The sequence below is a fragment of the Streptomyces odonnellii genome (assembly GCF_000981895.1).
In the GTDB taxonomy this organism is placed as follows: domain Bacteria; phylum Actinomycetota; class Actinomycetes; order Streptomycetales; family Streptomycetaceae; genus Streptomyces; species Streptomyces odonnellii.
This window is the reverse complement of record NZ_LATD01000088.1, coordinates 1-51,578: the sequence shown is the minus strand read 5'-3', so window position 1 is coordinate 51,578 and position 51,578 is coordinate 1. Positions and strand designations below refer to the sequence as shown.

Genomic DNA, 51,578 nt, shown 5'->3' with positions numbered 1-51,578 from the left:
CGCCAGCCCCACCGCCAGCCAGCGGCCCTCGATCCGCCAGAGATGCAGAAACCGGGGGCCGTCACTGAGCTCCCGCCATGGCTCCGGTATCTCCTCACCCTCACCGCCGCGTATCCGAAGGCTCCAGAGGCTGAGTTGATCCGGTTCGCCGTACCGCACGGTCAGTATCTCCGTCAGCGCGGTGTGCTCCGCCTCCAACTGCTCGGTTTCCTCGATCCGGCGCGCGCCGTCGTCGTCCCCCAGGAAGCCGTCGCCATGGGCCAGTTCCGCGAGGTGATATCCCGGCCCGCTCGTGCCCACCTCGGACGGGCCGCGCGCCGCCGGGAATTCACGGGCACGCAGCAGCTCGATGACGGCGAGACGCTGTGCGGTGGTCATGCCCCCAGTAAACCCCCGCCCACTGACAATTGGCTGCCCGTCAGCTTGCCCCGGATCCTCTCCCACGGCTTCGGCGCGCGCTCAGTCCGCCACCCGACACAGCCTGATGACCGGAATATCCCGGTTCGCCTGCTTCTGGTATCCCTTGTACGGAGGAAACAGCTCCACCGGATTCAGCTCGGCCACCCAGGCCGTGGAGCTGATCACCACGTCTTCGTCCTGCGCCATTTCCGGCTCCTCGGTCCGTGCGTTCGCCGACGCGTCCCACCCTAATCAGCCCGCGACGCAGGCGACTCGCCGCACCGTCGGCCACCGAGTAGCATCCGCCAGACACGCACGAGCTGGGAGGAAATACCGTGGGGCGGCTGACCGGCGGAGACCCTTCTCTCCTGCGGCGGATCAACTCGGCGGTGGTGCTGCACGCCCTGCGCGGCGCGGGCACCCTCACCCTCACGGATCTCACCCGGATCACGGATCTCTCCCGGCCCACCGTCGAGGGTGTGGTGGAAGGGCTGATCGACGCGGGCCTCGTGTGCGAGTCCGCGCCGGAGGAGGGCGAGACCCGCAGACAGGGCCGTCCCGCGCGGCGGTTCCGGTTCCGGGCCGAGGCCGGCCATCTGCTGGGGATCGAGATCGGCCCGCACCGCATCGCCGCGCTGCTCTCCGGACTGGACGGCCGGATCATCGGCGCCGGTTCGCGCGAGGTCTCCGAGAAGGCGGACGCGGACGAACGGCTGGAGCGGGTACGGCTCGTCGTCGCCGATGTCCTGCGGCGCACGGGCGTGGCACGCAGCTCCCTGCGGGCGGTGGGGGTGGGCAGCCCCGGCATCGTGGAGGCCGACGGGACCGTACGGCTGGGCACGGCGCTCCCCCAGTGGACCGGTCTCGCGCTCGGCGAGCGGCTGCGCCGTTCGTTCCGATGTCCGGTTCTCGTGGAGAACGACGCCAACGCGGCGGCGGTGGCCGAGCAGTGGAAGGGCGCCGCCACCGACTCCGACGACATCGTTTTCGTACTGGCCGGGCTGAGCCCGGGGGCGGGCGCACTGATCGGCGGGCGGCTGCACCGGGGATTCGGCGGGGCGGCCGGCGAGATCGGCGCGCTGCATCTGCTGGGCCGCGGGGTGACTCCGGAGAAGCTGCTGTCGACGACGGACGAGCCGCTGCACCCGCTCGACGAGGCGGCGGTGGCGAAGGTCTTCGCCCATGCCAAGGAGGGCGACGCACGGGCCCAGGCGGCCGTCGAGCGGTTCATCCAGCGGCTGGTGCACGATGTGGCGGCGCTGGTGCTGGCGCTGGACCCGGAGGTGGTGGTGATCGGCGGCTGGGCGGCGGGGCTCGACGGCGTACTGGATCCGCTGCGCGGCGAGCTGTCCCGTTACTGTCTGCGCCCGCCGCGGGTGACGCTCTCGCTGCTCGGCGAGGCGGCGGTGGCGACCGGCGCGCTGCGGCTGGCCCTGGACCATGTCGAGGAGCAGCTCTTCGCGGTGGAGGGCACGGTGACATCCCGCCGGGACCGGTGACCGGGGCCGACGAGCAGGGGGCGGCCCCAGGGATGCGCCGGGGCCCGGCGCGGGCCCCGGCTCAGGACGCCTTGCGCTCCTGCGGATGGTCGCTGATCTCCAGGTCGCCGGAGGCGCCGAAGGTCAGCCGGCAGGTGTCGGCGCGGTACGTGGCAACCGAGACGGCCGCCGTACGGCCTCCCACCACATAGCGCGTCGTGACCACGAGGACGGGCGCGCCCGGCAGCCGGTCAAGCGCCTTCGCGTCGTCCGCGCGCGCCGAGCCCAGCTCCACCGCGCGGTCCTGTCCGTCCAGGCCGAGCCGCTGGAGCTCGCGCAGGACACGCCGGGCGCGGGCAGGTCCGGACGGCACGTCGATCGCCGGCAGCTCCGGCACGGACGCGGACGGTACGTACAGCAGCTCGGTGGCCACGGACTGGCCGTGCGTGACCCGGATCCGGCGGACCGTGTGGGCCTCTTCGCCGGGGCCGGTCTCCAGCAGCCGGGCCACCGCGGCGGGAACGGGCGCCGGACCGCAGTCGACGGGCTGCCAGGCGTCCTGCGCTGCGCCGGGCCATTCGTGCTGGGCGGTGGAGACGTCCACACCCACCCGGGGCGGCGCGACGGTCGTACCGACACCGCGGCGGCGCTGGAGGCGGCCCTCCAGCTCGAGCTGTTCGAGCGCCTGCCGGAGCGTGGCACGCGCGACCCCGAAACGAGCGGCCAGTTCACGCTCGTTGGGCAGGATCTCGCCCACCGCGAAGTCGGAGTCGAGCGCTTCGCCGAGCACGGTCTTGAGGTGCCAGTACTTAGGCTCCGGCACTGTTTCAAGCTGCGTGGTCCCCACCCTGATCCTCCGCAATCGCCGTGTCCCGGCAGGTTTCCATGCCCTTGTTTATTAAAGGTTCCTGCACTAACTAGCGACGATAGGACCGCCCATCCAGTTGGTCAAGACCAATCCTGCGCCGGTCACCGAGAGAAGTCACTCCCCGACTCAGGGTGTTCACAGTACGTTCGTACACCCGTGAAAGGCAGGCCGCGCAGAGCCCCGCGTCCGGATCGGACACGGGGCTCCGAAGCGCGAGGAACGCGTGGAGCAGGGCTTACAGGGGCGTGCGCCCGGAACCCACACCCGAGAGCTTGTCCGGATTCCGCATGACGTGGACGCGCTCCACGGCACCGTCCCCGACCTCCAGTTGAAGGACGAGATCCGGCTTTCCACCGCTGAGGACCAGCACCCCCACCGCGCCGTTGACCTCCGTGAACCGGAATTCGTACGCGGCCGCCTCGCCCGAGACGCCGGCGAAGAAGCGGGCCACCTTGTCGGCTCCCTCCATGACCCGCAGGGGCGCCTTGGCCCTGCCGCCGCTGTCGGCGACGAGCCGTACGTCCGGCGCGAGCAAGGCGATCAGCGCTTCCAGATCGCCGCCGCCGGCCGCCGCGAGGAATCGCTCGGTGAGATCGCGCCGTTCGGCCGGGTCGACGTCGTAGCGGAGCCTGCGCTCGTCGACATGGCGGCGGGCCCGGCCCGCGAGCTGGCGGACGGCCGCCTCCCTCCGGTCCAGTACGGTCGCGATCTCCGCGTACGGAAATCCGAACGCCTCGTGCAGGACGAACACCGCGCGCTCCAGCGGCGAGAGGGATTCGAGGACGACCAGCACGGCGAGGGAGACGGACTCGGCGAGCAGCGCGCGCTCCGCGGTGTCGGGTGCCGCGGGCCCGTAGTCGGTGACGACCGGCTCCGGCAGCCAGGGCCCCACATATGCCTCGCGCCGTGCCTTGAGCTGGCGCAGCCGGTCAATGGCGAGGCGGGTCGTCACGCGTACGAGGTACGCGCGCGGCTCGCGGACGTCCGTACGTACGTCGGCGCTCCAGCGCAGCCAGGCCTCCTGCACCACGTCCTCGGCGTCGGAGATCCGGCCCAGCATCCGATAGGCCACGCCGGTGAGGACGCTCCGGTACGCCTCGAATTCATCGCCGCTCGCCATGTCCGCCGTCACCGCTCCATCCCAGCCCACGGCCGATCGGCTGTCCAGGTGACGCGCGCGGGGCAACGGCCGGTTGTTCACACGGGGTTCGCGCGATGGCCGCCACCGAGGACTAGGCATGGCACGACGCACCGGCATCCACCTGCCCAGGAGACCCATCGATGTCGAACACCTCACAGTCCTCGGACTTTGCCGCCGACTCCTCCGACTCCCTTCCCGCTGTGGGCGATTCAGCCCCTTCCACCGCCGCTTCTCCCGCGCGCCGCAGTGTGCTGCGCGGTTCGCTGGCCGCCTCGGCCGCGCTCGCCCTGCCCGGCGCCGCGCTGGTGAACGCCGCCCCGGCGCAGGCCAGATCGGGACGGCCGCAGGCCGCCTGGGGTGTGCAGGCCGGCGACATCACGGCCTCTACCGGGCTGGTGTGGGTACGGTCCGACCGGCCGGCCCGGATGATCGTCGAGACCTCGGCGACCGAATCGTTCCGCCGCGCCCGCACCTGGCGCGGACCGCTGCTCGGCCCCGGCAGCGACTTCACCGGTACGGTCCCGCTGCACGGGCTGCCCGACGGTGAGCAGGTGCACTACCGGGTGACGCTCGCCGACCCGCACGACCCCCGCCGTACCGGCGAGCCGGTGTACGGCACCTTCCGCACCGCGCCCGCCAGGCGCCGGCAGGACGTACGGTTCGTCTGGTCCGGCGACATCGCGGGCCAGGGCTGGGGCATCAACCCGGACATCGGCGGTTTCCGGGTGTACGAGGAGATGCGCCGGCTCAACCCGGACTTCTTCCTGTGCAGCGGGGACACGATCTACGCGGACGGCGTGATCGAGCCGAGCGTGACGCTGCCCGACGGGCGCGTCTACCGCAACATCACCACCGAGGAGAAGTCGAAGGTCGCGGAGACTCTCGACGAGTACCGGGGCAACTTCCGCTACAACCTGCTCGACGAGAACGTCCGCCGGTTCAACGCCCAGGTGCCGGCCATCGTGCAGTGGGACGACCACGAGGTGCGCAACAACTGGTACCCGGGCCAGATCCTCGACGACGTCCGCTACACCGAGAAGAACGTGGATGTGCTCGCCGCGCGCTCCACGCAGGCGTTCCATGAGTACTTCCCCATCTCCGGCGGGAGCGCGCGTGGCAAGGACCGGCGCGTCCACCGGGTGATCAGCCATGGTCCGCTGCTGGATGTGTTCGTTCTCGACATGCGGACGTACCGCAACGCCAACTCGCCCGGCCGGCAGGCCGACGACACGACCGGCATCCTGGGCGCGGAGCAGCTCCAGTGGCTCAAGCGCGAGCTGTCGCGGTCGCGGGCGGTGTGGAAGGTGATCGCCGCCGACATGCCGATCGGTCTGGTCGTTCCGGACGGTACAGCGAACATCGAGGCGATCGCCCAGGGCGACCCCGGTGTCCCGCTGGGCCGGGAACTCCAGATCGCGGAACTGCTGCGGTACATCAAGCACCAGCGCATCACCGGCACGCTGTGGCTGACTGCGGATGTCCACCACACCTCGGCGCAGCACTACGAGCCGGAGCGCGCGGCGTTCAAGGACTTCGCGCCGTTCTGGGAGTTCGTGTCGGGGCCGCTCGCGGCGGGGCAGTTCCAGGCCAGTGCGCTGGACGGCACATTCGGTCCCGACCGGGTGTACGTGAAGGCTCCGGACCGGGCGAATGTGTCGCCGATGGAGGCGCCGCAGCTCTTCGGCGAGGTGGACATCGACGGCGGCAGCGGGGAACTGACGGTGCGGCTGCGGGCGGAGGGCGGCACGGTGCTCTTCACGAAGGTGCTCCAGCCGGGCCGGGTCGGTCAGTAGCAGTCAGCAGTAGTCGCGAGCGGTCAACGGGGGCCGGGGACGGCGCCGTCGGAGTCCGGGGCCCGGGACAGTCGACGGTGGCCGAGGAGCGAGGGCAGTCAGCGGGCCCCGCTCCTCGGCCGAGGCCGATTGTCAGTGCCGGGCTCTAACGTCACTTCCATGACGCGATCCGTACAGGCACTCGCCTATTCCCGTCCGTCCGCCCTGGACAGCGCCCCGGGCGGGCGGCTGCTCGGCCTGGAGACATCGGGCGGGCTCACCCCGGCCGGCGCCGAGGCGCACCCGCGCTTCTTCTCCGGCTTCCTGGCCTCGCCGCGCGCCGCCGCCCGGGGGCTGCTCGCGGTCGCGGACGTGGCGGGGGCCCGCTACTACCAGCGGACAGCGGGCAGTTCACTCGATCCGGTGGTGACGGGCAACGGCGACCGGCTGCGCTTCGAGTCGTTCTCCGGGTGCTGCGGGGTGTACGCGAGGCTCGATGTGGAGCGCGAGGGGCTCGACGGCGCGGAGACCGGGCACGGCACGACCAATGTCGACGTCAACAACCCGCTGCGTGAGGCACTCTCCCGGATGACCGGTGACGATCCGCTCCATCTGCGGGTGGGTCCGGACGAGTTGACGGTCACCACCCTGGACGGTCCGGTCGTGGAGAAGAAAGTGCCGTTGCCGGACCGGTGGCTCAGGGGCTTCGCCGAGGCGCAGGTCATCTCGGCCGGTTTCGATCTCCGTGCCGAGCTGACCGCCCCGGAGGCCGTCGCATTCCTGCGCTCGCTGCCGCGCGGGACGGCTTCGCGCGGGGCGCGGTGGGTCGTACCAGCCGGAGGGACACTGCGGCCGACGACCCGGCCCGTGCCGGGGGCCGTATGTCTGCCGGGTCCCGAGCGGCTGGCTGCCCTCCAGCGGGTGCTCCGGGACGCGACAGCGCTGCGGGTGTACGGGCCGGTCACGGACGGCGCGGCGACGGCGAGCGCCTGGGAGGCGGTGCTGCCGGGGATGCGGCTCACCCTCACGCTGTCCCCGGACACCGCGCGTGGATTCTCGGGCGAGGGCGGGGTGCTGGAGGCGCTGGCCACCGAGGAGGCCGCGGAGGACGCCGAGTTGATCTCGGTGCTGCTGGCGTGGGAGCCGCGGATCGACCCGGCGGAGCTGGCAGAGCGTGCGGGGCTGTCGGCCGAGCGGGTACGGGCGGCCCTGGTCCGGCTGGGCACGGCGGGCCGGGTTGGCTATGACATCGCTGACGCGGCGTACTTCCACCGCGAGCTCCCGTACGACGCGGGCCGTGCCGAGCGGCACAATCCCCGGCTGGTCGAGGCCCGGGCCCTGCTCTCCTCGGGGGCGGTGGCGCTGGACGGCGAGCTGGCCTCCGTGGCCTCGGGCGAGCGCCGCTATCAGGTGCGGGAGGCGGCCGGTGTGCTGAGCTGCACCTGCCGGTGGTGGGCGGACTACCGGGGGAGACGCGGCCCGTGCAAACACGCGCTGGCCGTCCGGATGGCGCGGCGCGAGGCCGTCGTGGTGAACGGGGGCGCCCGATGAGCGAGCTGACCGATGCCGTACGGGAGGGCCGCGTCCAGGACATTCCCGGGCTGGTCAAGCCACTCGGGGCGGCGGACAGGAAGACGGAGCTGGCCGCGCTCAAGGAGCTGCGCAAGGAGCTGGGTTCATGGTCCTGGAACCGCTGGCGCGAGCGCAGAAGGGCCGGACTGGCCCTGATCGTCGCGGGCGCCGGGTGCCATACGGGGGCAGCGGCGACGGCGGCTTGGATCCGCGCCCGTGACATGCGGGACGGGTTCCGGCTGCCGCACGCCGAGCTGCTCGATCTGCTGGCGGAGCGGGATCCGAGCTGGCTGGGCAATGTGGCGCACCGGCTCGCGGGCCGGGCGTCGACCGCGCAGATGGACTATCCGCTGATAGAGGGCCTGGTGCGGCTCTCGGGTTGTGAGGTGCCGGTCGCTGACGCGTTTGTGCACGGCTGGGCGGAGGCCATGCCGTCGCACGGCAGGCTGCTGCCCGCGCTCCGGGCGGACCCTCAGGTGCGGACCATGGTGCCGCGGTTGTTCGAGACGGCCGAACTCCCCGCTCCCCTCGGCTGGTACGGCGATGCCGAGGAACCGCACCACTGGCCGACGGCGCTCACCGTCCTCGCCGAGGAGGGGGTGGTGGAGCGGAGCCTGCTGGTGAAGTGCGCCATCGCCCGGCTGCTGCGTGGCGGCAGACCGGGGGAAGCGGTCTTCTTCCTCAATCTGCTGCGCCGCCTCGGGCTGACCGCGGACGAGGAGCGGGAGCATGTGGCCGACTGGATCGGAATGGCGGCGGACGGGTCCTCGACGGTGGCGGGTCACGCGCAGGGTGTGCTCGGCAGGCTGGCGCTCGCGGGCGGCCTGCCGGTGCGGAGCCTCGCGGACATGTCACGGTCGGTGCTGTTCCGGCCCGAGAAGAAGCTCGTCAGGGCCCAACTGGTGCTGCTGGGCAAGGTCCTGCGCGCGGACAGCGGCTCGGCAGGTGAGCTGCTGCCCGTCGTCGCCGAGGCGTTCGGGCACGAGGACACGGCCGTCCAGGAGCGGGCGCTGAAGCTGGTGGGGAGCCGTCTGTCCGGCGTCGGTGCCGAGGTGCGGGCCGAACTGACCCTGGCGGCGGGCGCGTTGAGCCCGGTCCACCGGGCACGGGCCGCCGAGGTGTTCGGTGAGCTGCCCGCGGAGCCCGAGCCGCTTCCGTACGAGGAGATCCTGCCGCCCGTGCCGGTCCCTGCGTATCTCGCGCCCGCCCCGGCGGGCATCGCCGAGCTGGTCGAGGAGGTGGTGGCGCTGGTCGTCTCGCGCGAGGAGGTGGCCTCGTTCGAACGGGCGCTGGACGGGCTGGTGCGTCATGCCTACCGGGACCGGGCCGCGCTCGCCGACGCGCTCAAGGACGCGCTGGCCGACCGCTGGTGGCTCGACGGCGAATCGGAGAAGGGCCGCGACCGCCGGTTCTCCAGGCTCCCCCATGGACTGGAGGTGGTGGCCGCCTCCATATGCGAGCGGGTCTCCGTCACGGCGCTGTGGAATGCCAGGGCGCGGGCGGCGGTACGGCAGTCCTGTGCGCACACCGTGCTGAAGGGGGTGACCGAGGCGCGGCTGTGGGAGGCCGCCTATCTGCTGCGGACCAGACCGCTGCCCTTCCTGCTGGCCACGCCGACCTGGGAGACGGGCGCGCTGGACCCCGATGTCCTGGTCGAGCGGCTCAGTGAGTACGAGCGGCTCTGTGCCGCCCCGGAGCCGGTGGACTTCGCGCAGGCGCTGCTGCGCGTACGGCGCGACGGCCATGCGGAGGCCGCGCGCGCGGCGGCGGCCCTCGGCACCTGCGAGGCCGGCCGGCTCGCCGCCTGGCTCAGCGGGGACGGTACGGCACTGCCGGCGCTCGACACCGGCGAGGAGCACCGGCGGCCGGACGCGGACGAGCCCGCCGGGGAGGGGCGCCACTGGCTGGAGTCGGTGACGGGCCGGGTGGGCGCGGTCAGGGAGCGGCTGGCGATCCACCGGGAGTTCCCGCCGGCGTTCCGCTGGCTGGGCAGTCCGGTGCGGCCCGTCGGTTCGGGGTGCCATCACTGGACCGGGAGCGAGAGCGTCCACTGGCCGGCCGTACTGCCGGAGGACCGGGAGACGCTCGCCGGATGGCTGCTGCCCGAGGTGGCGGCCTGCGCGGAGGAGGACCAGCGGGGCGGCTCGTGGTGGCTGCCGGCCCTCGCCGAGAGCGGTGGTCCCGCCGGTGCCGGTCTGCACCGGGGCGTGGCGTACGGACTCGGCGCCCGGCATCCGGACGACCGGCTGTCGGCGGTGGACGCGCTGCTGGTGCTGGCCGCCCGTGGTGACCTGGACGCGCCGCTGCTGGGCCGGGAGCTGGCCGGGCTGGTGGCGTCCGGCGCGGTCAAGCCAAAGCGGCTGGCCGACGCCGCCCGTACGGCGGCGGCCACCGGTGCCTGTGCCACGGTCTGGTCCGTACTGGCCCCGGCACTGACCGGTCTGCTGGCGGAGACCGGTACGGCACGGCCCGGGCTCGGGGAGCTGCTGTCCGTGGCCGCCGAGTGCGTGGAGCGCTCCGGGGCCCGGGGCGGGATACCGGGGCTCGCCAAGTGGGCCGGCCGCGGAAACACCTCACGCCTCGCCGCCCAGGCGGCCCGGCTGCTGGCCGCATTGCGCCAAGGGGGCGATCAAACCATGGCACATTAGGCCAAGGACCGCACAAAAGGGAACAGATCCATCCTTAACCCATCAGTCACAAACCGTTCGTGATCACGCAACACCGTTCCGTCAAAGTGAGGTCATGACCAATGTGACGTCTGCGAAGAGTGTCCGCCGCGCCCACCACTGGCGGCGGGACATGGTCGAGCTGGCCGCCCTGTTCACCGCCGTGGCAGTCGCCGACTCCGTGGCGAACATGATCGCGCACGGGCCCGACGGTACGTTCCTGCTGTTCGCGTCGGCCATCGCGCTCGTCGCCACGGCGGCCTTCCACACATGGTGGGCACGAAAGCACGGTCATGCCCCACCGGCATCCGCGCCCGGCGGTCCCACGACCGGCGGCGCGACCGCCGATGCCCTCTCCGGAGCCGGCCCCCTGGACGAGGCCGGCGCCGCCGGACAGGGCGAGACGACGCTCTGGCGGATGCGCACCACCGTGCGCGACGAGCCGGGGAGCCTGGCCGCGCTGTGCACGGCGTTCGCCGCGCTCCGGGTGGACATCCTCACCCTCCAGACGCATCCGCTGACCGAGGGGACGGTGGACGAGTTCCTACTGCGTGCCCCGGCCGCGCTCCAGGCCAAGGACCTCACCCGCGAGGTCTCGGAAGCGGGCGGCAGCGGTACGTGGATCGAGCGCGCCGACGCGCACGATCTGGTGGACACCCCGACCCGGGTGCTCGGCCTGGCCACCCGCACCGCGCTGGACGGCGCCGAACTGCCGCTGGCGCTGCGCCAGTTGCTCGGACGCTGCACCATCCACTCGCGGCCGGCCCTCTCGGTCACCGGCCAGCCCGCCGATGAGGACGCCCCGGTCGAGGGCGTACTGGACGGGACGGAGATGCGGCTGCGCGACCCGCACGGCGGGAGCATCTCCGTGGAGCGTCCGTATCTGCCGTTCACCCCGACCGAGTTCGCGCGGGCCCGCGCGCTGGTGGAGCTGGACGCCCGGCTCGGCCCGCGCATCCCGCGCGGCGAGGCGGTCCTCACCCTGCCCGAGGGCCAGGAGATCACCGTACGGCGGGCCGACCACGAGGACCTGGACGCCGCCCTCGCCATGCACGGCCGCTGCTCGGACCGTACGCTCGGGCTGCGCTACCACGGCCCGGTGGGCGACGCGGACCGCTATCTGAGGCATCTCCTCAGCCCGCGGTTCGGCCGTACCCTCGCGGTCGAGTCGGCCTCCGGCAAGCTGGTCGCCCTGGGGCATCTCCTCTGGGACGGCGACGAGACCGAGGTCGCTCTGATCGTCGAGGACGCCTGGCAGCGCCGCGGCATCGGCTCCGAGCTGCTCGGCAGGCTGGTCGCGCTCGCGGTCGAGGCGCACTGCACAAGTGTGTACGCGGTCACCCAGGCGTCCAACACCGGCATGGTCGCGACCATGCGGGAGCTCGGACTGCCCCTCGACTACCAGATCGACGAGGACACGCTGGTGATCACGGCCCGGCTGGAGGCGGCGACCGTGCCGGTGCTCCCGCCGTACGGCGACTACGGCGACCACGGCAATCACGAGGACCCGGCCGCCGGGCTGTTCGGCCATGACCAGGAGCAGGCCGACCGCTGAACCGCACCGCCCTGGCCTGTGCAGCCGCCCGGCCCGTACGACCGTCCGGCCCGCGCTGCCGCTCCCACCGAGCGGCCGTGCCGCCCGTGCCGCCCGGGCTGCCCGTGCTGCCCGTGCTGCCCGTGCTGCCCGTGCTGCCCGTGCTGCCCGTGCTGCCGTCCAGCCTGTGCAGCCGTTCCGTGAAAGCGTCCGTACGGGCATCCCGTCCGGCCGCGGGGCGACTAATTCCGGCCAAACTCTGATGCGGTCGCCCGGGCTCCGCGCGCCCGCTCCCGGTCCAGACCTGACCTCCCACCACCCGGAACGAATCCGGCTGATGGCCCGAAGTCGCCCGCTTCGGCGCCCGGTTGCCCGCCCGGGCAGTGGATCGCGGCCCGCCCGTCGCATCCTCGTCGGCCAAACCGCCCCCGGAGCGGAATCCATGATGTGACGGCGGACTCTCTCTTGGAGAAGATGGCCCGCATGTCAGACACAGCCGGCAGCGCGCTGCCCCGCCAGGTCGCCGACGCCTACGTCGACGCACTCATCGAACTCGACCCCATCACCGGCACCTTCCTGGGTGTCGCGGAGAGTTCCCGCCGCCTTCCCGACTTCTCCCCGGCCGGCCAGCAGGCGCTCGCCGATCTCGCCCGGGAGACCCTCCGCCGGCTCGACAAGGCCGAGACGCTGCCGGGCGCGGACACCGATGCCGAGCGGCGCTGCGGCCGGCTGCTGCGGGAGCGGCTGACGGCGGAACTCGCCGTGCACGACACCGATGAGGGGCTGCGCAAGGTCAGCAACATCCACTCGCCGGCGCATCACATCCGCGACGTGTTCACCGTGACCCCGGCCGAGACCGACGAGGACTGGGCGGCGATCGCCGAGCGGCTGCGCGCGGTCCCCGCTGCGCTCGAAGGGTTCCGTGCCTCGCTGGCCCTGGGTCTGGAACGCAAGCTGTACGCCGGGCCGCGCCCCACCGCGACCTTCATCGGCCAGCTCACCGAGTGGGCGGGCGAGGACCGCGGCTGGTTCGAGGAGTTCGCCGCGGCGGGCCCCGGCTCGCTCCGTACCGAACTGGACAGCGCCGCGCGGCAGGCGACCGCCGCCGTCACCGGGCTGCGCGACTGGATGCGCGACGTGTACGCGTCGGCCGTCGAGGACGCGCCCGACACCGTGGGCCGGGAGCGCTACGCGCGCTGGGCGCGCTATTTCAACGGCACGGACCTCGATCTGGACGAGGCGTACGCGTACGGCTGGTCCGAGTACCACCGGCTGCTGGCCGAGATGAAGTCCGAGGCGGGGAAGATCCTGCCCGGCGCGGGCCCCTGGGAGGCGCTCGCGCATCTGGAGGAGCACGGCGCGCACATCGACGGGGTCGACGAGGTCAGGGACTGGCTCCAGAACCTGATGGACGAGGCGATCGAGGCGCTGGACGGCACGCACTTCGAACTGGCCGAGCAGGTACGGAAGGTGGAGTCCCGGATCGCCCCGCCCGGCGGGCCGGCCGCCCCGTACTACAGCAGTCCTTCCGAGGACTTCTCGCGCCCCGGCCGCACCTGGCTGCCCACCATGGGCGCGACCCGCTTCCCGGTCTACGACCTGGTGTCGACCTGGTACCACGAGGGTGTGCCCGGCCACCATCTCCAGCTCGCCCAGTGGACGCTGGTCGCCGACCGGCTCTCCCGCTACCAGGCGACCGTCGGCATGGTCAGCGCCAACGCGGAGGGCTGGGCGCTGTACGCGGAACGGCTCATGGACGAGCTGGGCTTCCTGCCGGACGCGGAGCGCAGGATCGGCTATCTCGACGCGCAGATGATGCGTGCCTGCCGGGTGATCGTGGACATCGGGATGCATCTGGAGCTGGAGATCCCGGCGGACTCCCCGTTCCACCCGGGCGAGCGCTGGACCCCGGAGCTGGCGCAGGAGTTCTTCGGCAATCACAGCGGCCGTCCCGCGGAATTCGTGGAGAGCGAGCTGACCCGCTATCTGTCGATGCCGGGCCAGGCGATCGGCTACAAGCTGGGCGAGCGCGCCTGGCTGCTCGGCCGGGACAACGCCCGCAAGGTGCACGGCGACTCGTTCGACGCGAAGGCCTGGCACATGGCGGCGCTGTCCCAGGGTTCGCTCGGTCTGGACGACCTGGTGGACGAGCTGTCCAGGCTCTGACCGGGGGCAGGGGTACGGTACGGCGCGCGCCGCCATAGTGCCGGCCGGGCCCGGTCGACCGGACCGGGCCCGACGGCCTTTCAGCCCGGCGCGCCGCCTCATGAAGCGCGCCTCGCGGGCCGCCCGGGACACGGCCGCGCCCGCCCCGTACGTCTCAGCGGCGGAAGCCGCCCTCCGAGTCGATGACCTGGCCGGTGATCCACTCGGCCTCGTCGGTCGCGAGCCAGGCGATCAGCCGGGCCGGGTCGTCGGGCATGCCCCAGCGGCCGGCCGGGAATCGGGCGGCGACCGCTTCGTACGCCGATCCCGTCAGATAATCGGTGTCGACGGGACCGGGGTTGACGGTGTTGAGCGTCACCGCGAGGTCCGCGAGCGCGGTGGCGAGCGAACGGGTCGCCGAGGCGAGGGCTCCCTTGGCCAGACCGTACGCGATCTCCTCCGGCATGCCATCTCCGAGGTCCTGGCCCGAGGTCATCATGACGACCCTGCCGCCGGGTGTACGGGCGGGCAGCTCCGCGCGCAGCCGCGCGTACGCCTGCACGAGCAGAATCACCGACCGGGTGTCGGTCGCCCAGTGCGCGTCCAGCATCGCCGCGTCGATGGTGTCGAGCGTGCCGTCGAGACCGCTGAGGGCGTGGTTCGCGACAAGGATGTCGAGCCGCCCGCCGAGGGCTTCGGCGGCGGTGCCGATCAGCGCGGCGGGCGCGTCGGTACGGGACAGATCGCCGGGTCCGTGCTCCACCAGTGCCGCCGGATCGGCTCGCGCCTCCCGGACAAGGGCGGCGACCGCTTCCGGGCCTCCGGGGTCGGCGCCCCAGGGCTGCCCGGCGTCGTGCGGCACATGGTGGTGGAGGTAGACGCTCGCGCCGTACGCGGCCAGCCGCCGCGCGACGGCGCAGCCGATACCGCCACGGCGACTGGCACCGGTGACCAGGGCGGTCCGGCCGCGCAGGGGCAGCGGATCGCGGCGGAGGGCCGAGGGAGCGGGGGAATCAAGTGCGGGCATGGGCAGCCATGATGGCCGGTGCGGCGGCGGATGTCATATGGATTTCCCGGCCGTTGTCCCGCCACGGACCACGCCGGGACCGCGCCGAGACCACCCCGGGATCACCCAGGGACCACCTCGGAACGCATGCCACCGGCGTTCGCCCCCGCTCCTACGCCCGATGGCGCACCGCAGACCCGTGCCGCTCCTTGACGATCTCCAACTGGGCGGGGATACGGCGGCGCAGGTCGGCGACATGGCTGACGATCCCTACGCTGCGGTCCCGTTCCCGCAGGCCGTCCAAGACGTCGAGGACCTCGTCCAGCGTCTGGTCGTCCAGGCTGCCGAAGCCTTCGTCGATGAAGAGGGTGTCCAGCCGTACGCCGCCCGCCTCGTCCGTGACCACATCCGCGAGGCCGAGCGCGAGGGCGAGGGACGCGAAGAACGTCTCGCCGCCGGAGAGTGTGGCGGTGTCGCGCGCGCTGCCCGTCCAGGCGTCGATGACCTGGAGCCCCAGGCCGGAGCGGCGCTGCCCGCCCGTTCTGGCGTCGGAGTGGACGAGGGCGTAGCGGCCGGACGACATGCGCTGGAGCCGGGCGCTGGCGGCGGCCGCGACCTGTTCCAGCCTGGCCGCCAGGACGTACGACTCCAGACGCATCCTGCGGGTGTTGTCGGCGGAGGTGCCCGCGGTGAGTCCGGCGAGGCGTGCCACCCGGTCGTACTCCTCTCGGACCGGGCCGAGTCCCCGGACCTCCGCCTCCGCGTGACGGGAGAGCCTGCCGAGTTCGGCGCGGCGGTCCCGGGCGGTGACGGCGACGGCCGAGGCGTCCTGGAGCGCCCATTCGGCGGCCTCGTGGGCGGCCTCGGCCGCGGCGGTCCCGGCGGGAGGCCGACCGGCGGCGCCCCGGATCCCGGGTTCGTCGAGCACGGCGTCGATCGCGGCGGCCTCGGCTCCGAACTCGTCGAGCACATGCTGGAGTCGGCGCCAGTCGGGGTCGGAGAGCAGGGCGGCCGCCGCGGCCTGCGGAGTGTCGAAACCGGCCCGGAAGGCGGCGTTGGCGAGCCGGCCGTCGGCCTCCTTGAGCCGGACCGCCGTGGTGTCCGCCTCACGGGCGGCCTCTGCGGCTCCGGCGAGCCACCGGGCCCGGTCCTCAAGCTGGGCCGCCCGGTCGGCGACGGTGACGGCGTCACCCCGGGCGCGGTCCAATTCGGCTTGCAGCGCGGTCAGTTCACGGTCGAGGGCTTCGCGCCGCGAGGTGCGGGCGGCGACCCGGCGCTCGGCCTCCCGCTGCGCCGCGAGCCGCTCGTCGTGCTCGCGCTCGGCGCGGCCCAGGGCCTCGCGGGCGGCATGCGTACCGGCGGCGAGCCGGTGCGCCTCGGCGAATTCACGTTCCAACTTGCCGGTGAACAGGAGAAGTTCGTCGACGCTCGCGCCGCCGGCCGACTCGCGGGCCGCCGTGTGCCGCTCCGCGAGCGCGGCCTGTTCGCGCTCGATCGTGTCGCGGGCCTGTGAAGCGCGCTGATACTCCGTCAACGCCGCTTCTTCCACGGCTGGTTCGGGCTGTCCTTCGGTGGCGCGGGCGGGCTCGGGATGTACGGCCGAGCCGCAGACCGCGCAGGGTTCGCCGTCGACGAGCCGGGCCGACAGTTCGGCCGCCATGCCCCGCAGCCTCCGCTCGCGCAGATCGAGCCAGGTCTCATGGGCGGTGTTGGCGTGCTCCCTGGCCCGGCGCAGCCGCTGTTCGGCCTCGTCGGCCGCCGCTTCCAGTGTGTCGCGCCGCCGTGCCGCTTCGAGCCGGAGCCTGGCGGGTTCGAGCTGTCCCGCGAGTTGTTCGGCACGGGTGGCCGCCTCCTGGGCGGCTTCGATACGGTCCCGGAGCGCCGCGCGTTCGGACTCCCAGCCCGCCAGCCAGCCGGCCGCCTCCTGGAGGAACTCCTCGTCGGCGCGCGCCTGCCGGTCCAGTGCGGCACGCTCACCGGTGATCTCCGCGGCACGCTGTTCGGCGCGCCTGGCCGCGTCAAGGGCGCCGAGTTCCTGCCGTACGGTCCTTTCGAGCGAGGCGAGTTGCTCCGCGCCCGCCTCGGCGAGACGTGCGGGCAGGAGCGCGTTCGCGCGGTCGTACGCGTCGGAGGCCGCCCGGTGCGCCTGCTCGGCCTCGTCGCGCAGGGCGAGCGCCGGGGCGACCAGTTCCGCCTTGTGGGCGCGCTCTATGAAGTCCTGGGCGCGGTCGCGTTCGGGGCGGCGCGCCTCAAGTGCCTCGGCGCGGAGCCGGGCATCGGCGAACCGCCGTTGCAGCCGGGCAAGTTCGCGTGTCTCGTCGAGTGCGTGCCGGGCGGCGGACCGCCGGTTCTCGGCAGCCGTGAGCGCGGACTCGGCGATGTCCACCCGCTCCTGGGCGGTCGTACGGGCGAGCGCCGCCCATTCCAGTACGGCCTCGGCGAGTCCCGCGTCGCCCGGCCGCCGCTCGGGCAGTGCGGCCGAACTGCCGTCCGCCGCCTGGGAGATGCGCTGGGCGATGCCGAGCAGCCGCTCGTCGCCCTCGCGTACCCGGTGTTCGGCGGCGCGGCGCAGTTCGGCGAGCCGTTCCTCGACCGCCGCGAACCGGCGGGTGTCGAAGAGTGTGCCGAGCAGCTTGCCGCGCGCCTCGGCGTCGGCGCGCAGAAAGCGCGCGAAGTCGCCCTGCGGCAGCAGCACCACCTGGCAGAACTGGTCCCGGCTCATGCCGAGCAGCCGGCCGATCTCCTCGCCCGTCTCCTGGTGCGAACGGCTGAGCGCCTGCCAGGCGCCGCGCCCGGTGTCGTACTCGCGGAGCCAGCTCTGCGCCTTCTCCGTGGTGAAGCCCTTGGCACGTTTCTTGGGGCGTTGCTGGGCGGGCCGCCGGGTGATCTCCAACCGCCGTCCGCCCACGGTCAGTTCGAGTCCGACCTCGGTGGGTGTCCCGCTCGGCGCGTGGTGGCTGCGCAGCGGGGCCCCGGGGCTCTGGCGGGCGCCGGGGACGGTTCCGTACAGCGCGTAGCACACCGCGTCGAGTACGGAGGTCTTCCCGGCACCGGTCGGGCCGTGCAGCAGGAACAGGCCGGCGGCGGAGAGCGCGTCGAAGTCGACGGTCTGGGTGGTGGCGAAGGGGCCGAAGGCGGTGATCGTCAGCCGGTGCAGCCTCACCGGCCCACCTCGCGCACGGCGGCGTCGGCCCGTACCTCGTCGAACACCTCGCGCAGCACCGCGCGTTCCGGCTCGTCGGGTCCCGGTCCGCCCCGTACATGGGCCACGAAGTCCTCCGCGATCTGCTGGTCGGTACGGCCCGCGAGGCGCTGGGCGTACGAGGCGTGGGGGTCGTCGTCCCCGCGCTCGGGGGCGAAGACCAGGCTGAGGGTGTGCGGGAAGCGCTCGGTGAGCCGGGCCATGGGTTCGGCGGGGCGCACCGGATCGGTGAGGGTCGCCTCGATCCAGGAGTCCTCGTGGCGGGCGAGCGCGGGATCGGTGAGCAGGGTGGCCAGGGGGCCACGGATCCGGGCCAAGGCGCGGGGCACCGGGCAGTCGACGCGCTCCGCCTCGATCTCGCCCGCCGGTCCCAGTTCCACCAGCCACATGGTCTTGCGGTGGGTGGTCTCCGAGAAGGAGTAGGCGAGCGGCGAACCCGCGTACCGCACACGTTCGTTGAGGGTCTGGCAGCCGTGGAGATGGCCGAGGGCGACATAGTCGACGCCGTCGAAGATCCCGGCGGGCACGGCGGCGACTCCGCCGACGGTGATGTCGCGTTCGCTCTCGCTGGGTTCGCCGCCCACGACGAAGGCGTGCGCGAGGACGACGGAGCGGGTGCCGGGGGCGCGTCCGGCGAGGTCGGCCCGTACGCGCCGCATCGCGGCGCCGAGGACCGCTTCGTGGCCGGCCTTCTCCGTACCGAACTCGTCACGTACCAGGGCCGGTTCGAGGTACGGCAGTCCGTAGAGGGCCACTTCGCCATGGGGGTCGGAGAGCAGCACCGGTGTGGCGCAGCCGGCCGGGTCGGTACGCAGATGGATGCCGGCGCGCTCGATCAGCCCGGCGCCCACGCCGAGTCTGCGGGCGGAGTCGTGATTGCCGGAGATCATGACGGTCGGTACGCCGGCGTCGGCGAGGCGGTGCAGCGCGCGGTCGAAGAGTTCGACGGCGGCGAGGGGCGGTACGGCCCGGTCGTAGATGTCGCCCGCGACCAGGACGGCGTCGATCTCGCGGTCGCGGACGGTCGCCACGAGGTGGTCGAGGAAGACGGCCTGGGCGTCGAGCAGTCCGACGCGGTGGAACGACCGTCCGAGGTGCCAGTCGGAGGTGTGCAGAATCCTCAAATGAAGGCCTCGCCGCCCAGTTCCAGTACGGCCGTGCCGGCCGTGGTGTCGGCGAGCCAGGCGCGGAAAGCCGGCAGGTCCGCGTCCGGCAGGCCGACCTCGATGGTGACGGCTTCTCCGTACCGCACCTCGCGCACGGTACGCCCGGTGGCGCGCAGATCGTTCTCCAGCCGGCCCGCGCGCTGGTGGTCGACGGTGACGGTGGCCAGCCGGAAGCGCTGCCTGGTCAATGTCCCCACGAGGTCCAGGGTTTCGCCGACCACTCCGCCGTACGCCCTGATGAGCCCGCCCGCGCCGAGCTTGACCCCGCCGTAGTACCGGGTGACGACCGCGGCCGTGTAACGCACCTCGCGCCGCATCAGCATCTGGAGCATCGGCACTCCGGCGGTACCGCCGGGCTCTCCGTCGTCGCTCGCCTTCTGCACGGAGGCGTCGGCGCCGATCACATACGCGTAGCAGTTGTGAGTGGCCGTCGGATGCTCCTTGCGGACGCGGGCGACAAAGTCCTGTGCCTCCTGCTCGCTCGCGACGGGCGCCAGCGCGCAGAGAAACCGCGACCGATTGATCTCGACCTCATGCCCGCCCGCCCGTGCCACAACCCGGTACCGCTCCTGCATCCCCCCACCCTATGCGCCAACCCCGGCCGGGCTCGTCCGGGGCTGGCGCGACCATGCCGCCACGGGCATCAGCGGCCGTGTTCCACGTATGTCATCGGTTTCCGGGAACCTGCTTTCCGGGAACCAGGAGTACCTTTCCCTTTCTGCCTGTCGATTCCGCCTCCGCCACCGCTTCGGCGACTTCGTCCAGGGAGAACGCGGAGCCCGGAGAGGTTTCCACGATTCCCTCGCGCATGAGCGCCACAATGTCATCGACGAGCTGCCGGCGTGCTGTGTCGTCCAGTGTGGCGAGCCAGTAGACCAGCCAGAAGACTTCGAGACTCCGGCGGCCCGCGAGAATGTAGCGCGGGTCATCGCCGATACGCATCGGTTCTCCGGTGAGGGAGCCGTAGACCAGCATTCGGCCCTCTTCGTGAAGGGCTTTGAACATCTGGGTACCGGTTTCTCCGACCACCGGGTCGATGGCGTATTTGACGCCTTCCGGGCCCACGATGCCGCGGACCTGTTCGTCGATCGGACCGTCGGTGGAGACAATGACGGCGTCGGCGCCGAGGCGTTTGAGTTCGGCGACCGGTTCGCGGCGGCGTACGACATTGAGCGTCCGGATCCCGTCGTGCTTGGCCAGACGGATGATCATGCGTCCGATTTCGGAGCCGGCCGCCGACTGGAGCAGCCATTCGCCCCGGGGGACGGCCAGGACCCGGCGGACCATGCAGATGGCCGAGGCCGGGTTGACGAGAAAGGAGGCCGCCTGCTCATCGGGAATGTCGTCCGGCACCGGAACGAGATCGTGGGCCGGTACCACCGCGTATTCCGCCCAGTTGCCGCCCTTGCTGTTGAGGAATGACACACGCCGGCCGACGGAAACGCCTTTCACACCCGGCCCGAGGGCATCCACCGTACCCACGCCTTCGAATCCGATCGGCGCCGGGAAATGCGCTTCGAGACCGCCGTAATATCCCCGCACATAGAGCAGATCGGACGGATTGACCGGGGTCGCGGTAATGCGCACCCTGGCTTCTCCCTCCCCCGGTTCCGGGAGAGGCACACCGTCCACCGTGACGACCTTCGCGGGCTCACCGTACTGATCGAATCGGACAGCTTTCATGCTTCCATCTCCTTCGATCGCAGGAGATCTCCAGTCTACGGCGGACGGGCCCGCGGGGCCGGGCCGGCAGGTCAGCGGAAGATCGCCATGGCCTGCACTTCGAGCACCGCGTCCCGGGCGTTCCAGTCCTGGACCTTGCCCAGGCAGCGCGCCAGGAACGTGCCCTGTGCGGCCTTGGTGCGCAGACCTTCCGTCGCGCAGGTGACCCGGACACGCGGCCCTTCGCCGGGCAGGTCGGGGTCTCCGTAGGGCGCCTCGAAGACCGTCGTCTCCGACGACTCGCTGATCTTTCTGAACCGGCCCCTGATCAGGACGAAGTCCTCGATGTCCCGCAGTCGTACGGTCCGCGGCGAAGCCCCCGTCCCGGCCCCGGTCCCCGGTCCGGAACCGCCGGCCAGCGCCCTGTTGTGCCGGACCGTCCCGCTGACGAGATCGACATGGACGATGACGTCCTCCTTCTCAAGGACGTCCATGATGACGCCGATCACCGATATCGGCTCGGCCACTTGGAGGTACTTGCTGACGACCTCCATGGTGTCGCGCCGGCCGCCGCCCAGGGTCGCCCCGAGGACCGAGGCACGGACGTTCCCCTCCGTACTGTCGCTGGTCCGCTGCTCCACCTCCCGGCGGAGGGCCGCCGCGTAACCGCGCATCTGGTAGTGGTCCATGACGGTCGTGCCATGGAGGTAGAAGCAGATGCTGAAGGTGGCCGGCCGGCTGTGGGGCCGCCGCCCTCGCACGAACCGGACGAGCCGGAGGACGGTCAGGACCAGGAGCGCTACGAGGCAGACCGCGGTGAGCAGCCATACGAGCATCCAGGGCCACCAAACGCCCCACCACGCCTCACTGATGACACCCACGTATCTCCTTGAAAGCGCTCAGGAGCGACTGGACGGTGGCGTCGGCCATGCGTCCGCCGGTCGTCCGTGCCGCTCGGTCCAGTTCGCCCGTGTCGGCCTCGCCGTAGCGGACGGTGTACGTGCGTACGGCCCGGGCCTCGGGCGGCCGTGCCCGGTAGCGGCGGACGAAGGTGTCGAGGTCGATCCCGGCGTTGTTCTCGCCGTCCGTCATCATCACGATGGACACGGCCCGGCCGGGCCGCTCGCGCACCTCGAAGGCGGCCGTGTCGTACGCGTGGTCCAGCGCGGACCAGATGGCGGTGCTCGTACCGAAGCCGTCGGAGGCGACGAAGCCGCGCAGCCTGTCCAGGTCGCGCGGGCTCTCGTAGGTCACGCTCCGCTCGTCGAGCACACGCCCGCCGAATCTCATGACGGTCAGCGACTCGCCCCGGTAGAACCTGACGAACTTTCCGGAGCGCGAGTCGTCGGCGCCGCTCAGTCCGTCGAAGACGGCGCGCAGCCGCGCGATGCGCTCGCCCCTCATCGACCCGGAGAAGTCGAGCAGGAAGATCACCCGGGCGCTTCTGTCGCGCCGGGGGTCGCCGTAGTCGGCGAGGAGCCGGTCGACGACCTTCTGGTCGTCCGGGAAGTACAGCGCGTTACCGATGGGCCGGCTCAGACGCGGCAGCCGGGGGACGGCGGGATCGATGGGCCGGCGCAGCGTACGGTCCATGATCTTCTTCTGGACCGGTCCGCTCTTCAGCCACTCCACCAGCGTGTCGTAGGCGGCGCGCCGGGCCGGGTCGAGCAGCAACAGTGGATAGTCGGACAGCACCATGCCGTCCTTGGGATAGACGATCTCCAGCGGCTCGCGGAGCTTTCCCGAGGCGTTGAGGGCGAGCAGCTCGGACTCGTACGTGATCAGCGCTTCCAGGTTGTTCCGGTCCTTGACGAATCCGTCGACGAGCCCGGCGGAGGTGTCCTCGGCGAGCCGGTGTCCGGCGAAGAAACCACGCAGCCGGTCGCAGGACACGTCCTGCGGGCGCAGTACGCCGCCGGTGTCCGCGGCGGCGGTCGCCACACCGACGAGGGCGGCGAGTCCGCTGTTGGCGTGGCGCGGATCGGCCATGCCGAACCGCAGGCTGCCGTCGGCGGCGGCGTCGGCGACATCGGCCCAGGAGATCTGGCCGTCGGGCGTGGTACGGCGCAGCCGCTCGGCGGTGGCGGGCTTCAGGCCGATGACGACGGGCGAGCGCATGATGCTGGTGGCGAGGGGCGGTTCGCCGTGGTCCCCGGCCGCTTTCCGCTTGAGCTGGAAGGAGCGGTCGGAGGAGAGCCAGGCGAGATCGTGCCGGTACGAGCCGGAGGCCAGCGCGTCGCCGGCGTCGACGGTGCCCCGGTACTCCATCTCCAGCTTGATGCCGGTCTCCTCGCGCAGGTCGTCGAGGAGCGGCGCCATGTCGGCCAGTTCGGAGCTGGCGAGTACGCGCAGTGTCACCGGCTCGGGGCCGCCCGTCGAGCAGGCGGTGACGGCTGTGCCGAGGAGCAGCCAGGCGAGGCAGAGAGCGACCAGGGTCTTCGTCGGACGCCGGGTGCCCTTCGCCGGGCGCCGGGGTGTCCGGGAGCGACGGACCGTACGGACTCGGGAACTCCAGCTCATTCGGGAACTCCGGGTGCGGCAGCGGCACTCGGCGGCTTCGCCGGAAGCGGCTGCACGTCCGGGATGTCGACGGCCGGGCAGCCCCCCACGATCGAGATCATGCGTTCCAGGTACCGGAGTCTGGGCATCGACGAGCGGGTGTTGTCGCCCTCCATCGAGGGGACCGGGATGTGCCGCTCCTCCAGGAACGTGCTGAGCTGGTCGCTCGCGACCTCCCCGGCCGGGTCGAGTATCCGGAAGCCCAGCTCCATCGCCCGCTGCCGCAGCTCCGGATCACGGGTGACCAGCTCGCCGAGCCGGTCGCCCTCCTCGTTGAGCGCGATGAGCTGGGGCTGGGTCACGAACTGCTTCGACGGATAGAGCAGCACCCGGTCGGTGTCCAGCTTCCCCCACTTGGCCCGGTACTGCGCCTGATAGGTGAGGTACTGGTGCTCGTACGCCACCACCACGGGCGCGATCCCCGTGCCCTCGGGCGAGATGTACGTACGGAACACGTCGGAGCCCGCCATGCCCTGCTCCAGCAGGGGCTTGATGGCCCGCGCCCGCGCGTCCGCCTGCTGGTCGGTGTCGGGCACCTCGTCTTCCTTGCCGTGCCAGGTGAAGGCGACCAGTCCCAGATAGGTTCCCGCCGAGTTGGAGTCGCAGACGTCGGAACTCTGGACGAGGATCCGGTTCCCGTTGCTGGTCCCGTGGTCGCGGATGCCGAGCTCGTTCCAGCGCTGCCGGCGTTCGATGGCCGTCAGGAACTTCTCCATGTCCAGGACGTAGTAGAGCGGCAGCCCCGGCCCGATGCGGCGTTGCGGGGTGGCGATCCCGGCGTCCTCGAGCGTCTCGGCGTACGCACGGTACGTGGGGAGGACGATGGGGCTGACGAACGGCCGGTACACCTTCGTGTCCGCGCGCTGGGTGGTGATCAGATCCCCGGCGGGCTGCCCGGAGGGGAACACGAAGTCGTACTTGGAGATGTCCTGGACGGCCACCTCGCGCGAGCCCGAGCTGCTGATGTGCACACGGATACGGTGTTTCAGCAGCAGCCGCTGGACCTCGGGGTCCTCGAAGTAGTCGCGTTTGGAGGCCATCTTGCCCTCCAGCGTGACGATCCGCTCGAAGGGCAGCAGGATCTTCCCCTGGACGCCCAGCAGAGTCGCCCCGGTCAGCACTGCGGCCAGCAGGGGCAGGAACACGACCAGGAAGTCGCGCCGCCGCCACCAGGGCGACGACGGCCGCCGTATGTCCAGCCACGGCTCCTCGACGGCCGGTCTTCCCCCCATGGTCACGGACACCCTCCCCCGCTGTCCTCGTCCCACGTCATGAACAGCTTTACTCGCCCGCACGGCGGGCGGGGTGAACCAAAGGCCAATCAAGAGTGAACAGCTCACCTCCGGCCACCCGGGCGGGTCGCGCGGACGGAATGCGCTCGGCCGGTTCTGCCGCCGTGAAACCCTGCGCCCAACAGGCCTGGAATGCCTAGAATATGACGCCCCGTCATTGGAATCCAACGGATCCTGTGAGGTGTGCATGGCCGGTACGCGTACGACGCCGGAGCCGGGGAGCCTCTTCGAGCGCTGGGACGAACGGGGACTCGCCGTCGCGTGTCTCATCGCCGTCTGCGGATCGCTGGCCGCCGCGCTCTTCGGACTCTCCCCCGCCTGGCAGATGCCGTTCCTCTTCACCGCGGTGTACGCGATTCTGCGCGCCCTCGTCCCACTGGCCCGCTCGCACCGGGAACTCGCCGGCCTGAGCGCCGAAGTGGCGTCGCTGCGGCGCGACTTCGACCGGGTCAACACCTCCCGTATAGAGCACTATCCGGATGCCGCGTCCTTCTACCAGGCACTCACCGACCATCTCGTCCACCGCGGCCCTCGCCACCTGGACACCTGGTACATGCGGATCGAGACCCCGGACGCCTTCAGCGAGTCCACGGCCGCCTTCGCGGACTACTTCCGGGTGGTGCTCGACTGGGCGCGTGCCGGCGGCTCGGTGAGGCGGCTGTTCTGCTCGGGCTCGGGGTCGTCCAGGGGGTACGCGGACTGGATCACGCGCCATCGGAACGACACCCGTGACCTGCACCGGTACAGCGTCCGGGAGGTGACCTGGCCGATCAAGGCCGATCTGATGAGTATGGCGATCATGGACACGACCGCGGTGTTCCTGGCCTTCACGGTCGGTGACCGGGTGCAGGGGATGCGGATCGAGGACAGCGAGGCCGCGTCGTACTTCAAGGCGTACTTCGACCGGCACTGGGAGAACGCCAGGGACGTGCCGCGCACCCCGTGAGGGCGCCTTCCGGCCACCGCCTTCCAGGGAATCGGCCCCGATTCTGGCCCGGGAACCGGTCCGGGAATCGTGGCGTTCCGCCGGTCGTTGATGGTCGAGAGGGGCGATCGAGGAGACCTTGGACCCATGGGAGGCCGGCATGTACGCCGATCAGGAGACGATCCGCAGGATCCTCACGCAGTCCGGCGACACCTGGGCCGTCGTCGGCCTGTCGTCGAACCAGGGGCGTGCCGCGTACCGCGTCGCCGAGGTCCTCCAGCGGTTCGGGAAGCGGGTCGTCCCCGTCCATCCGAAGGCGGAGACGGTCCATGGCGAGCAGGGGTATCCCTCGCTCGACGCCATTCCGTTCGATGTCGACGTGGTCGATGTCTTCGTCAACAGCGATCTGGCCGGCAAGGTCGCCGACGAGGCCGTGGCCATCGGCGCCAAGGCCGTCTGGTTCCAGCTCGGGGTGATCGACGAGCAGGCGTACGAGCGTACGCGCGCGGCCGGGCTCGACATGGTGATGGACCGCTGCCCCGCGATAGAGATCCCGCAGCTCGCCTGACCGCTCGCCTCGGACGCCGGGACCTTCCCTCAGATGCCGAGACCTTCCAGGACCAGGGCTCCGGCGATATCCGCCAGGGCCTTGCCCGGGACGATGAGTTTGCCTCGGCGACGGCCGCTGCCGATCAGGATCCAGTCGGTGTCGACCACCGCGGAGTCGATCAGCAGCGGCCAGCCGGCGGGCAGGCCGATGGGGGTGATGCCGCCGTACTCCATCCCCGTCTCGCCGACCGCGGTGTCCATCGGGGCGAACGAGGCTTTCCGGGCGCCGAGTTGGCGGCGGACCGTGCCATTGACATCCACCCGGGTGCTGGAGAGGACGACACAGGCCGCGAGGGTGGTCCCGGCGCCGCGTCTGCCCGCCACGACCACGCAGTTGGCGGACTGGCCGAGCAGTTCGGACCCGTAGTGCTCGGCGAAGACCGCCGTGTCCGCGATCTCCGGGTCGGTGTCCACATAGATCAACTGATCGGCGGGCACATGGCCCCGCCATGCGCGTACGGCTTCGGCGACGGGCGGGGTCAGCAGGTCGAGGCAGTCGGGGGCGGCCACGGCGTTGTCGAAATGTCCGAGAGGAGCGCGCATGCCTCTCACGCTAACAGCCGTTCCGGGGCGGCCGACCGGATGTGCCACGGTCCCCTGACCCGGCGAAGCGCCGGGTCAGCGTACGGGCGGGATCGAGACGGTCATCACCAGTTCGCAGGTCGTCGTGGCGTCGTTGCGGTAGGTGTGGGGCACGCTCGCCTCGAAGGCCGCCGCGGCGCCCGTGGGCACGGTGTGCGGCTCGCCGTCCACGACCAGGGTCAGCTCGCCTGCGGTGACATGCAGCAGTTCGGTCGTGCCCGGCGGATGCGGGTCGGACGAGCTGGCGTCCCCCGGCATCAGCACCCAGGACCACATCTCCAGCGGCCCCCGGGCCTCTGTGCCCACCAGCAGGGTAGTGCTGCTGCCCGCCGGGGTGGACCACATCCGTACGGCCTGGCTCTCCGGCACGATCCGGACCTGGGGACCCTGCTCGTAGTCGAGAAGGGTCGTGATGGAGACGCCGAGCGCGTCGGCGAGCTTGACGGTGGTGCCGACGCTCGGATTCGTACGCGCCTGCTCGATCTGGATGATCATCCCACGGCTGACCCCCGCGCGGGCGGCCAAGGCGTCCAGGGTGAAGCCCCGTTCGCCTCGCCAGCGTTTCAGATTGCGGGCCAGCGACTGCGTGAGCTGATCGAGGTCAGACACATTCCGTCCAATATATTCAATGAGATGATTCAGCGGGTTGCACTATGGTGTGGTGCACCCCGCCGTTCATCGCACTGTACTGCGGGGCCCGTCATGGCCGCACGGGCTCCATGACGGGCGCGGCACGTCAGGACGGCCGTTCCAGCTCGGCCAGCGCCAGGAGCTGCTGGGGCGTGATCCCCTCCGGTATCGGCACCGGAGCGGGCGTACGCAGTGGCGGCTGCCAGCCCCGCTCGGCGTCCCAGCACCGTACGACCCGGGCCGGCGCGCCGGCCACCACCGCGTGGTCGGCGACCTCTCCCCGTACGACCGCGCCCGCCGCGACCACCACGTTCCGGCCGAGCCGCGCTCCGGGCAGGATCACCGCACCGGTACCCAGCCAGCAGCCGGGCCCGATCTCCACCGGTTCCATACGCGGCCACTGTTTGCCGACGGGCACGGCCGGATCGTCGTAACTGTGGTTGGTCGAGGTGATGTAGACATACGGCCCGCAGTACGTGTCGGCGCCGATGGACACCGTCGTGTCGGCGATCACATGGCTGCCCCGGCCCAGCACCACCCCGTTGCCCAGCGTCAGCACCGTCTCCGGCCCGAGGTCGATTCCGGGCATCATCCCCGCGGTCAGCGTGACATGTTCGCCTATGACGCAGTGGTCACCCAGCTCGATCCACGGCTCGCCGAAGACCGTGCCCTGCGGGAAGGCGAGCCGGGTACCGGTGCCGATCCGGCGGAAGCGCAGCCGCCCGGGACGCTCGGCACTCACCGCGCCCGTCTCCTGGAGCCATCGCCACCCGCCCTGGACGGCCCGCGTGAGCAGGCGCCGCCGCCAGGTGCCCAGTGATGAGAACGTGTTTCTGTTCTTCGGCACGCGCCTCACGGTAGTGGGCGGCGACGGACCGGACCGGGCGTACCCGCTGTGACGTTCGCCCCACGACCTCCCCCGAGATCCACCGCTGGAGGCGCCAGAAGCACCCGTATGAGGGATTCGGATGGCTGAAATCAGTTGACCACAGCGACGGTTGAGGTCCGAACGCGCGCCCCCGGCCGCCTCCCCGGCGGCCCGAGAGGTGGTGTGGGCGTCCGTACGGGCATGTCGGACCTGGGCAGAAGAGCCGACAGCTGTCATCCCCATTTACCATACCGACACTGGCTGGTGGGTGACTTCGGGACTAACTCCCCCGTTGTGTGGGCTCCGGCCTTTCCGTGTCCTCCCGTGCCACTCCGCGTGGTTAGCATGAGCGCCACATGTGGTGCGGAAGATCACCGTCCCCATCGGTGTCCGATCCCGCCCGTGCGGCCGAACCGCGCTGGTCGGCCGGTCTGTTCCCCCCGCACTCAAGTACCGAGGGACCGCGGAATGTCAGTGCCTGTCGCCCCCAGCCCGCGCCGCATACGCACGACACGGTCGTCGCTCGCCGTACCCCTGACGGTGGTGGTGCTGTCCGGCGCGGTCGCCGGCGCGGTCGCCGCGGCGGCCCCGGCCTCCGCCCGTACATGGGTGGCCGCCACCGTCGCGACCGCCTGGGTGTGTGTGTCGGTCGCCGTCGTCTCCGCCGCGCTGCTGGTACGCCGGGTCCGGCGCGGCACCACCACGGCGGAGAGCGAGAACAGGACGGCGCAGACCCGGCTCGCCCAGTCCGGCGCCGAATGCGCGCATCTGCTGAATGTCACGCTGCCCGCGGTGGTCAAGAGAGTCCGGGACGGCGCGGGAGCCGACGAGACGCTCGCGGCCACGCCGACGCCGTCCGATCCGCAGCTCCGCCGTCTCCTCGAGCTGTTCACCGCGGAGCTGGCGGGCTCCGAGGAGCGCGCCGCCCGGGCCACCGCCGACAGCGAGAGCGCCATGACCCAACTCGGCAGGATGACCGACGAGTTGGATCTGCTCACCACCAAGACGCTGCCCACCGCGCTCGACGGGCTGCGCGGCGGCGGCTCCGCCGACACGGTGCTCGGCAGTATCGATCCGCCTGCCGATCCCCGGCTGCGGGTCCTGGCCGACTCGGTGGTACGGAACTTCGCCACCAGCGAGCGGCGCGCGGCGGCGGCGCAGGCGGCCAGCGCCAAGGCCCTGAGCCGGGTGCAGGCGAAGGCCGTGAGCATGCTGGCCGACCTGCGGGAGATGCAGGACCGGCACGGCGAGGAGGTCTTCGGCGATCTCCTCAAGCTCGACCACAACACCTCGCAGCTCGGACTGCTCACCGACCGGCTGGCCCTGCTGATGGGCGGCCGCGCGAGCCGCGCCTGGAACAAGCCGATCGGCATGGAGAGCATCCTGCGCGGCGCGGTGGGCCGTATCGCCGCGTACCAGCGGGTACGGCTGCACTGCTCCAGCACCGCGGCGATCGCCGGATTCGCCGCCGAGCCGGTGATGCACCTCCTCGCCGAACTCATGGACAACGCGGCGAACTTCTCCCCGCCCATCGACGAAGTGCATGTCTATGTCGAGGAGCGCACGGCGGGCCTGGTGGTCACCATCGAGGACAGCGGACTGAAGATGGCCGACGCGGCCATGCGGCGCGCCGAGGAGTCCGTGTCGGGGCGGGTCACCGACCTGGCGATGCTCCAGGGCACCCGGCTCGGACTGGCCGTGGTCGGCCGGCTGGCCGCCAAGTACCACATCAGCGTCAACTACCGGCCCTCGTCGCGCGGGGGCACGGGGGTCGTGGTGCTGTTCCCGCCGCAGCTCATCGCTCAGCAGCGGATCCTGGCCGCCGAGCAGTCGCTGCTCCGTACGGCGCCGGGGCCGGCGGTGGCCACGGCCACCGTGCCGCCGGTCACGTCCCTGCCGCCCTCCCCGTCGTTGTCCGCGCCGGACGGCCGGGGAACGGCCGCGCCGTCACCGGCCGGGGACGGTCCCGACGTGGCGACGCCCAACGGTCTTCCGGTGCGCCCGCCCGGCCGCACCATGGCCGCCGCGGACCGCGGCAGGGCACAGGCGGAGCCGGAGCCAGGGTCCGAGTCCGGGCGCGAGGAGAAACGTCCCGGCCGTGACGCGGGCTCCCAGTTCGGCGCCTTCCACCGCGCCCGCCGCGCCGCCACCACCCCGCCCGACAACGCGGCAGGCACCACCATCGACCCGACACCCGGCACCGGCAGCACTTCCGGCCACACCTCCGGCACCGGTGGCACAGCCGGGCTTCCGGCGGACTAGGGCCCCGCGCTCTCCCCGTACGGCGCCCGGGGAATCGGCGCCCATCCCACCCCCCGAACCCGAGACAGGAGACACGGGCTGGTGACCGGCTCACCGGGAACAACCCGCCCCACGCACACCATGCAGACCACCACTGACAACAGCCTGACCTGGCTTCTCGAAAACCTCCTGGAGCGCACCCCCGGCACCCGGCACGCCCTGGTGCTCTCCCGCGACGGGCTGAAGCTCTGCTGGAGCCGCCATCTCACCCTCGACCAGGCCGATCAGCTCGCCGCCATCTGCTCCGGCATCCAGGCGCTCGCGCAGGGCGCCTCGGTGGAGTTCGGCAATGGCACCGGGGGCGTACGGCACTCGATGACCGAGTTCCACGGCGGGCTGCTCTTCATCGTCGAGGCCGGCGACGGCGCCCATCTCGCGGTGGTGGCCGAGGACGGCGCCGACCCCGGGGTGGTGGGCCACCAGATGTCCGAGCTGGTCGAGCAGATCGGTGAGCATCTGCGGGCCGAGCCGCGCACACCGCTCCAGGAGAGTTCGCCGTCATGATCCGTCGGCCCGTCGACACCGGGGATCCCGACCGGCTCTACACCGTCACCGGTGGCCGCAGCCGTGCCGACGACGACTCGTTCGACCTGGTCACCCTGATCGTCAGCGAGTGCGAGCCGACGCAGGGGATGCAGTCGGAGCATGTCAAGATCCTCGGCCTGTGCCGCCATCCCACCGCGGTCGTCGAGATCTCCGCCGAGCTGAAGCTGCCGGTGACGGTGGTACGTATCCTCCTCGGCGATCTCCTCGCGACGGGCCGGATCACCGCTCGGCACCCGCGCGCCGCGCGCTCCGCCGAACTTCCCGACTCCGCCCTCTTGAAGGAGGTGCTCCTTGGACTCCGCAACCTCTGAACTCCCGGCCCGTACACCGCTGGCCGACGCCGCCGAGACCGGGCTGAAGATCGTCATCGTGGGCGGGTTCGGGGTCGGAAAGACCACCCTCGTCCGCTCGGTCAGCGAGATCCGGCCGCTCAACACCGAAGAGGTGATGACCCAGGCCGGGATCGGTGTCGACGAGACGGCCGGGCTGCCCGCCAAGACCACCACCACCGTGGCGTTCGACTTCGGCCGGATCACCCTCAACGAGCTGATGGTGCTGTATCTGTTCGGCGCGCCCGGGCAGGAACGGTTCTGGTTCCTCTGGGACCGGCTGTTCTCCGGCACGCTGGGCGCGGTCGTGCTGGTCGACACCCGGCGGATGAGCGAGTCCTGGTACGCCATCGACCGGCTCGAACACCACAGAACCCCGTTCGTGGTCGCGGTTAACCGGTTCGACGGCGACGCCTCGTCGTTCTCCCTGGAGGAGATCCGCCAGGCGCTCTCACTGCCGGACCATGTCCCGCTGGTCGACTGCGACGCCCGGGTGCGTTCGTCCGGCAAGCACGTACTGATCACCCTTGTGGACCACCTCTACGAACTGGCCATGGCCCGGGAGATGACACCATGACCGACGCCACGGGCTCCGCACCCGACCAGGCGCCGCCGCCCGAATGCCCCGCGCACACGGGCGCGGTGCCGCTCAGCGGCCTGGAGTACCAGCAGTCCCCGTCCCAGCTCTACCGCACCCTGCGCAGAGAGCACGGCGCGATCGCCCCCGTCACTCTCGACGGAGGCATTCCCGCGTGGCTGGTGCTGGGCTACTCCGAGGTCTCGTACGTCACGAGCCACGACGAGCTGTTCGCCCGTGACTCCCGGCGCTGGAACCAGTGGGCATCGATCCCCGCCGACTGGCCGCTGATGCCGTTCGTCGGCTACCAGCCGTCGGTGATGTTCGCCGAGGGCCCCGAGCACCAGCGGCGGGCCGGGGTGATCACGGACGCGCTGGAGGGCATCGACCAGTTCGAACTCGCCCATCTCTGCCGGGAGATCGCCGAGGGTCTCATCAACGCCTTCGCGGGCAGCGGGCAGGCCGAGCTGATGTCCGCGTATGTGCACGCCCTACCGATGCGGGCGGTGGTCCGGCTCTGCGGTATGCCCGCGGACAGTGTGGACACCGACGATCTGGTGCGCGATCTGCGGATCTCGCTGGACGCCAATGAGGGGGACGATCCGGTCGCCGCCTATGTGCGGGTGATGGAGCGGATGCAGCGACTGGTCAAGGACAAGCGGGACTCCCCCGGTCCCGACATCACCTCCAGGATGCTGGCCCATCCGGCCGGGCTGACGGACGAGGAGATGGTCGTCGACCTGATCACGGTCATCGCCGCGGCCCAGCAGCCGACGGCCAACTGGATCTGCAACACCCTGCGTCTGCTGCTCACCGACGACCGGTTCGCGCTCAATGTGTCCGGCGGGCGCCTCAGCGTCGGGCAGGCGCTCAACGAGGTGCTGTGGCTGGACACCCCGACGCAGAACTTCGTGGGCCGCTGGGCGGTACGGGACACCCAGCTCGGCGGCCGGCACATCAAGGCGGGCGACTGTCTGGTGCTGGGGCTCGCGGCGGCCAACACCGATCCGCAGATCTGGCCCGAGGGGCATGTCGGCGCCGAGAACTCCGCGCATCTCTCGTTCAGCAACGGCGAGCACCGCTGCCCGTATCCGGCACCGCTGCTGGCCGATGTGATCGCCCGTACCGCGATCGAGACGCTGCTGGAGCGGCTGCCCGATGTGGTGCTGGCCGTGGAGCCGGAGGAGCTGACCTGGCGGCCGTCCATCTGGATGCGCGGGCTGACCGCGCTGCCGGTGAGCTTCACCCCGGTCGTGCAGTAACGCCACCGCGGACCGCGGTGCGGCCGGTCGTACGTACCGTACGGCCTGCCCCCGCAACCGGCCCGCCGGGCCCGGGGTTGTCGTTCCCCGGGCCCGGCGGGCGCCGGTCGGGCCTGGAAACCGTCAGGCCGTGACCGGGGTGAACCGCACCGGCAGCGTCTGCGGTCCGCGGGTGAACACACCCTGCTCGACCGGGTCGAAGCCGTCGGCGAGCCGGAGGTCCGGCATCGCGTCCAGAAGCTGGTTGACGCCGGTCTCGACTTCCGCCTTGGCCAGCAGCGCGCCGACGCAGAAGTGCCGTCCGAGCGCGAAGGCGAGATGGTCGGCGGCGGCGGAGAAGGCGGTCGTGGTGGTCAGGTCGTCACGGAAGATGTCGAAGGTGTCGGGGTCCCGGAAGCGGGAGCCGTCCCGGTTGGCGGAACCGATCAGACAGGTCACCGTGGCGCCGGAGGGTATCGTGCCGCCGCTCAGCTCGACGTCCTGAGCGGTCTGGCGCATGATCATGTGAACCGGCGGGGTGTAGCGGAGGGTCTCCGCGAAGGCCCGGTCGATCAGGGTGCGATCTTCCCGTACGGCTGCGAGCTGGTCGGGGTGAAGCAGCAGATTCGTGAAGATGCTGGCGATCGCCTTGTCGGTGGTCTCGCCGCCCGCCGCGAGCAGCAGACTGCAGAAGGCCTTGATGTCCTCGTCGCTCATCCGTACGCCGTCCACCTCGGCGGCACAGAGCGTGGAGAGCAGATCGTCCCCCAGGTTCTCGCGGCGCTCCCGGATGATCGGGAACATGTACTCGGCGAACTCGATCCGGGTGCGCTCGCCCGCCGCGGCGACCTCGGCGTCGCCGGACAGGTTGCCGAGGAAGGCGATGACCGCGGTGTACCAGCCGTGGAAGCGGGCGTGGTCGGCCTTGTCGAGGCCCAGCATGTCGGCGATGACATTGACGGGGAAGCGGGTCGCGTAGGACTCCACGAGATCGACGGAGCCGGTGTGCCGGAAGGCGTCGATCAGTTCACGGGAGTTGCGCTCGATGACCGGCTGGAACTTGTTCTGCAGATCGCTGCCGCGGAAGGCGGGCGCGACCAGTGCCCTGCGCACCGAGTGTTCCCGCCCGCTGAGCTGAAGGATCGTTTTGCCGTGTACGGGCTCGATCTGCCAGTCGTAGTTGTCGGTGGTGAACACCGACTCCTTGTCCTTGAAGGCACGCTCGACATCCTCGTACCGCGAGATGATGTAACTCTGCGTGGCTTCATGCCAGATGAGCGGGGCGCTCTCCCGCATCACGCGATAGGCCGGATACGGATTCTCGGCGAACTCGGGGGAAAGGATGTCGGGAACCTGCTGTGCGGTGGCCATGAAGCTCCTTGTTCGATCCCGGCCCGATCGGTAACGGGCACTGCCCCCAAGGTTATTGATCATCCGTCATCACAAATAGCCGACTCCTGGCCGACCTGCCGCGCGCTGTCTGCCGCCGGTCGCCTACGGTGCCTGTACGCGGGCCCGCGTCCGGCGTACGGGCCCGCGTCCGGCCCGTACGCGCGAAGCGGCCCGTGGGCGACCGGGACGGCACCGAGGAGACGGCATGACACGGCAGGCACTGATCATGGGCGTGGGCGGCAGGGAACCCGCCGTCGATCCCTCGGCGTTCACGGCGCCGACCGCCGTCGTGGTGGGCGAGGTGACGCTGGGCGCGGAGGCGAGCGTCTGGTACCACACCGTGCTCCGGGCGGACCGCGCGCCGGTCTCGGTGGGCGCCGGGAGCAACATCCAGGACAACTGCACCCTGCACGCCGACCCCGGATTCCCGCTCACGGTCGGTGAGCGGGTGTCGGTCGGTCACAACGCCGTGCTGCACGGGTGCACGGTCGAGGACGAGGTGCTGATCGGGATGGGCGCCACAGTACTCAACGGCGCGCTGATCGGGGCTGGCTCGCTGGTCGCGGCACAGTCCCTCGTACCGCAGGGCATGCGCGTACCGCCCGGTTCGCTGGTCGCGGGGGTGCCGGCCAGGGTCAAGCGCGAGCTGACCGAGGAGGAGCGCGCGGGGATCAGGGGGACCGCGGCACGGTATATCGAGACGGCGGGGGCCCACCGCGAGGCCCACGGGAGCTGAACCGCACGGGAGGCGACCGGGCCGCACGGAAAGCGGGCCGGACCGTACAGGGGGTGGCGTCCGAGGCGTACGGGACGGGTGGGGCCCGTGAGGCGGCCGCCGGGGCGGTTTCCGGTCAGTCGGCGGCCGGCACGCTGCCGGGCTCGTCCGCCGGCTTGGTGACTGTCCGTGCCGGTCCGGCCGGCGCGGGCTGTCCGGCGGACTCTGTGACCGGCTGTGCGGCCGGGTGCTCGGCGGCCTTCTTGGCACGGTTCCGCACGACCAGCATCGAGACGATCCCGATCACCACCGCGAGCAGCAGACCGAGCCAGGAGAACCGCTTGAGCCATGCCTCGGCGACGACGCCCACCGAGTAGATGACGGCGGTCGTGCCGCCCGCCCAGAGGATCCCGCCCAGCACATTGGCGATCAGGAACTTCCAGTACGGCATCCGCAGCACGCCCGCGAGCGGGCCCGCGAAGATACGGAGCAGGGCGATGAAGCGCCCGAAGAAGACCGCCCACATCCCCCACTTCTCGAACGACCGCTCCGCCAGGGCGACCTGGGGTTCACCGCAGTGCTTGGGGAACTTCACCGCGAGCCAGGCCAGCAGTGGTCTGCCGCCCCTGCGGCCGATGGCATAGCCGATCGAGTCCCCGATGATCGCGCCGGCCGTGGCGCAGGCACCGAGGATGTACGGATCGATGTCGCCGTGCTGTGAGGCGAGCAGCGCCGAGCTGACGAGGATGATCTCACCGGGCAGCGGGATCCCGAGGCTCTCCAGCCCGATCACTATCCCGACCAGGAGATAGATGCTCACCGGGGGGATGGTCTCTAGCCACTCCTGGACGTGCAACGCCGGTTCCCTCCGTACAACCTGACCATCGACGGGCGGCTGCCCGGCGCGCGCGGGCGCACGGCGGGCAGCCTACCGGGTGGCGGGGGCCGGTCAGGAGTGCGGGCGGAGGGTCCATACGACTGTCATCTCACCTGTCACCGCGCCGTCCTCCCGGGTAAGCGCGATGGTCACCGGGAATTCGGGGCGCTCCCCGGCGTCGAGTTCGGCGATCACATCTGCCACCGGGCGGCCCAGCGCGGCGGTGGCGGTGACCGTGCCCATGGCGAGTTTCTTGTAGCCGATTTCCGCCTTGACAGCGAGCGGAACGGCCCGGTGGAGCTGGTCGCCGAAGGCGGCGATCACGATCGCGCCACTGGCGGACTCGGCGAGCGTGAACATCGCTCCGGCGTGCGGCCCGCCGACATGGTTGTGGTAATCGGGCCGGTCCGGCAGCCGGACGACGGCACGCTCCGGGGTGGTCTCCAGGAATTCCAGCCCCAGGGTCTTGACCATGGGGACCGTGGCGGCGAGCAGTTCGCCCGCGGACTTCCGATCAGCGCTCATACAACCGGATGTTACTCACGGGTAGCGGGCCTGACCATCCCCTTGACGGACCGGACGTGGCGGCGGTGGGCCGACCCTCTATCGTTACTCGCCATGTGGCCAGGACAGCAGCCGCCCGGGGGCGAGCAGAACCCGCAGGACCAGCAGCCGAATCCGTACCAGCAGCCGGGGTACCAGCAGCCGAATCCCTATCAGCAGCCGGGATATCAGCAGCCCCCGCCCCCTCAGCCCCAGCAGCCCGGCTACGCACAGCCCGGGTACCAGGATCCGGGGTATCCGCAGCAGGGTTACCAGCAGCCCAACCCGTACCAGCAGCCGACCACGCCGCAGTACGCCGTACCGGGCCAGTACGGCCGGCACCAGCCCGGCCCTCCCGGACCGCCCGGGCCCTCGCCGGACAAGAAGAAGACGACCGTCGTCGCGGTCGCCGCCGCCGCGGTCGTGGTGGTCGCCGCCGCAGGTACCGCGTTCTTCGTGATGAACAAGGACGACGGTACGGCCGACAAGGCCGCCGACGACAAGCCCTCGGCGTCCGCCTCCGAGCCCGCCGAGCCGAGCGCGGACGCGCCCACCGGCAACCCCAGGGCCGGTGACGACAGCAAGCCGCTGATCGAGGGCTGGAAGGTCGTGACCAACCCCAAGCACGGGACACAGTTCGATGTCCCGGCGGACTGGGAGGTCGAGGGGACCGGAGTCATATCCGGCTTCGAGGACCACAAGAAGAACGACGGCACGCCCGTCCTCTCCTTCTCCGCGCCCGCCTTCTACAAGTCCAAGTGGTGCTCGCAGGACACCAACAAGGACGGCAGGATGGAGGACAGCAGTCTCGCGGGCACCGGCACCAAGGGCGGCAAGGGCGCCAAGGACACCGCGTCGGCCGCGAAGAACGAGGCAGGAAGCTGGGCCTGGGCCGCGTACGCCCAGCAGGAGCCGGATGCCGAGGTCAAGCAGAAGGTCAAGGTCACCGAGGCCCAGCCGTACACCACCAAGTCCGGGCTCAAGGGGCACTACGCGACGGCCGCCACCACGGGGGTGTCCAAGCCCAACAAGTGCGACACCGACGGCAAGTCGATCGCCTTCACCTTCACCAACGCCAAGGGCGACTTCGCGACCTGGGTGCTGTACGCCAACAAGGACGTGCCGGACGAGGTGCCGGACGCGACGATCAAGCAGATCATGAGCACCGTACGGCTGGCGGACTCCTCGTCGTAATCGAACGGCGTCCCAGGCCCGTGACCTATCGGCGTCCCGGGCCCGTGGCCGGCCGGGATCCGGGCTCGTAACCCATTGGCATCCGGGCGCCGGGGCGGCGATAGTCCCGGAGTGAACTCTCCCGTCGGCGCAAGCCCGTATCGCCCTCGTCGCCCCCGCCTCGCCCGCCGTCCCGAGTGGGCCGGCCGCAATTACACACTGCTGACCGCCGCGGCGATCGTCACCAATCTGGGCAGCCAGGGTGCGATGATCGCCGCGGCGTTCGCGGTGCTGGAGTCGGGCGGCGACGCGGGCGACGTGGGGCTGGTGGCCGCGGCCCGTACGGTCCCGCTCGTCCTCTTCCTGCTGATCGGCGGCGCGCTCGCCGACCGGCTCCCCCGGCACCGGGTGATGGTCGCCGCCAACGCCGTCAACTGCCTTTCGCAGGCGGCCTTCGCGGTCCTCGTCCTCACGGGCGAGCCGGAGCTGTGGCAGATGATGGCGCTCACGGCGCTGGGCGGCACCGCCCACGCCTTCTTCAGCCCGGCGTCCGAGGGCATGCTGATGTCCAGCGTCAGCGGCGCACAGGCCGGCCGCGCCTTCGCCCTCTACCGGATGGCGATGCAGGGCGCCGGGATCGGCGGTGCGGCCCTGGGCGGCGCGCTGATCGCACTGTTCGGGCCGGGCTGGGTTCTCGCCATCGACGCTGCCGCCTTCCTGGTCGCGGGGTCGCTGCGCGCCTTCCTCGACGTGAGCCATGTCCCGCCGCGCGGGCCGGGCGAGGGGATGCTCGCCGATCTGCGGGACGGCTGGCGGGAGGTCACCGGCCGGCCCTGGCTGTGGAGCATCGTCGTCCAGTTCGCGGTGGTCAACGCGATGGTCTCGGCGGCCGAGGCGGTGTACGGGCCGCTGGTCGCCCGGGACGAACTCGGCGGCCCCGGCCCCTGGGGCCTGGCGCTGGCCGCCTTCGGCGCGGGTACGGTCGGCGGCGCGCTGGTGATGATGCGGTGGCGTCCGCGCCGGATGCTGCTCGCGGGCACCCTCTGTGTCTTCCCGCTGGCCCTTCCCTCGGCCGGGCTGGCAATACCGCTGCCCGCAGTGGGGCTGGCGGTGGTGATGTTCCTGACGGGCGTCTCCATCGAGGTCTTCGGCGTCTCGTGGATGACCTCGCTGCACCAGGAGATCCCGGAGGAGAAGCTGTCCCGTGTCTCGGCCTACGACTGGCTGGGCTCGGTGGGCATGATTCCGCTGGCCACGGCGCTCGCGGGCCCGGCGGAGAGCGCCTTCGGGCGGGGTACGGCGCTGTGGGGCTGCTCGGCGCTGATCGTCCTGCTGACGGCGGCGGTGCTGACCGTCCCCGATGTACGACGCCTGACCCGCCGTGCATCGGGGAAGCCGGAGAAGACCGGGGCGGCCGTCGCGCGGACCGCCCCGGATCCTGTTTCGCCGGACGAGGTGAGACCGGCCTGAGGACCCGGGGCGGCCGGGCGGACCGGGGAGACGGCCCGTTAGGAGACCGGCCCCCGGGTGCGGCGGGCCGCGGCGACCAGGTTCTCCAGGGACGTACGGACCTCCGCCCAGCTCCGGGTCTTCAGCCCGCAGTCGGGGTTCACCCACAGCCGCTCCGGCGGGATCGCCTCCAGTCCCCTGGCCAGCAAGGCGGTCATCTCCTCGGCCGAGGGCACCCGTGGTGAGTGGATGTCGTACACCCCTGGTCCCGCCTGGCGCGGATAGCCCGCCGCCGCCAGTTCGCCGGCGACCCGCATATGTGAGCGGGCCGCCTCCAGGCTGATCACATCGGCGTCCAGATCCTCGATGGCCGGCAGGATGTCGCCGAACTCCGCGTAGCACATGTGCGTATGGATCTGGGTGCCCGCGCCGACCCCGGAGGTCGCCAGCCGGAACGCCTCGGTCGCCCAGTCCAGATACGCCAGCCGGTCCGCCGCGCGCAGGGGCAGGGTCTCGCGGAGCGCCGGTTCGTCGACCTGGATCACGGCCGTACCCGCCGCCTCCAGATCCGCGACCTCGTCCCGCAGCGCGAGCGCCACCTGCCGGGCGGTCGCGCCGCGCGGCTGGTCGTCGCGGACGAACGACCAGGCCAGCATGGTGACGGGCCCGGTCAGCATGCCCTTGACGGGCCGGCTGGTCAGCGACTGCGCGTACGAGATGGTGCCGACGGTCATCGGGGCGGGCCGGGAGACATCCCCGGCGAGCACCGGCGGCCGGACATGGCGTGTGCCGTACGACTGGACCCAGCCGTGCCGGGTGACCAGGAATCCGGTGAGGCGTTCGGCGAAGTACCGCACCATGTCGTCGCGTTCGGGCTCGCCGTGCACCAGGACGTCGATGCCCGCCTCCTCCTGGAAGGCGATCACCTCGCGGATCTCGGCCCGGACGCGCTCGTCGTAACCGGCCGTGTCCCGCTGCCCCGCCCGCAGTTCGGCGCGTGCCGTGCGCAACTCGGCGGTCTGCGGGAACGATCCGACGGTCGTCGTCGGCAGTGGTGGCAGAGCGAGCCGCTCACGCTGCGCGGCGGCGCGCTCGGCGTACGGCTGCGCCCGGCGGGCGTCCGCGCCCGTCACAGCCGCACAGCGGGCCCGTACGACGGGATCGTGGGTGACGCCCGAGGAGGCCCGGGACGCCAGATCGGCGCGGTTCGCGGCGAGCCGGGCGGCGACGGTGTCCGTGCCCCGGGCGAGACCGCGGGCAAGGGTGACGACCTCGTCGGTCTTCTGGCGGGCGAAGGCCAGCCAGCGGACGAGCAGCGGATCGAGATCCTTCTCGGCGGCGGTGTCCAGCGGGACATGCAGCAGTGAGCAGGATGTCGACACATCGACCCGTTCGGCGAGACCGAGCAGGGTCGCGAGAGTGGTCAGCGAGGCCGCGAGATCGTTGATCCACACATTGCGCCCGTCCACCACCCCGGCGACCAGCCGCTTGCCCGGCAGTCCGCCGACCGCAGCGAGATCGGCGAGATTGGCGGCAGCGGGGCCCGTGAAGTCCAGCGCGAGCCCCTCGACCGGTGCCTTCGCCAGCACGGGCAGGGCCTCGCCGAGCCGGTCGAAGTACGAGGCGACCAGCAGCCGGGGCCGGTCGGTGAGCGCGCCGAGATGACGGTAGGCGCGGGCGGCCGCGTTCAGTTCGGCGGGCGTACGGTCCTGGACCAGGGCGGGCTCGTCGAGCTGCGCCCACTCGGCGCCGGCCGCGCGCAGATCGGCCAGCACCTCCGCGTACACCGGCAGCAGCCGGTCGAGCAGGGTGAGCGGCTCGAATCCGGCGGCCACCCCGGGCGCGGGCCTGGCGAGCAGCAGATAGGTGACCGGCCCGAGCAGCACCGGCCGGGCGCCGGTGTGACCGAGCGCGAGGGCCTCGCGCAGTTCGCCGGTCTGCTTCGCGGAGTGGGCGGTGAAGACCGTGTCCGGTCCCAACTCGGGGACGAGGTAGTGGTAGTTGGTGTCGAACCACTTGGTCATCTCCAGCGGCGCGGCGTCCTGGGCACCGCGCGCCATGGCGAAGTAGCCGTCGAGCGCGTCGGCCTCCACGGCCGCCCGGTGCCTGGCCGGGACCGCGCCGACCATGACGCTGGTGTCGAGCACATGGTCGTAGTACGAGAAGTGGCCGGTGGGTACTTCGTCGAGTCCGGCGTCGGCCAGCTCGCGCCAGGTGTCGCGGCGCAGCCCGGTGGCGGTCTCCCGCAGCGCGTCCGCGGTGACCCGGCCCTTCCAGTACCCCTCGATCGCCTTCTTCAGTTCCCGGTCGGCGCCCTGGCGGGGGTAGCCATGGACGGTGGACCCGGGCATGGGCCGCCGGCCTTGCTGTTCCGACCGGGGTGCCGCGGCTGCGGACGTGGGTGTCACGGGACTCTCCTTCGCGAGTCGTACGGGATCGATCCCGGCGGAACTCGTGTGCGGCGAAGGAACGGAAGCCGGGGCGGGTACCACACACCATGTGCCGCACGGTTATGTGCGGCACAACCATGTGCCGTACAACCATGTGCAACGCGGCCATGTGGCGCGCGCCCGCCCGTATCCGCCGACCCGCCCACGAGGTCACCGAGATCTCCGTGCGCGGTCCTCGCACACGGGCAGTGGCAGGTCTTCGGACTCGCGGGCGCGCCTCGTGTCCGTACGCGCTGTGCGTACGCGGACAAGGCACCTACTGGCCGTCGCTTCCCGGACGCGGTGCGTCCAGTGCGTATGACGGCGGTCGTTCCCACTCACCGCTGCGGGGCAGTCCCGGATTCCCACCGGGTTCCCTCTTACGACGCGCCTGCCTGGCGGGCAGGGCGAACCGACTGCGCGTCCAGCATAGGTCCGGAACTCGACCTGCTCGAAACATGGGTCCTGAATACTGGCGCCATGGTCCACGAAGACGAACCGGTACTGCTCGACCGGGCGGGCCGCACCGCCCGCATCACGCTCAACCGGCCCCGCGCGCTCAACGCCCTCACCCACCCCATGGTGCTGCGGATCACCGAGGCGCTCGCCCGGTGGGAGAACGACGAGAGCGTGACGGCTGTGATCATCTCGGGCGCCGGCGAGCGCGGGCTGTGCGCCGGCGGCGACATCCGCGCGATCCATCAGGACGCGCGCACCGGCGGCGGCGCCTCACCCGCCTTCTGGCGCGACGAGTACCGGCTCAACGCCCGGATCGCCCGCTTCCCCAAGCCCTATGTGGCGCTGATGGACGGCATCGTGATGGGTGGCGGTGTCGGTGTGTCGGCGCACGGCACCGTCCGGATCGTCACCGAACGGTCGGCGGTCGCCATGCCCGAGACCGGCATCGGCCTCGTCCCCGATGTCGGCGGCACGCATCTCCTCTCGCGCGCACCGGGCGAGCTGGGCACCCATCTCGCCCTCACCGGCCGGGCGGTGGGCGCGGCCGACGCGCTGCTCTGCGGCCTCGCGGATCACTTCGTACCCTCGGAGCGGCTGGACGCCGTACGGAACGCGCTCGCCGCCCCTGACGTACACGAGGCGGCGCACGTGACCGCGACGGTACGGGGATACGGGACGGCCGCGCCCGAGGGCCAACTCGCCGCGGACCGTGAGTGGATCGACCCCTGCTACACGGCCGGCACGGTCGAGGAGATCGTCGAGCGGCTGCTCGCCACCGGTCTGCCCGCGGCGAAGGAGGCCGCCGAGACGATCCTGACCCGGTCGCCCACCGTGCTCAAGGCAACCCTCGAAGCGCTGCGCCGGGTCCGTCTGCTGCCGACGCTGGAGGAGGCGCTCGACCAGGAGTACCGGGCCTCGTGCGCCGCGCTGGCCACGCCGGATCTGGTGGAGGGGATCAGGGCGCAGGTCATCGACAAGGACCGCAGGCCGCGGTGGTCCCCGAAGGAGCTGGCGCAGGTCACGGAGGCGGATGTGGCGCGGTTCTTCGCCCCGCCACCGGGCGGCGACCTCGGACTGGCCACCGGGATCTGATGGCGGAGCGCGTGGTCAGCGGCGGAGGTGGTGGCGCTTGCGCCAGGCGACCACCGCCGCGACCAGCCCGCTGATCACGATGAACCCCATCGCGATCAGGAACACCGGCGAGGTCGGCGAGGCGGCGCGGCTGCCCGCGACCACATACGCCGCGTTGTTGGGGACCGAACCGATCAGGGTCGCCAGCAGGAACGGCATCCACCGCATCCGGGAGACGGCCGCGCCGTAATTGATCGGCGCGAACGGCACACCGGGGAAGAGCCGGATGATCAGCATCGACCGGAAGCTGTGGGTGCTGAGCTGACGGTCTATCGCCCTCAGCCAGCGGCCCCGCAGCAGCGGACGGAGCGCGTCCTGGCCCAGCATGCGCCCGAGCCCGAAGGACAGGGCCGCGCTCAGCACCGTCCCGGCCAGCGCGGCGACCAGCCCGAGGTACGAACCGAGGAGCGCGCCGGAGGCGATGTTGAGCAGCGGGCGCGGTACGAACGCGGTGGCGCACAGCCCGTACCCGACGGTGAACAGCACCACGGCGACGCCCCCGCCGACACGTGGCAGCCAGCCGTCGGACAGCAGCTTCTGCGGCTCATAGAGCAGCACCACCGTGGCCGCGGCACCGAGCAGCACCACGAGAACGGCGAATCTCGCCCAGGGCGAGAGAAGTGCCCGGTAGCAACGGAGCGCGAGGCTTCGCGAGGACCGGGGGGCGGTGTCGAGCACGCGGGGAGCGTAACCGACGAAGATGTCCGGTCGCCGGGGGCCAGGTGACGGAGGTGTCCCGTCCGGCGCGTGTCCGGCACAACACGGGCACACCGGGCCGAAGAACGCGCCGGTCAGCGGCGCCTCGGGCGCTCCCGCGGCAGGAGTCGGCCAACTGCGGCCCGGCGGAAAATCGTTCGACGCGGGCGGACGGGCTGGGCGAGGATCGGGGGCATGGTCCGGTACGCCTTCCCCGCAGCGCCGTCCGCAGTCGCGGACGCGCCGGAGGCTGCCGTCTTCCTGGTGGCGTGCACGGCCGCGCCTGTCGCACCCGTCGCGGCGGTCGTCGCGGCGGATGCCTTCGCGGATGGCGTGGATGCCGCAGCGGCGGCGTCCGTCGCGGCAGCGCCCTTCGGCGGCGCCCGAAGCTGACCCTTCCCGGATCGTCCGGCGGACCCCGCAGGGGGAGGGTCGGCAAGGCCCGGGGGTCCCTCTCAGCTTCGAGTTCCGGGAAGGAACCAGCGAACCATGCCCAAGACGGCATACGTGCGCACCAAGCCGCACCTGAACATCGGCACCATGGGCCATGTCGACCACGGCAAGACCACCCTGACCGCCGCCATCACCAAGGTCCTCAGCGACCGCGGGACCAGTTCCTTCGTACCGTTCGACCGGATCGACCGGGCTCCGGAGGAGGCCGCCCGCGGGATCACCATCAACATCTCGCACGTCGAGTACGAGACGGACACCCGGCACTACGCCCATGTGGACATGCCGGGCCATGCCGACTACATCAAGAACATGGTGACCGGCGCGGCCCAGCTCGACGGGGCGATCCTCGTCGTCTCCGCGCTCGACGGGATCATGCCGCAGACCGCCGAGCACGTCCTGCTCGCCCGCCAGGTCGGCGTCAACCACATCGTCGTCGCCCTCAACAAGGCCGACGCGGGCGACGACGAGCTGACCGACCTGGTCGAGCTGGAGGTGCGCGAGCTGCTCACCGAGCACGGGTACGGCGGCGACGCGGCGCCCGTCGTCCGGGTGTCGGGGCTGCGTGCCCTGGAGGGCGACCCGCGCTGGACGGCGGCCGTGGAGGCGCTGCTCGACGCCGTCGACACATATGTGCCGATGCCTGTCAGGTACACGGACGCGCCGTTCCTGCTCCCGGTGGAGAACGTCCTCACCATCACCGGCCGCGGCACGGTCGTCACCGGCGCCGTCGAGCGCGGGACGGTACGGGTGGGTGACCGGGTGGAGGTGCTGGGCGCCGGTGCGGAGACGGTGGTGACCGGTCTGGAGACCTTCGGCAAGCCGATGGACTCCGCGGAGGCCGGGGACAATGTCGCGCTGCTGCTGCGCGGGATGACGCGTGACGGGGTGCGCCGGGGCCATGTGGTGGCGGCGCCGGGCAGTCTCGTACCGAGCAGGCGCTTCACCGCGCAGGTGTATGTGCTGTCGGCGCGCGAGGGCGGCCGTACGACACCGGTGACCAGCGGGTACCGGCCGCAGTTCTACATCCGTACGGCGGATGTGGTCGGCGACATCGACCTGGGCGAGGCGGCGGTGGTACGCCCCGGGGACACCGTCGCGCTGACCGTGGAGCTGGGGCGCGACATTCCGTTGGAGCCGGGGCTCGGCTTCGCGATCCGCGAGGGCGGCCGTACGGTCGGCGCCGGTACGGTCACGTCGCTGCTCTGACGGGCCCCGGCTGGCGTGCGAGGGCCCCCGCTCGCGCGGTTCGGTGCCCGCCTCCCTCGACGGGGGCGGGCGCCGGACCGTACAAACCGGACCGCACAATGGGGGTGTGAACGAGCCCGACGAGCCTGTCCCTGTTCTGCGCGCCGTCGACGGCGGTACCGCGAAGCTGCTGCCCGATGTGGACCGGGAGCGCGCCTGGCTGCTGACGGTCGACGGGGCGCCGCAGTCGTATGTCGATCTGGACGAGCCGACGCATCTGGAGTTCGAGTACGTACGGCGGCTCGCCCATGTCGTCGACTGCGCGGCCGGGGACGGCCTGCCGCTGGCCGTGCTCCACCTCGGCGGCGGGGCCTGCACACTGCCGCGCTATGTGGCGGCGACCCGGCCGGGCTCGGCGCAGTGTGTGGTGGAGGCCGACGCGGGGCTGCTGGCGCTGGTCGCCGAACGGCTGCCGATACCGGCCGGCACCGGCATCACCGTACGGAGCGCGGATGCCCGCCGCTGGCTCGAAACGGCGCCCGCGCGGTCGGCGGATGTGCTGATCGCGGATGTGTTCGGCGGTTCGCGGGTGCCGGCGCACCTCACCTCGGTCGAGTACGTACGGGAGGCGGAGCGGGTGCTGAAGAGCGACGGGATCTATGCCGCCAATCTCGCCGATGGCGCGCCGTTCGGCTTTCTCCGCTCCCAACTGGCCACGTTCGCCTCGGTCTTCGAGGAGCTGGCGCTGATCGCGGAGCCGGGTGTGCTGCGCGGACGCCGCTTCGGCAATGCCGTACTGGTCGCCTCGCACACCGCGTTCGACACGGCGGCACTGGCCCGCCGTACCGCGTCCGACGCCTTCCCCGCCCGGGTGGAGGAGGGCGCGTCGCTCGGGCGGTTCATCGGGGCGGCGGCGGTGGTACGGGACAGCGGCGCGGTGCCGTCACCGAGGCCGCCGGAGGGCGCGTTCAGCATCGGCTGAGGGGCTGGTTCCGGGCGGTGGGGGTGGATGCGGCTGTCACTCCTCGATGGCGCCGCCCACGGCCCGCAGGTGCTCGCGGAAGGTCAGGGACGGCGTCTGCCGACGCGCGGCGAGATAGGTGTCGAACCGTACCTGGCTGCGCAGGGAGTCACCGGAGCGGATCCGTTCTGCCTGGCGCCGCTCGGTGTCACGGATGGTCTCGGCGAGCGCGAACAGGTCCTCGGCCCGGTCGGCGGGCACGAAGAGCACCCCGTCGTCATCGGCCAGGACGAGGTCCTCACGCCCCACCGTCCACTCGCCCACCGTGGCGGACCCGACCGCGTCCTCGGGACGAACGTCCAGCCGCTGCGGGCCCGTCGGGGTCGCTCCCGTGCTGAACACCGGCAGTCCGATCGCCAGGATGTCGGCGGTGTCTCGGTGCAGTCCCCAGATCACAACGCCCGCCAGTCCGGCCGCCCGTGCCTCCAGCACCACGAGATCGCCGACACACGCCTCATCGGTCCGCCCGCCGTTGTCGACCACCAGCACATCGCCGGGCTGGGCCTCTTCGAAGGCCTCCAGAAAGATGTCCACACTGCCGGCATGCCTGGCCGGTGACACCCGCCCCGCCAGCCGGCCGCCGGGCACGACGGGCCGTACGGCCGGGGGCGCGCAACGTACGGGAACGCCCGCCCGGATGCACGCGTCGGCCACATGGGCGGTGGTCAGCACCGCGAACCGCTTCTGAAGCTCCTGCTGATCCATACGATTCCCCTCTCGGCTCCGGGCCCATGATCGCGCCCCGGCCCAGCATGCCCGCACTCGCATGAATCAGCCATCACGATTCGCCACCCCCGCTCTCGAAGTCATCGATCGGCTTCGTCATCGGCGTCGGCTTCGTCGGCATCGGCGGAATCGGTTTCGTCATCGGCTTCGGCTTCGTCGGGTTCGGAGTCCTCCGCCGACTCCTCCTCCATCGCCGATTCATCCATCGCCTCTTCGTCCTCCATCGCCTCTTCATGCGTACGGACGACTTCGCCCTCCCTGATCTCGCCGCGCCAGCCCTCCACATCCTCGTCCGCGAGGGTCACGTGCCGCTGGAAGTGCTTGAAGTCGAGGCGGAGCCGACGGCCCTGGGCGCGCCACAGATTGCCCGTCTTCTCGAAGAACCCAGAGGGGTAGTACTCGACGACGAGAGCGATCCGGGTGAGATTCGGCGCGAGTTCATGGAAACTGACGGCGCCATGGGTCGCGCCCTTGGAGCCCTCCGAGGTCCACACAATGCGGTCGTCGGGTATCTGTTCCTGAACGGTGGCCTTGAAACTCCGAGTCGAAGGGCCGACCTTCGTCCGCCAGTCACTCGTCACGTCGTCACTTTTCGTAACGTTTCTGACGCCCTTGGTGAAACCGCTGAAGTCCTCGTACTGCGTCCAGTGGTCGTAGGCGGTCCGGACCGGTACACCCACGTCGATGAATTCGACGATGTTCGTGACCTTCGTGTCACCGGCCTTCCCGCCACCGCCACCGCCGAAAATGTCCTTCGCCCGCTGGACCACGCTGTTCTTCGCGGACTTCGCCTTCTCGCTCAGGAACGCCTTCAGAGGCGACTCCCCGTGCAGGACACGGGCGCCGATGGCAGGCAACCGCCCCCCGTTCTCGGCTACTTGTGTGAGCTGTTCCGTGACGCCGGAGACTTTCTCACTGAGCTTCTCGGCCGCCTTTCCCACCGCGTGCTCCAGTTGCATTCCGACGTAATGCGTGACCTCCCCGCGCACCCGGCCGGCCACCGAGCTTCCGGCGTCACGGACTTTCTCCGCTGTCTTCACCATGGCTGCCTACCTCCGACGGCTGTCACGCGTGGTGGAAGTCCCCCCGGCCGCCCTTTTCCTCGCTGAGACCGTCTTCTTGGCTTCTCTCCGGGCAGGAGCGCCCTTGCCCGTCGCCGGCTTCTTCGCCATACGGGAGGCGGTCTTGCCCGTGGCCCTGCCCGGCTGACGCTGTTTACGCCGGAGTTCGTCGGACTTCCTCCTACGGTGGCGGTCCGAAGGCGGCTCCCCCTCCTCCATTTCCTGCTCGGATTCCTCGTACTCGTCCTCCGGTTCCTCCACTCCTTCCTCCCCTTCCTCCGCTTCCTCCTCGTCCGGCTCCTCCCGTTTCCCGGCGAGGTTGGCGGCACGGCTGCTGATCGAATCGCCGAGCGAGCCAACCCCCCGGTCGACCACGGCGGAAAGGGCGCCTCGCGCCGCATCGAGCCCTTCGTCGCGCACCTGCTCCTGCAGATCGGCGACTTGCGGAATCTCGCCCAGGCGGCGCACTCCGTCGGTGACCAGTTGTTTCGGATCAAGGCCGAGGCCCTTGCCGGCCAGAAATGTCGCGACGGTCAGGGCAAGCCGGCCTTTCTTCGTACGGCCGAGCACATAGCCGCCCAGCACCGCGGAAGCCAGAGCCACTTTGGTTCTCCGATCCATGACTGTGCCACCTTTGATCACATCGTTTGTTCGCGTCATTCGGCCAGAGCCCGTATACGCCCGGCCCGGCACACCGCGTGCGACTGATTCGTCCGGGCCCGGCATCGTGCGGCACGCCCCCGCGAGTGCGGGACATTCCCCTGCCCATGTATGCCACATGGTGTGTTGTCGACCGCGGAGAGTCACCTCCACGGCCTCGATCTCTTCTCTCCACTCTGCCCGCCATGCCGCCATGCCGCCATTTGGCTGATCCCATAAGAAACGATCACGGCAGTACGTCGATTTGGGCACGTCGATTCCCACCCGCCGTTTCCGGCCGATCCATCAAATCGCTTACGCGCCAAGGATTCCCGGAGCGCGGAGGCGCCCTACATCGATTGCATCGGGCACCGATGAAGCCGACAATTGCTTACTGAGCCGAATCCTTGAGGATGTGCGGACACCATGGACGACGAAAACGCCCGGAACGAGTACGCCGACCTCGGAGCCGAGGAGGAGACCACGGACGAGGTCGCCCCGCGCGCGGGCGACGAGCCGGCCGAGGACGAGTCGGCCGGGGACGGCAACGTGAACGAGGGCCCCTCGGACGTGTACCTCGATGTCCCGGTGCTGGACATCGATGAGATCGACCTTGAGGTCGAGGACCTCTCCGCGAGTGTGTCCCTGCGGGCCGAGGTCCTGGATCTGCTCAAGCTGCAGGTGGGCGCCGATGTGGACCTCGGCAAGGTGCAACTCGGCATCAAGGGGGTGGAGGCCCAGGCCCAGCTCAAGGTCCGCCTCGGCCATGTGGCCGCCATCGTCAATCGCGTGCTGACGACGATCGACCGGAATCCGGAGATTCTGGAGCAGTTGACGCGGAGTGCGGGGATGGTCGTCCAGGAGGTCGGAACGGGTGCCGGCCGGGCCGTCGGCGAACTGGGCCGGGGCACGGGCCGGGCCGTCGAGGACGTGGGGCGCGGGGCCGGTGAGACGGTCGAGAACGTGGCGCACGGAGCGGGCGAAGCCGTCGAGGGCCTGGGGCACGCCGCCCGGGAAACGGTCGAGGACGTCGGCGACACGGCCGGTGAGACCGTCGAGGACGTCGGCGACACGGTCGGCGAAACCGTGGAAGACGTCGGCGACACGGCCGGTGAAGCCGGCGAAGCCGTCGGGGGCACGGCGAAGAAGCGCCTCCGCAGAGAGGCCCGGGCACCCGAGGTAAGCACCCGTGAGCGGAGGGCCAGCGGGACACGTTCGTCCAGGACTGCCCGACGCCGCACGGCGCACCGGCGTCAAACGGGCTGACGAGCCGCCGCTCCCGGACGCCGCGGCGCGACGCCCGCCACAGGCGGACCGGACGCGCACCCCCACACCCCCGTGGCACACCCTTGCACCCCGGCGCCGCCGGACGCGCCCGCGCCCGCACCGCTATGCCGCCAGGCGCACCACGCGCCTCTACGACCCCAGCGCCTCGATGATCCGTTCCGCCGCCGACGTCGCCGTCAGCCGGCCCTCCCGTACGTCCCGTTCCACCCGCGGCGCCACCTCCCGTACCGCCGGGTGTTCCCGCAGCCGGTCCAGCAGATGGTCGCGGACCATGGACCAGGTCCAGTCGACCTGCTGGTCGCTGCGTTTGCCCGCGAGGCGGCCGGCCGACGCGAGCACCGTGCGGTGCTGTTCCAGGCGGTCCCAGACCTCATCCAGGCCCGTGCCCTCGCGCGCGCTGCAGCTCAGGACCGGTGGGGTCCAGACCGCTTCCGCCGGGTGCATCAGCCGCAGCGCGCCCGCCAGTTCGCGCGCGGCGGACCGCGCGTCGCGCTCGTGCGGGCCGTCCGCCTTGTTGACGGCGATCACGTCCGCCAGCTCCAGCACGCCCTTCTTGATGCCCTGGAGCTGGTCGCCGGTACGGGCGAGGCTCAGCAGCAGGAACGAGTCGACCATCTGCGCGACGGTCGTCTCGGACTGGCCGACGCCCACCGTCTCCACCAGGACGACGTCGTACCCCGCCGCCTCCATCACGATGATGGTCTCCCGGGTCGCCTTCGCGACGCCCCCCAGCGTGCCCGCCGTGGGCGACGGGCGTACGAACGCGGCCGGGTCCACCGCCAGCCGTTCCATCCGGGTCTTGTCGCCCAGGATGGAACCGCCGGTCCTGGTGGACGAGGGGTCGACGGCGAGCACCGCGACCCGGTGGCCGAGGCCCGTGAGCAGCGTCCCCAGCGCGTCGATGAAGGTGGACTTGCCGACACCGGGCACCCCGCTGATCCCGATCCGGCGCGCCTTCCCCGAGTGCGGCAGCAGCTCGGTCAGCAGCTCCTGTGCGAGCACGCGGTGGTCGGTCCGGGTGGACTCCACGAGGGTGATGGCCCGGGCGACGGACGACCGCGTGCCGTCCAGAACGCCCTTGACATAGCTGTCGATGTCGATCCGCGGCGCCACACGCTCACCGCTCAACAGCCGAGCCGGAAACGGAACCCGAGCCGCCCGGCCCACCCGCCCCGCCGGAACCGGCAGCACCACCGGCACCAGGACCCGAGCCACCGGCATCCGAGCCGTCTGGCTCATGCCCCAGCGCCCCCGCCAGCGCCGTCAGCAGTT

At 71.4% G+C, this 51,578-nt stretch carries 46 protein-coding genes and 1 riboswitch; of the genes, 22 read left to right on the top strand and 24 right to left on the bottom strand.

Translation table 11 applies throughout. The annotated features are described in order from the left end of the window. Positions 1–378, bottom strand: a 378-nt coding sequence (locus tag WH07_RS10220) for a hypothetical protein (protein WP_046498299.1), incomplete at its 3' end; no start/stop codon positions are given. 81 nt (positions 379–459) lie between these two features. Then, positions 460–606, bottom strand: a complete 147-nt coding sequence (locus WH07_RS39665; RefSeq protein WP_157877317.1) for a hypothetical protein — start codon at positions 604–606, stop codon at positions 460–462. Positions 607–734: 128 nt separating this feature from the next. Between WH07_RS39665 and WH07_RS10215 the strand changes: the two genes are divergently transcribed. Continuing rightward, the gene (locus WH07_RS10215) at positions 735–1,898 is read left to right on the top strand and encodes an ROK family transcriptional regulator (RefSeq protein WP_046498295.1); all 1,164 of its coding nucleotides are present in this window, start codon (positions 735–737) and stop codon (positions 1,896–1,898) included. Positions 1,899–1,959: 61 nt separating this feature from the next. On the opposite strand, the gene WH07_RS10210 is transcribed toward WH07_RS10215, so the two are convergent. Together WH07_RS10210 and sigJ are read right to left on the bottom strand one after the other, a co-directional pair. Then, positions 1,960–2,724: a GntR family transcriptional regulator gene (locus WH07_RS10210; RefSeq protein WP_046498291.1), complete on the bottom strand. Its 765-nt coding sequence runs from the start codon at positions 2,722–2,724 to the stop codon at positions 1,960–1,962. A gap of 256 nt (positions 2,725–2,980) precedes the next feature. Then, positions 2,981–3,865, bottom strand: a complete 885-nt coding sequence (gene sigJ, locus WH07_RS10205) for an RNA polymerase sigma factor SigJ (protein WP_046498319.1) — start codon at positions 3,863–3,865, stop codon at positions 2,981–2,983. Positions 3,866–4,026: 161 nt separating this feature from the next. Here sigJ and WH07_RS10200 point away from each other — a divergent pair, with 161 nt between their 5' ends. The 6 genes from WH07_RS10200 (at position 4,027) to WH07_RS10180 (ending at position 13,596) form a co-directional block, all read left to right on the top strand. Continuing rightward, the gene (locus WH07_RS10200) at positions 4,027–5,679 is read left to right on the top strand and encodes an alkaline phosphatase D family protein (protein ID WP_079023114.1); all 1,653 of its coding nucleotides are present in this window, start codon (positions 4,027–4,029) and stop codon (positions 5,677–5,679) included. 159 nt (positions 5,680–5,838) lie between these two features. After that, entirely contained in the window at positions 5,839–7,209 is a 1,371-nt protein-coding gene (locus tag WH07_RS10195) for an SWIM zinc finger family protein (protein ID WP_046498289.1), read from the top strand. Continuing rightward, a complete protein-coding gene (locus WH07_RS10190) occupies positions 7,206–9,878 on the top strand; it encodes a DUF7824 domain-containing protein (RefSeq protein ID WP_046498286.1) in 2,673 nt (890 codons plus the stop codon). The genes WH07_RS10195 and WH07_RS10190 overlap by 4 nt, the downstream gene beginning before the upstream one ends. A 94-nt stretch (positions 9,879–9,972) precedes the next feature. After that, positions 9,973–11,451 (top strand): GNAT family N-acetyltransferase, encoded by a 1,479-nt coding sequence (locus WH07_RS10185; RefSeq protein ID WP_079023113.1) that lies wholly within the window; start codon positions 9,973–9,975, stop codon positions 11,449–11,451. A 77-nt stretch (positions 11,452–11,528) separates the two neighbouring features. After that, positions 11,529–11,693 (top strand): hypothetical protein, encoded by a 165-nt coding sequence (locus WH07_RS40310; RefSeq protein ID WP_198533771.1) that lies wholly within the window; start codon positions 11,529–11,531, stop codon positions 11,691–11,693. A gap of 220 nt (positions 11,694–11,913) precedes the next feature. Continuing rightward, positions 11,914–13,596 carry a DUF885 domain-containing protein gene (locus WH07_RS10180; RefSeq protein WP_046498311.1) on the top strand — a complete coding sequence of 561 codons (1,683 nt, stop codon included), beginning with the start codon at positions 11,914–11,916 and terminating at the stop codon, positions 13,594–13,596. A 154-nt stretch (positions 13,597–13,750) separates the two neighbouring features. Here WH07_RS10180 and WH07_RS10175 read toward each other — a convergent pair whose 3' ends face one another. The 8 genes from WH07_RS10175 to WH07_RS10140 all read right to left on the bottom strand — a co-directional run bounded on the left by WH07_RS10175 (position 13,751) and on the right by WH07_RS10140 (position 24,402). Continuing rightward, the gene (locus WH07_RS10175) at positions 13,751–14,602 is read right to left on the bottom strand and encodes an SDR family oxidoreductase (protein WP_046498283.1); all 852 of its coding nucleotides are present in this window, start codon (positions 14,600–14,602) and stop codon (positions 13,751–13,753) included. 151 nt (positions 14,603–14,753) lie between these two features. Continuing rightward, positions 14,754–17,744: an AAA family ATPase gene (locus tag WH07_RS10170; protein WP_046498281.1), complete on the bottom strand. Its 2,991-nt coding sequence runs from the start codon at positions 17,742–17,744 to the stop codon at positions 14,754–14,756. Then, positions 17,741–18,907 carry an exonuclease SbcCD subunit D gene (locus WH07_RS10165; protein ID WP_046498278.1) on the bottom strand — a complete coding sequence of 389 codons (1,167 nt, stop codon included), beginning with the start codon at positions 18,905–18,907 and terminating at the stop codon, positions 17,741–17,743. Before WH07_RS10165 ends, WH07_RS10170 begins: the two co-directional genes overlap by 4 nt. After that, complete coding sequence (locus WH07_RS10160) at positions 18,904–19,524, bottom strand: YigZ family protein (RefSeq protein ID WP_046498274.1); 621 nt, start codon at positions 19,522–19,524, stop codon at positions 18,904–18,906. Before WH07_RS10160 ends, WH07_RS10165 begins: the two co-directional genes overlap by 4 nt. Positions 19,525–19,615: 91 nt before the next feature. Further along, on the bottom strand, positions 19,616–20,632 hold the full coding sequence (locus WH07_RS10155) for a zinc-dependent alcohol dehydrogenase family protein (RefSeq protein WP_046498272.1): 1,017 nt from the start codon (positions 20,630–20,632) through the stop codon (positions 19,616–19,618). 71 nt (positions 20,633–20,703) lie between these two features. Beyond that, entirely contained in the window at positions 20,704–21,492 is a 789-nt protein-coding gene (locus WH07_RS10150; RefSeq protein WP_232788801.1) for a hypothetical protein, read from the bottom strand. Next, positions 21,476–23,131 (bottom strand): substrate-binding and vWA domain-containing protein, encoded by a 1,656-nt coding sequence (locus WH07_RS10145; RefSeq protein WP_079023112.1) that lies wholly within the window; start codon positions 23,129–23,131, stop codon positions 21,476–21,478. The genes WH07_RS10150 and WH07_RS10145 overlap by 17 nt, the downstream gene beginning before the upstream one ends. Continuing rightward, the gene (locus WH07_RS10140) at positions 23,128–24,402 is read right to left on the bottom strand and encodes a hypothetical protein (RefSeq protein WP_046498306.1); all 1,275 of its coding nucleotides are present in this window, start codon (positions 24,400–24,402) and stop codon (positions 23,128–23,130) included. Before WH07_RS10140 ends, WH07_RS10145 begins: the two co-directional genes overlap by 4 nt. Positions 24,403–24,649: 247 nt before the next feature. On the opposite strand from WH07_RS10140, the gene WH07_RS10135 reads away from it, so the two are divergent. Together WH07_RS10135 and WH07_RS10130 are read left to right on the top strand one after the other, a co-directional pair. Then, complete coding sequence (locus WH07_RS10135) at positions 24,650–25,408, top strand: hypothetical protein (RefSeq protein WP_046498268.1); 759 nt, start codon at positions 24,650–24,652, stop codon at positions 25,406–25,408. 139 nt (positions 25,409–25,547) lie between these two features. Continuing rightward, positions 25,548–25,955: a CoA-binding protein gene (locus WH07_RS10130; RefSeq protein ID WP_046498266.1), complete on the top strand. Its 408-nt coding sequence runs from the start codon at positions 25,548–25,550 to the stop codon at positions 25,953–25,955. 29 nt (positions 25,956–25,984) lie between these two features. On the opposite strand, the gene WH07_RS10125 is transcribed toward WH07_RS10130, so the two are convergent. From WH07_RS10125 to WH07_RS10115, 3 genes are all read right to left on the bottom strand, one after another. Further along, positions 25,985–26,539 carry a YbaK/EbsC family protein gene (locus tag WH07_RS10125; RefSeq protein WP_046498263.1) on the bottom strand — a complete coding sequence of 185 codons (555 nt, stop codon included), beginning with the start codon at positions 26,537–26,539 and terminating at the stop codon, positions 25,985–25,987. A 75-nt stretch (positions 26,540–26,614) separates the two neighbouring features. Next, positions 26,615–27,187 carry a helix-turn-helix domain-containing protein gene (locus tag WH07_RS10120; RefSeq protein WP_046498261.1) on the bottom strand — a complete coding sequence of 191 codons (573 nt, stop codon included), beginning with the start codon at positions 27,185–27,187 and terminating at the stop codon, positions 26,615–26,617. 127 nt (positions 27,188–27,314) lie between these two features. Next, on the bottom strand, positions 27,315–28,055 hold the full coding sequence (locus tag WH07_RS10115; RefSeq protein ID WP_046498258.1) for an acyltransferase: 741 nt from the start codon (positions 28,053–28,055) through the stop codon (positions 27,315–27,317). A gap of 489 nt (positions 28,056–28,544) precedes the next feature. On the opposite strand from WH07_RS10115, the gene WH07_RS10110 reads away from it, so the two are divergent. The 5 genes from WH07_RS10110 to WH07_RS10090 all read left to right on the top strand — a co-directional run bounded on the left by WH07_RS10110 (position 28,545) and on the right by WH07_RS10090 (position 33,091). Further along, positions 28,545–30,338, top strand: coding sequence for a sensor histidine kinase (locus WH07_RS10110; protein ID WP_079023111.1), 1,794 nt, complete (start codon positions 28,545–28,547; stop codon positions 30,336–30,338). An 81-nt stretch (positions 30,339–30,419) separates the two neighbouring features. Then, on the top strand, positions 30,420–30,881 hold the full coding sequence (locus WH07_RS10105; RefSeq protein WP_106409542.1) for a roadblock/LC7 domain-containing protein: 462 nt from the start codon (positions 30,420–30,422) through the stop codon (positions 30,879–30,881). Further along, complete coding sequence (locus WH07_RS10100) at positions 30,878–31,234, top strand: DUF742 domain-containing protein (RefSeq protein ID WP_046498252.1); 357 nt, start codon at positions 30,878–30,880, stop codon at positions 31,232–31,234. The genes WH07_RS10105 and WH07_RS10100 overlap by 4 nt, the downstream gene beginning before the upstream one ends. Beyond that, on the top strand, positions 31,215–31,829 hold the full coding sequence (locus WH07_RS10095) for a GTP-binding protein (RefSeq protein ID WP_046498250.1): 615 nt from the start codon (positions 31,215–31,217) through the stop codon (positions 31,827–31,829). The genes WH07_RS10100 and WH07_RS10095 overlap by 20 nt, the downstream gene beginning before the upstream one ends. Further along, positions 31,826–33,091, top strand: a complete 1,266-nt coding sequence (locus WH07_RS10090; protein ID WP_046498247.1) for a cytochrome P450 — start codon at positions 31,826–31,828, stop codon at positions 33,089–33,091. Before WH07_RS10095 ends, WH07_RS10090 begins: the two co-directional genes overlap by 4 nt. Before the next feature lie 123 nt (positions 33,092–33,214). Here the strand turns inward: WH07_RS10090 and WH07_RS10085 are convergent, their stop codons facing one another. Further along, positions 33,215–34,441: a cytochrome P450 gene (locus WH07_RS10085; RefSeq protein WP_046498245.1), complete on the bottom strand. Its 1,227-nt coding sequence runs from the start codon at positions 34,439–34,441 to the stop codon at positions 33,215–33,217. Between the two features lie 226 nt (positions 34,442–34,667). Here WH07_RS10085 and WH07_RS10080 point away from each other — a divergent pair, with 226 nt between their 5' ends. Next, a complete protein-coding gene (locus WH07_RS10080; RefSeq protein WP_046498242.1) occupies positions 34,668–35,198 on the top strand; it encodes a gamma carbonic anhydrase family protein in 531 nt (176 codons plus the stop codon). 115 nt (positions 35,199–35,313) lie between these two features. Here the strand turns inward: WH07_RS10080 and WH07_RS10075 are convergent, their stop codons facing one another. Both WH07_RS10075 and WH07_RS10070 read right to left on the bottom strand, forming a co-directional pair. Further along, positions 35,314–36,033 carry a DedA family protein gene (locus tag WH07_RS10075; RefSeq protein ID WP_046498240.1) on the bottom strand — a complete coding sequence of 240 codons (720 nt, stop codon included), beginning with the start codon at positions 36,031–36,033 and terminating at the stop codon, positions 35,314–35,316. 93 nt (positions 36,034–36,126) lie between these two features. Continuing rightward, entirely contained in the window at positions 36,127–36,579 is a 453-nt protein-coding gene (locus WH07_RS10070; RefSeq protein ID WP_046498238.1) for a DUF4442 domain-containing protein, read from the bottom strand. A gap of 93 nt (positions 36,580–36,672) precedes the next feature. Here WH07_RS10070 and WH07_RS10065 point away from each other — a divergent pair, with 93 nt between their 5' ends. Beyond that, complete coding sequence (locus tag WH07_RS10065) at positions 36,673–37,791, top strand: hypothetical protein (protein WP_046498236.1); 1,119 nt, start codon at positions 36,673–36,675, stop codon at positions 37,789–37,791. 111 nt (positions 37,792–37,902) lie between these two features. Continuing rightward, positions 37,903–39,240 (top strand): MFS transporter, encoded by a 1,338-nt coding sequence (locus tag WH07_RS10060; RefSeq protein ID WP_106409541.1) that lies wholly within the window; start codon positions 37,903–37,905, stop codon positions 39,238–39,240. Positions 39,241–39,278: 38 nt separating this feature from the next. Here WH07_RS10060 and metE read toward each other — a convergent pair whose 3' ends face one another. Further along, a complete protein-coding gene (gene metE, locus WH07_RS10055; RefSeq protein WP_408645826.1) occupies positions 39,279–41,627 on the bottom strand; it encodes a 5-methyltetrahydropteroyltriglutamate--homocysteine S-methyltransferase in 2,349 nt (782 codons plus the stop codon). 215 nt (positions 41,628–41,842) lie between these two features. Beyond that, positions 41,843–42,081: riboswitch (cobalamin riboswitch) on the bottom strand. A gap of 47 nt (positions 42,082–42,128) precedes the next feature. On the opposite strand from metE, the gene WH07_RS10050 reads away from it, so the two are divergent. Continuing rightward, positions 42,129–43,199 (top strand): enoyl-CoA hydratase/isomerase family protein, encoded by a 1,071-nt coding sequence (locus tag WH07_RS10050; protein ID WP_046498229.1) that lies wholly within the window; start codon positions 42,129–42,131, stop codon positions 43,197–43,199. Between the two features lie 15 nt (positions 43,200–43,214). Here the strand turns inward: WH07_RS10050 and WH07_RS10045 are convergent, their stop codons facing one another. Beyond that, positions 43,215–43,916 (bottom strand): TVP38/TMEM64 family protein, encoded by a 702-nt coding sequence (locus WH07_RS10045; protein ID WP_046498227.1) that lies wholly within the window; start codon positions 43,914–43,916, stop codon positions 43,215–43,217. Positions 43,917–44,129: 213 nt separating this feature from the next. Between WH07_RS10045 and WH07_RS10040 the strand changes: the two genes are divergently transcribed. From WH07_RS10040 to WH07_RS10030, 3 genes are all read left to right on the top strand, one after another. Then, on the top strand, positions 44,130–44,327 hold the full coding sequence (locus tag WH07_RS10040; protein ID WP_046498224.1) for a hypothetical protein: 198 nt from the start codon (positions 44,130–44,132) through the stop codon (positions 44,325–44,327). A 96-nt stretch (positions 44,328–44,423) separates the two neighbouring features. Next, positions 44,424–45,593, top strand: coding sequence for an elongation factor Tu (tuf, locus tag WH07_RS10035; protein WP_046498221.1), 1,170 nt, complete (start codon positions 44,424–44,426; stop codon positions 45,591–45,593). A 106-nt stretch (positions 45,594–45,699) separates the two neighbouring features. Then, positions 45,700–46,554 carry a spermidine synthase gene (locus tag WH07_RS10030; RefSeq protein WP_046498218.1) on the top strand — a complete coding sequence of 285 codons (855 nt, stop codon included), beginning with the start codon at positions 45,700–45,702 and terminating at the stop codon, positions 46,552–46,554. 36 nt (positions 46,555–46,590) lie between these two features. On the opposite strand, the gene WH07_RS10025 is transcribed toward WH07_RS10030, so the two are convergent. The 3 genes from WH07_RS10025 to WH07_RS39660 all read right to left on the bottom strand — a co-directional run bounded on the left by WH07_RS10025 (position 46,591) and on the right by WH07_RS39660 (position 49,001). Then, positions 46,591–47,298, bottom strand: a complete 708-nt coding sequence (locus WH07_RS10025) for an RraA family protein (protein WP_046498214.1) — start codon at positions 47,296–47,298, stop codon at positions 46,591–46,593. Between the two features lie 101 nt (positions 47,299–47,399). After that, a complete protein-coding gene (locus tag WH07_RS10020; RefSeq protein ID WP_046498211.1) occupies positions 47,400–48,362 on the bottom strand; it encodes an SRPBCC family protein in 963 nt (320 codons plus the stop codon). A gap of 6 nt (positions 48,363–48,368) precedes the next feature. Further along, on the bottom strand, positions 48,369–49,001 hold the full coding sequence (locus WH07_RS39660) for a histone protein (protein WP_157877315.1): 633 nt from the start codon (positions 48,999–49,001) through the stop codon (positions 48,369–48,371). Between the two features lie 444 nt (positions 49,002–49,445). Between WH07_RS39660 and WH07_RS10010 the strand changes: the two genes are divergently transcribed. Next, on the top strand, positions 49,446–50,285 hold the full coding sequence (locus WH07_RS10010) for a Tim44 domain-containing protein (protein ID WP_046498205.1): 840 nt from the start codon (positions 49,446–49,448) through the stop codon (positions 50,283–50,285). Positions 50,286–50,435: 150 nt separating this feature from the next. Here the strand turns inward: WH07_RS10010 and meaB are convergent, their stop codons facing one another. After that, positions 50,436–51,419, bottom strand: a complete 984-nt coding sequence (gene meaB, locus WH07_RS10005) for a methylmalonyl Co-A mutase-associated GTPase MeaB (RefSeq protein WP_046498201.1) — start codon at positions 51,417–51,419, stop codon at positions 50,436–50,438. Between the last annotated feature and the right edge of the window lie 159 nt (positions 51,420–51,578).

Coding starts and splice junctions, on each gene's coding strand:
- WH07_RS39665 (WP_157877317.1), bottom strand. CDS start 606: ATGGCGCAGGACGAAGACGTGGTGATCAGCTCCACGGCCTGGGTGGCC.
- sigJ (WP_046498319.1), bottom strand. CDS start 3,865: ATGGCGAGCGGCGATGAATTCGAGGCGTACCGGAGCGTCCTCACCGGC.
- WH07_RS10200 (WP_079023114.1), top strand. CDS start 4,027: ATGTCGAACACCTCACAGTCCTCGGACTTTGCCGCCGACTCCTCCGAC.
- WH07_RS10195 (WP_046498289.1), top strand. CDS start 5,839: ATGACGCGATCCGTACAGGCACTCGCCTATTCCCGTCCGTCCGCCCTG.
- WH07_RS10190 (WP_046498286.1), top strand. CDS start 7,206: ATGAGCGAGCTGACCGATGCCGTACGGGAGGGCCGCGTCCAGGACATT.
- WH07_RS10185 (WP_079023113.1), top strand. CDS start 9,973: ATGACCAATGTGACGTCTGCGAAGAGTGTCCGCCGCGCCCACCACTGG.
- WH07_RS10180 (WP_046498311.1), top strand. CDS start 11,914: ATGTCAGACACAGCCGGCAGCGCGCTGCCCCGCCAGGTCGCCGACGCC.
- WH07_RS10175 (WP_046498283.1), bottom strand. CDS start 14,602: ATGCCCGCACTTGATTCCCCCGCTCCCTCGGCCCTCCGCCGCGATCCG.
- WH07_RS10160 (WP_046498274.1), bottom strand. CDS start 19,524: ATGCAGGAGCGGTACCGGGTTGTGGCACGGGCGGGCGGGCATGAGGTC.
- WH07_RS10155 (WP_046498272.1), bottom strand. CDS start 20,632: ATGAAAGCTGTCCGATTCGATCAGTACGGTGAGCCCGCGAAGGTCGTC.
- WH07_RS10145 (WP_079023112.1), bottom strand. CDS start 23,131: ATGAGCTGGAGTTCCCGAGTCCGTACGGTCCGTCGCTCCCGGACACCC.
- WH07_RS10140 (WP_046498306.1), bottom strand. CDS start 24,402: ATGGGGGGAAGACCGGCCGTCGAGGAGCCGTGGCTGGACATACGGCGG.
- WH07_RS10135 (WP_046498268.1), top strand. CDS start 24,650: ATGGCCGGTACGCGTACGACGCCGGAGCCGGGGAGCCTCTTCGAGCGC.
- WH07_RS10130 (WP_046498266.1), top strand. CDS start 25,548: ATGTACGCCGATCAGGAGACGATCCGCAGGATCCTCACGCAGTCCGGC.
- WH07_RS10125 (WP_046498263.1), bottom strand. CDS start 26,539: ATGCGCGCTCCTCTCGGACATTTCGACAACGCCGTGGCCGCCCCCGAC.
- WH07_RS10110 (WP_079023111.1), top strand. CDS start 28,545: ATGTCAGTGCCTGTCGCCCCCAGCCCGCGCCGCATACGCACGACACGG.
- WH07_RS10100 (WP_046498252.1), top strand. CDS start 30,878: ATGATCCGTCGGCCCGTCGACACCGGGGATCCCGACCGGCTCTACACC.
- WH07_RS10090 (WP_046498247.1), top strand. CDS start 31,826: ATGACCGACGCCACGGGCTCCGCACCCGACCAGGCGCCGCCGCCCGAA.
- WH07_RS10085 (WP_046498245.1), bottom strand. CDS start 34,441: ATGGCCACCGCACAGCAGGTTCCCGACATCCTTTCCCCCGAGTTCGCC.
- WH07_RS10080 (WP_046498242.1), top strand. CDS start 34,668: ATGACACGGCAGGCACTGATCATGGGCGTGGGCGGCAGGGAACCCGCC.
- WH07_RS10070 (WP_046498238.1), bottom strand. CDS start 36,579: ATGAGCGCTGATCGGAAGTCCGCGGGCGAACTGCTCGCCGCCACGGTC.
- WH07_RS10065 (WP_046498236.1), top strand. CDS start 36,673: ATGTGGCCAGGACAGCAGCCGCCCGGGGGCGAGCAGAACCCGCAGGAC.
- WH07_RS10050 (WP_046498229.1), top strand. CDS start 42,129: ATGGTCCACGAAGACGAACCGGTACTGCTCGACCGGGCGGGCCGCACC.
- WH07_RS10040 (WP_046498224.1), top strand. CDS start 44,130: ATGGTCCGGTACGCCTTCCCCGCAGCGCCGTCCGCAGTCGCGGACGCG.
- tuf (WP_046498221.1), top strand. CDS start 44,424: ATGCCCAAGACGGCATACGTGCGCACCAAGCCGCACCTGAACATCGGC.
- WH07_RS10025 (WP_046498214.1), bottom strand. CDS start 47,298: ATGGATCAGCAGGAGCTTCAGAAGCGGTTCGCGGTGCTGACCACCGCC.
- WH07_RS10020 (WP_046498211.1), bottom strand. CDS start 48,362: ATGGTGAAGACAGCGGAGAAAGTCCGTGACGCCGGAAGCTCGGTGGCC.
- WH07_RS39660 (WP_157877315.1), bottom strand. CDS start 49,001: ATGGATCGGAGAACCAAAGTGGCTCTGGCTTCCGCGGTGCTGGGCGGC.
- WH07_RS10010 (WP_046498205.1), top strand. CDS start 49,446: ATGGACGACGAAAACGCCCGGAACGAGTACGCCGACCTCGGAGCCGAG.